This window comes from Flavobacterium flavipallidum (genome assembly GCF_038289905.1).
In the GTDB taxonomy this organism is placed as follows: Bacteria; Bacteroidota; Bacteroidia; order Flavobacteriales; family Flavobacteriaceae; genus Flavobacterium; species Flavobacterium flavipallidum.
In genome coordinates, this window is record NZ_JBBYHU010000029.1 from 1 (window position 1) to 55,192 (window position 55,192).

Below are 55,192 nucleotides of genomic sequence, written 5' to 3' on the forward strand. Positions count from 1 at the left end.
GATATAAAGGTTTATATCTTAGAATAGTTTAAAGGTTTCAGAAGAGAAGCTAATTCTTAAGTATAAAGTTAGGTGATTTGAATAAAAAATCCCATTTTGAAATATTTTCAAAATGGGATTTTTTGGTTTTAAGGTTTTATACTCAATGATGATAATTTATTTAGTTAGTTTTTCTTGTAAATAATTCAACATTTCGTTTGAAATTGGTTTAGATAGAAAATCTATAACCATTGGGTAGCTTTTTGATTTTTGATGGTCTGCGGGATCTATGGTTGACGATAATACAACTACTTTTGTTGTAACTTGGGAATATTCAGGGGTGTTAAATGTGTCTAAGAAGTCCCATCCATCCATGACAGGCATATTTAAATCTAAGAAAACCAATTGGGGAATTTTGTTGTTTTCACTGTTCAGAAGTGAGTCAAAATATTGTATTGCTTCTTCACCATTTTTTGCTGTAATTATTGCATTTGAAAATGAAGCCTTAGTAATTACTTTTTTACATAACATAAGGGTGATGGGGTCGTCATCGACACATAGAATTAAATCTAACATTGTTAATTGTTTTTAAATGTTAATGTAATTATAGTTCCTTTGTTTACTTGGCTTTCTATTTCAATGTTTCCTTGCATTGCTTCAACTTGCGATTTTACAAGGTATAAACCAAGTCCTTTACTATCAGGGTAGTCATGGAATCTTTGATATAATCCAAAAACTTTGTCTTTGTTCTTATTAAGGTCAATTCCTATACCGTTATCTTTAAAAATAAGTTTAATTGAATTGCCATTTTGTTGTCCGAGTATTGAGATTCTTAATTGGCGTTCTTTTGAACTGTATTTTAAAGAATTTGTCAAAAGGTTCAATAATATGCTTTCTAAGTATGCTTTGTTAGTGTTTAATAGCGTTATATTGTCAATATCTAACTTTAATATGGGTTTGTGAAATTCTATTTGATTTGTTAATTGACTAAAGACGTTTTCAAAAATTTCTTTGAGTGAAATGTTTTCTTTTTGAATAGATGTGTTGTCTTTAATTATCATGACTTTGGTTAAGTCCTCAATAGTCTCATTTAATAAATGAGTTGATTTGTTGAAACCATCGACAATTTCTTTTAATTCAGGATCTTCTATTTCAATGTCTTCAATGAGATTTAGAAGGCCTGTTAAATTAGACATTGGAGCTCTCAGGTTGTGAGAAGTAATGTAGGAGAATTGTTTTAAATCTTTATTGTTTTGAGTAAGTTCTTTGATTAATTGTTCTTTCTCTTTTTCTTGGTTTTTTTCTTCTGTAACATCTCTTTGGATTGAAACCCAATGTGATAACTCGTTTTCGGCATTATAGATAGGGATCATTGTAAAACGAAGCCAAAAAACAGTTTTATCTTTTTTATAAGCTTTAATTTCAAGTTGTCCTTCTTGTTTTTGTTGAATGATTTCGAAAATTCTTTTTAGAACACCAATTTCAGTATTTGGACCTCTTAAGATACTTAGGGTGTTGTTTAAAATTTCTTCAGATTTGTATCCGGTCATAGTAGTGAAAGCCGGATTTACATAGATTACTTTTGGAAGGAGGTTTTTATTTAAATTAGCCTCAGTGATGACAATAGATTCTTTGGTTTGTAAAATTACAGTTTCGAGTAATTTTAATCGTAATTCCTCTTCTTTTTGTTTGGTGATATCCTGAAGCGCACCAATCATTCGAATAGCTTTTCCGTTTTCATCCTTAAGAAGAAATCCTCTATCTAGGACATATTTATAAGTATCGTCAGCACATTTGAAGCGATATTCATCTTGCCATTTTTCTGTTTTTTGTTCAATAAATGAATATAATTTAATTGACATTTTGATACTGTCCTCCGGATGGATATTTCCAAACCACCAGCTTGAACTGTCTCCAACCTGATCCTCTTCATAACCGAAAACGGCTTTTATTCCTTTGCTCCAATTAAGTTTGTCTTCCTGAATTTTCCAGTCCCAAATGGTGTCGCTTGTGGCTTTAGCAACGATGTCATATTTGTCGTTGGATTCTTTGATTTCGTGATTTGTGTTTTCTAGTCTTTCAAAGATAATTTTGTTTTTAGCCTCATTGTTGGTTAGGATAAATCTAATAGCAAATGCTGTAAGTAAAATTAATATAAAATCCTTGATTAAATTGAAAAGAAGATAGTTTTCAGGTTTAATATATAGTAAGGAGAAGTTATATAGAAAAGTTGCCAAAACAAAGGCAATAAGTAAGTATATTATTGTTATTTGGTTGTTTTTTCTTTTCATCAACCAAATATAATTATTAATTGTTAAAAGCAAAATTTCTGTGAAAATTTATTTGCGAAATCTTGTTTTCTATATAACTATGTATTATTCTTTGAGAGTAAAGGTAAAGTGTTTAAGAAATATTTTTTATATCAAAATAAAGTGTACCTTTGCAGCCATTAAAAATCACAGATGGAAGCTATTAGAAACATTGCAATTATTGCCCACGTCGATCACGGTAAAACCACTTTGGTTGATAAGATTATGTATCATTGTCAGTTATTTCGTGAAAACGAGAACACTGGAGATTTGATCCTAGACAACAACGACCTAGAGCGTGAAAGAGGTATCACAATTACTTCTAAAAACGTTTCGGTTTCATATAAAGGTACAAAAATCAATATTATTGATACTCCTGGACACGCCGATTTTGGTGGAGAGGTAGAACGTGTATTAAACATGGCAGATGGAGTATGTTTGCTAGTTGATGCTTTTGAGGGACCTATGCCTCAAACTCGTTTTGTATTGCAAAAAGCAATTGATTTAGGGTTAAAACCTTGTGTGGTTATCAATAAAGTAGATAAAGAAAACTGTACTCCTGAAGAAGTTCATGAGAAAGTTTTTGACTTAATGTTTGAATTAGGAGCTACTGAAGAACAACTAGATTTTCCTGCAGTTTATGGTTCTGCTAAGAACAACTGGATGTCTGAAGATTGGAAAGTGCAAACTGAAAACATAGAGCCTTTATTAGATATGGTTATTGCTAATGTGCCTGCTCCTAAAGTTTCTGAAGGAACTCCACAAATGCTAATTACCTCTTTAGATTTCTCTTCTTTTACAGGTCGTATTGCTATTGGTCGTTTAGAAAGAGGTGTTTTAAAAGAAGGAATGCCAATTTCATTAGTAAAAAGAGATGGTAAAGTTATTAAATCAAGAATAAAAGAATTACATACTTTTGAAGGTCTTGGACGTAAAAAAGTAGAGGAAGTTCATGCTGGAGATATTTGTGCTGTTGTAGGTATTGAAGGATTTGAAATTGGTGATACAATTGCCGATTATGAAAATCCAGAAGCTTTGCAAACAATTGCAATTGATGAGCCTACAATGAGTATGCTTTTCACTATTAATGATTCACCTTTCTTTGGTAAAGAAGGTAAATTTGTAACTTCTCGTCACATTCGTGAGCGTTTAACAAAAGAGTTAGAGAAAAACTTAGCTATGAGAGTTGCTGAAACTGATTCAGCTGATAAGTTCATGGTTTTTGGTCGTGGTGTATTACACTTGTCAGTTCTTATTGAAACAATGAGAAGAGAAGGTTATGAGTTACAAATTGGTCAACCACAAGTAATTATTAAAGAGGTTGATGGTGTGAAATGTGAACCAATTGAAGAATTAACTATTGATTTGCCTGAAAATCTTTCTGGAAGAGCTGTAGAATTTGTTTCTGTTAGAAAAGGAGAAATGCTTTCAATGGAAGGAAAAGGGGAGCGTATGATTGTTAAATTCAATATTCCTTCTCGTGGAATTATTGGTTTGAGAAATCAATTGCTTACAGCTACGGCTGGTGAAGCTATTATGTCTCACCGTTTCATTGGATATGAACCATACAAAGGAGAAATTCCTGGACGTAACAACGGTTCTTTAATTTCTATGGAAAATGGTAAAGCAATTCCTTATTCTATTGATAAATTACAAGATCGTGGTAAATTCTTTGTTGATCCTAACGAAGATATTTACGAAGGACAGGTAATTGGTGAAAACACTCGTAGTGATGATATGACTGTGAATGTGACTAAAACGAAAAAGTTATCTAACGTTCGTTCTTCAGGAGCTGATGATAAAGCAAGAATCATTCCTGCTATCAAATTCTCATTAGAAGAGGCTTTAGAGTATATCCAAAAAGATGAGTATGTAGAGGTTACTCCAAAATCACTTCGTTTAAGAAAAATTTACTTATCTGAAACTGATAGAAAAAGATATAAAATCTAAAAGATTAAATCTTCAATAAAAAAATCCCAAATTCCTCCCGAATACTTTCGGAATAGGAGTTTGGGATTCTTTTTTTAGGGTTATTTTTAAGTGGAATTTGGAATTTTTTAGAAAGATTATCTTTTCAAACTAAAATGTCCTTTGATTTCTTTGCCGTTTTCGAGTTTGGCAGTAAACCAGTAATCATCTGCCGGAAGTGGAATTCCGTTTAATGTTCCATCCCAGCCCTGGCTTTGTGGGTTGATATCTTTAATTAATTTTCCATAACGGTCAAAAACATGAATCACTGTTTTTGAATTAAAAGTCGCATTGATACCCTTAATTATCCAATAGTCATTATACCCATCATTGTTTGGCGTGAAAAATTTTGGAACTCCTAAAAGGGCAACTGATTTATTGATAATACCACAACCATTCTTGTCTCTAATATATACTTCGTGTATTCCGGAGGGAACGTTCTCCAAAAGGTTAGAATCTTGATAAAAGCTGTTTTCATCGTCTAAACTGTATTCATAATTTCCAATACCTTCGACAATAACTAAAATACTGTTATTTTCGCTTAATTCATTTACTTCTATATTGCTTAATCGGGCAATTTCTGAAGCAATTACTGAAATTGTTCTGGTGCGGCTGCAACCTTTTTGCGAACTAACTGTAACGGTATAAATTCCGGGTTTATTTACTGTAAGAGTAGCATTTGTTTTGTTGGTTAAAATTTGATTGTCTTTTGTCCAAATATAGTTGTAATCGGTTATTGGACTTCCATCAAGTAAGCCAGCATCTAAGGTTACGTAAAAATCAGGTAAATTATTACAAACGTAAACATCGGCTAAATGATTAGCATTAATATCTATATTTGGTTTTGGATTAGTAATTAGAGTTATGTGTGGTCCAATACCAAAGCAGCTGTTGTCTAAATTATTATCGACTCTTACCCAAATTTTTTGTTCTTTAGGTGAAAGATTGTTGCGATGATTTTTGGTGTTTGTTATTTCATTGATTTCAGATAAGGCATCAGCTTCGGTTTCGTAATATTTTATAACATAATTGTTTTTTGGAGAGGGAAGGATTGCTAAAATTGTATTGGTTGCACTGCTAAAATCGAAAGCTGTAATTCCATCATAATCGTTACTTGCTTCGTCAATATAATCATCACAGTTTTCAAAAGAGATGTTGAAGGTGGACGGAATTTGTGTGGTTGATACAATGAGGTCTATCTTTGCTACAGAGTAACAGTTATTCGAATTTTCAATTCTGGCCCAAACTATAGTTCCGTTATCAGCAAAATATGCGAATGGATTTGCAATTTTTTTAGAAGAATCGTTGGAGTTAGCAGCTACCGCAGTGGTAAAATAACTAAAAGTTTCATTCAGATAATTATTTGAAATTTCATTGTTTTTAACAGTGAGATTAAAAGTGCTTTTAGTGTCTAAATCGTCGTCACATTGTTTAATGGTTATATCGTTAACTACTGGTAAATCCAAGGTAGTTAGAATTGTTTCGTTTGAAATTAATCCACAGCTATTTCCTAATTTATTTATGATTACACGGTATTTGTAACCAATCATATTTTGAGTTACAGAATTAATATTCAATATTGAAGAAGTAACACCTGAATAGAAACTATTGTTGTTTACATTATTCCATGATGTTCCATCTGTAGAAATTTGCCATTGGTAACTGTCGCCATTTACATTTATAGATATTGAATTAGGTTGGTTTAAACAGTTTGGAATTGCGTTTGGTTGGTTTGTGATAAGTATTGGTGCAACAATAGAATAATTAGGATTTGGTAAGGTATAGCCATTTGTTCGGCTTGTAACCATTCCTTTTGTGTCAACCATTGGAGGGAATGTAGTGCCTAAAATATGATTTCCAGACGTATCAGTAAATCCAGCTTCAATAACATCGTCGCAGGAATCTCCATCACTATCAAGGTCTCTGAAGTTTTTTATTCCATCATTGTCGGTGTCTGTATTATTACTTCCGGTTTCAACAGAGTCAAGTATTCCATCATTATCGCTATCTAAATCTAAATAATCAGGGATAATATCGTTGTCGGTATCATTAGGGCTTAAATTTATTTCGAAAACATCATATAATCCATTTTTATTTGTATCTGTCGTGTTTAAGATAAAATTATTGCCCTGACTTTCAGTTATATCAGGGATGTTATCACCGTCACTATCTTTATCTAATTGATCTTCAATTCCATCTCCATTTGAGTCTTTTGGAACACAAACAGCGAAAAACTTCATAGTACTTTTGTTTGCTTGCGAATCTAAAAGGTTTTTATGGGTAAAACTTATTGAATTAACTAAATGGCTTAAGAATTTAAAACTAGTTGATCCTGCTACTAAAGGTGATATCCCGTTTATTTGGAATCGGATTTCAAAAGATGAGAATTCAGTCACACCACTTTCGTAAATTCCATCATAATTTGTATCTATTAATAAATTATTGTTTGGGTTAAGAACAGTAATGGTTTTGTCAACGTCTGTAGCAATAATATACTCAGCATTAGCATTTAAAAAGTTAGAACTATTAGCTGTTGATGTATATTCAATTCCGGCACTCATCGGTTTTGAAAAGCTGAGTGTATATTTTGTAAAATTACCTTTACCGGCAGGAATTTCAGAGACAATGCTTCCATCTGAATTTCCTATAAATGGTGTTGTGCTGGAAACGGCAGATGTGTTAATTGTTCCGGTAAATGAGTTCGAATAATTGCCTATGATGATATTTCCGGAATTTAAATTTGAAATATTAATGCCTTGGTCTCCATAGGATTCAGTACAGTTTGTTATTCCATCATTGTCATTGTCCAAATCGATATTGTCATTTATGTTGTCGTTGTCAATATCAGTTGGGCAATTGCTAACTGGTATTATGTCTGATAAAATGGTTGTACCACAACTACTAATACTCCCTCTTACTTTATAATATCCGGGTTGTAAGGGTGTGTATGAATTAGTATTTGCATTGCTAATAGGTACTTCATTAAAATACCATTGAAAAGTGTCGTAATTTAGGATTGAATTGACTTCTAAAACGAGATTAGGTATACAAGATGAGATTCCAAGGTTTAATTTGTCTAAGGCGATTTCAGGTTTAGAATCAAATCCTGAATAATATCCACCATAAGTTGCAGCACTATTAGTGCCCAAATAGGATACATATACCTGTCTGGTTGATTTGACACTAATGTTACCTGTTAAATTGTTTAAAGAATAACGGACATAATTAGTATTTCCTGTTATATCAAATGGTGTTGAATTGATAGGGGAATTGTTAATGGTTACAACAGCGTCTCTTTCGGTTATAATATTCATTCCTCCAGAGTAGGATATGTCTCCAATAGATTCTATATGCGGAATATTATCAACAGTATTTGGAGTAGAACAATTAAGAGGAGGAACAAAAAATAAGTTTTGATTTGCGGGTCTATTTGTCTCACCAATGCATTGATAAGCAAATACATTTTTGTTTGTTTTTACATAGAGATTGTTGTTTATAAAATTAGTTCCATCAATTGCTGCATATTCTCCGGGTTGTAGTATGTAACTTGGAGAAGCGTTTCCATTTAAATAAACCTCTGTTTGAGGATTATGGGCTACCAGAATAATTCTTTCAGTTTCGTTAGTTCCGTTTCCTTTAGTAAAAATATATTCTTTCCCAGTTTTCTCTAAAGGTACTATTTGGTCAAAACCTACATCTCTTCCTGTTGAGCCATTAGCGTTTGTTTCTGTACTGTTACTTCCTCCAAAAGAACCAGAATTGACCACAATTCCTTTGTCAGATTCTATTAAAGCGCCAACCATTTTTACACTATTAGAAGTGAGGGAATTTGGAATGTTTTCTAATGCAATTATGTAACACTGACTTTTGTTTAAATTAATTGTAATAGGTCCATTTACTACCGTTCCATCAGTTAATATAGTTCCTGTTGGAATGTTAGAAATAGTAATATTTGTATTGTTTTCGGTTGCCAAAATTGAGGCAAAATTAAGTAGGGCACTATCGTCCAAAGGATTGAGCATGGCACCTAATCTGAATGTAGTTCCAATGGCACTATTTCCCTTTGAAACTAAACCTCCCGCATGATTGTATTCGCCATTATTTGGATTAAAACCGGCATTAACTCTAACACTGCAATAAATTAAATCATCGGCTTCGATGATGAATCCTTTATTTATTAATTTTCCAATTACGGTTTTTGGAGTGAATAATTGGGTGTCGATTCCAATTCCTATTTTATAAATATAAGGACTATTGTTGCTTACCGCTGCATTAATGATTTGTCCTCCAATAGCTATGATTTTTAAAGCTACATCCTTAGTACTAGGAGTCGATATATATAGATATTGATCTCCTGCTTTTAAAGTTTGATTTTGGTTTGCAAGAGGAGGTATATAATGCGTTCTGCTAAATTGCGCAAAACAATTTAGAGCGATTAACATTAGACCAAACGAAAGATAACTTCTCATTTGATAAATGTATAAAATAATGCTTATTATTTATCGTTTTAGTGAAAAATTGCCTCTAATTATTTCTTTATTGTCAGAAATTATGTTAAACCAGTAATCATCTGATGGAAGGGTGACTCCGTTGAAAGTGCCTTCCCAATTTAAGTTTTGAGAATTGAATTGTTTTAACAGTTTTCCATAACGATCAAATATAGTTATAATAGCCGGTGGAAGCTGATTTAGGTTTTTAATTGTCCAGGTATCATTAAAACCATCTCCATTTGGAGTGAAAAAGCGGGGGTAGTCTAAAATAAAAAAAGGATAGGGGACAGCATTTTCACATGAATTTTTATCACGGGCATAGGCAATATAATTTCCTGCAGGAATATTTAAAAATACAGGACTGTTTTGATACAAATTTCCATCAATTGAAAATTCATAATTTCCGGTGCCGGAATATTTTATTGTTGCCGAATTTTTATTGCCTTCAAAATTTTTAGTTTCAACAGCTGTTATTATTGTAATTGGTGTTAGAGGTATTGTATTTGAAATATTTAAAGTTAATTCGGCATAATTAGCACAATTGAAAGAATTAGTAACTTTAGCAATAAGCGTTTGTGTTAAAGATTGGTTCGTATAATAAGTAGGATTTGGAATAGGATTGCTATTTGTTTTAGCATCGGTTAAATTCTCAAAATAAGTTACATCGCTCAAAGCAGAATTATTGTTTTTTATGATATCATCTGCTTCGGTTAAGTTGAAAACATCTTTGCCATCCCCATCAAAATTACAATGTGTTAGTGTACTATTGTTTAAAATAATTTCAGGGGTATATTCGATTTTTATTTGATTTGTGGCACTACAGCTTGATGGTGACAGTGTAACTTCAACTTTATAAGTTCCGGGAGCTGTAACAATATAAGAAGGATTATTTTCGGCTGATTGTAAAATGCCGTCTTTGTACCATTTATAGTTGTATGATGGAGATAATTTGGTGTCAATAATATAGTTTTCGCCAAAGCAAATAGCACTGTTAGTTGCTAATAATCGATCTGTACCCAAGTCGATTGCAGAATTAAAACTTGCTGCTTCTATGAAAATTGCGGAATCATAATAATAGCTTTTATCATCTGCAATGACTAATTTAATATGATAGGTTTTTCCGGGTGTAACATTAGTTTTAGCATTAAAAACTTTAGTTTGTCCGGCAAAATTTATCGGACTATTATTGTTGTTTGTGTTATTAAATTGACCAAAGTAAGATTCGTTTTTTGCTTGACAACCCGCTTTGAAATTGATTTTTGGATGAATATTAAAGGAAGAAACTGTTGTCGTTGTTTGAGGGATGACGGCCAAATTTTGATAGGGATTTGTGCTGGCTTTTTCTTTAATCAAAAAAGCAAATCCATCAGAATAAAAGCAGGGATAATCATCCTGATATTCATTGGAAGCAAAAAAATAGTTGAAACTAATGCCGTTTGTAGTTGGGATAAAATCAAATTCTAGTACGGTAGCATTTATGGAATTAATATTTAAAATTTGATTTAAATCGGTGTCACCAGGCCAGGCAGCGGTTTCTAATCCTTCATTTCTAATAAATGGACCAATGGCGTCACTACTGTTTCCGGTACTTAAAATGATTCCGGATTGAAAAGGAAAATTAGAAGAATTATTTGTGAAAGTTCCATAGCTGTTTTTTCCAGCTGTAAGCTTATTTCCTGATACCGATTGGTTAAGTATTTCTAAACAGGAACTATTATTAGTTAATATACTTACCAGTTCTGCTGCATTTTTTGTGTCGTCAATGGTGATGATTTGAGCACGTAAATGTGAGCAAAGAAAGTTGAGTATACAACAGAATAATATGGCTTTGTAGACTTTCATAGACTTACAAAGTTAGTATAAATATCTGTTTTTTTAATAGCAGGATATGAGCAGGCGAAGCTTAATTAGTAGCTTCATTTTCAATTAGTGTTGTAGCTTGTTTAAGCTTGTCAGAATTGAGAGGTTTTATGATATAATTTTTAACAGTGGAATAGTTTTTAGCCATTTCTAAATCAGTAGGATCGATAGATGAAGAAACGATAAAAATGATAATTTTTTTTGCAAATGAAATGTTTTTCAACTCATCCAGAAACTGCCAGCCGTCAAGAATAGGCATGTTTAAATCTAATAGAATTACATCTGGTAGATTTGATGGATTTTGGGCGTTTTCAATTAATTCATTTAATGCAGTTTGTGGGTTGTGAAAAGAAATGATTTTTTCGCAAAAATTGTTTTTCTCAATTAGCATACTCATTAGTCTAATTGATAATTTATCATCATCTATAATGTAGGTTAATTTATTTTTCATTAAAAAATAATTTAAAAGTGCTTCCTTGTCCTTCTTTACTCTCTACTTCAATTTTGCCTTTCATTGTTTCAATTTGATTTTTAACGATAAATAGACCAATTCCTTTTGCATCATCATTATTGTGAAAGGTTTTGTACATACCAAATAATTTATGTTTATTTTTTTTGATGTTAATTCCCAGTCCATTGTCTTTGAAAGAAATAATTTCAAATCCATCCATGTTTTTATGGCTTATTTCTAATTTTGGAAATCGATCAGGAGATTGGTATTTAACAGCATTATCTAATAGATTTTGAAGTATGTTTTCTAAATAAGTCGGAATCACATTTAACATCAAATCTTCAGGAATAGTATACGAAATACTAAGTTTATTTTGATAAGGAATTAAGCTTTTTTCTAATTCCGTTTTAAAATTTACACTTGTCTTTTGGGTGTTCGTATTTTTTTGAATGGTTATTACTTCATTTAAATTTTCAATTGTTTCCGATAATTTTTCAGCACCTTCTTTAAACATTTCAATGAAGCTTAGTTTCTCGGTAGTATCATCGGTGTTTTCAATTACATCTAATACCATTAGCAAGTTACTGGTGTGTGAACGAATATTGTGGGAGACAATATGGGTGAAGTTTAAAAGTTTGTTATTTTGTTGGTTAGTAACTTCTAAGATTTTCTTGAGTTCAATTTCTTTCTGTTTTGCAGCTGTTATATCTCTTCCAATTCCTATGAATTTAATACAAATACCATTAATGTCAACAATAGGAGTGATGTTTAATTCCAGCCAGCATTTTTCTTGTTTTTTGTTAAAATGGTATAAAACAACACTTGTGCCCTTTTTATTTTTGACAGCATGAGAAATCTTATTAATGCTTTCCAGATTGTTTTTAATGCCAAAATTAAGATAGTCAGGATGTTTGTCAATGATTTCATCCGCAGTCAAACCAATAAGTTCCATGTAAGCTTGATTAGTCCAAATGGCTTTTCCTTCTAAATTAAGTATGACAATGCTATCAGTAGTTTCAGAAGCGACCAGTGATAATAAATTTAGATTTTCTTCAGTTTGTTTTTTTTTGGTAATGTCTTTTATAGAACAAACTAAAAAGACATGGTCATCAATAGTAAAACTTTCTTGAGCAGTGATTTTGACAGGAATTAAATCGCCGTTTTTTGTTTTAAGAAGTGTTTCTTTTACAAATGGAGTATCGAGATCAACACATTTTTTGTCTTCAGCAGGGAATAAAATACTGCAAGGTGAGCCAATTAATTCAGTTCTTGTATAAGAACTTAGCTTGAGAATCGAATCGTTACAATTAGTGATAAGTTTCGAATTGATATCTACAATAATTAAAGCTTCCTGAATATTTGAGAATACAGAACTATATTTTTGAATTATTGATTCTAATTTATTGATTCGTTTTTCTTCGATACTAATATCTTTTACAAATCCATAGATTCTAATAATTGTATCTAAATCAAATTCAACCTGACAAAAACACTCCAATTGTTTGGTTTTATTTGTTGCCGAAAGAATTTCAAATTTTCCACATACAGCTGTTTTGTTCTCTATTGCTTTATTGATAATTGCTTTAAAGCTAATTAGGTTTTTACGGTTAAAAAAAGTTGTAGCATTTTTAAAACTAGGGACAAAATATTCGGGTACTTCAAAAATTTCTTTAGTTGTTTTGTCCCAAAAGAAGCTTTTTGTACTAAGATCTAAATCCCATTTTCCAATTGCTACCGTTTCTTTAATATAAAAATCTTGTTTAGTTTTCATAAATAGCTATTGTAATAGTCGTTTTAAAAATTTGATTTTTCAGAATGGTGTTATTATAAAAATAGGTTTAAATAAAAATATTGTACTTACGTATTTTGTTTAAAAAAAATAAAAATACTTAAGGAGAAATGTCCAAACAAATAAAATCGATGAACAGCATCTTTTTTTTGAGTGTTTGAAAGTGTAGAAAATATACTTAAATAGTAGTTGTTTGGCAGTCAGTGTTTAAGTAAAAAAGAATTGAAAAGCTAAAATTGGATTACAGAAACCTATTTACTTATAAGGCTTTCAAAGAAATAATGTATTTTTGTGTAAATACATTTACGCATGAGCGAAGTTTCTCCGTTGTTTAAAAAACCAACATATCCTATAAATCATGATCTGGTTGAATATTTAGAACGTTTTGATCGAATGTCAAAGGTGGCTATTTCCTATGATGATTTTTTGCGCTTTTCTGGTTCCATAAACGTTTATGATAAAAACGATAACGATACTTTGTGGGCTCGGGTTTATTACAATGAATTTGAGAGGAATGAGATTGATTTAAATTTAAAAAAAATCTATTCTTTGCTGCATTCTGATGGAAATCTTGACATTATTAAGTTCTTAAATGTGGATGCTATTGATTACTGTACTTTTGGAAATTCAAAACCGTTCCGAATTAAAGTTCGTAATGTTTTAAACGATAACTACGTTCATTTTTACATTAAAAAAGCCGATGCTTCCCGTATTTACGGATTAGAATTGGAACATATTTTATCGCCGGACAAAATTAACTTTCTAGTATATAATGATACTTTGATTGAGGAACATATAATAGGGATTCCAGGTGATGTTTTTATGGAAACGCTACTTGATTCTTGTACCGAAACCGAAAAATCTCAAATTGCTAAAGAATTTGTGAAATTCAACGAGCGATGTATGATCCGTCTTTTAGGTGATATGCGAGCTTATAATTACGTGATTGTACCTATTCATGATTTTGACCAAGTGGTTTATAAAATCAGAGCAATAGATTTTGATCAGCAATGTTATGAAGGTAATTTTAAGATTTATCGACCTCAGTTTTTCAAGGAAAATTATCCAATGATTCATTTAATCAAAGAGAAATTGCAAAAAAGCTCCATAGAGCAATATAAACATGAGGAACGAGCTGCTTTGGCCAAAAGAATTATTTCTGCCGAAACACGAATTCAAAAGATTCTTCGCATAATGTCTCATGATACCATTGCTCCTGAAGCCCATATCCAACAATTAAAATTAGAGTTATACCGTTATACTAATGATTTGAATTTTAAAAAAGCAACCTCAATGGGCTATGTTTTAAGTGCAGCTTTTAAATTTGTTACCCGAAACTTTAAACATCCAGATGTATTTAAACCTGGTTCATAAAGATTATTTCAAAATGAAAAAAACAATATCTATCCTTTTATTATCCTCTTTTTTGGCTTTTTGTCAAAGAGAATCTTCCCTTATAAATGAACTTTATTCTTTACCAAAACAGCTAAAAGAAGTTTCCGGAATCGTCTTTGATGAACGTTCCGGTTTGAATTGGATGCTGGAAGATAGTGGAAATGAAAATGCTATTTATGGTGTGGATGATAAAGGGCAGCAACAACGAAAAATCATTATTTCCCAAACGGAAAATATAGATTGGGAAGATATTACAAAAGATAAAGAAGACAATCTGTACATCGGTGATTTTGGTAATAATGCTAATGAAAGAAAAGATTTGGCAATTTATAAAATAGATAAAGATTCATTAGGAAAGAATGCTGTAGTGCCAAGCTATAAAATCAGTTTTGCCTATCCGGAGCAAACCGAATTTCCTCCTAAAAAGCGCGAACTTTTTTATGATGTCGAGGCTTTTGTGATGTATAAAAATAATTTTTACCTTTTTACTAAAAACAGAAGTAAAGGATTTGATGGAACTACTTTCTTATATAAAGTTCCTAACAAGCAAGGATTTCATCAGGCTCAGTTATTAGGGAAATTTAAAGTCGAAGGTGATTTTCAGCATGCAGCGATAACTAGTGCAACAATAAGTCCGGATGAAAAAAAAGTAGTCTTGTTATGCCACAGTCAAATATGGGTTTTTGAAAATTTTACTTCAGATAATTTTTTTAATGGAGCTATGAAAAATGTTCAGTTAGATCATTTTTCTCAAAAAGAAGCCATTTGTTTCAAAGACAATAAAACGCTTTTAATTGCCGATGAAAAAACAAAAAAGATAGGAGGAAAGGTATATCAGTTAACCTTAGATTAAAAACCAAATCCTATCCCAAAAGCTATACGGGCTTCATCATCTGCTGAGGCTTTAAAATAAGATAATCGGGCAGTTACCGTATTAAGTCCGTTTAGCCATAATCCACCACCTACAGCCTGATGCCATTTATTTGAATTTTCACCATTTAGCCAAACTCTTCCGTAGTCATATCCTCCAAAAAAGCCATAGGACATCGGGACAATACTTCTTTTAATTTTTCCAATGGAAAAACGCAAATCACTGCTTTGAAAGTAGGATTGATTCCCTAGAAAACGTTGATTTCTAAAACCTCTCAAATCATAATCTCCTCCCAATGCAGCACCTTGATAGAATTCAAAATTATTGTTCAAAATGGCTTTTGCTTTAAGCAAAGTTGCAAAAACGATACTTCCCTGACGATCTATTTTGTGGTTGAAATTAATTTTAGATTCTAATGTTGGGAAATTTTGTTTACTGTTAGTTAAATTCATTTTCCAATTTGCCGAAATTAAAAATCCCATTCCCATAGTAGGAAGCGACGGAATGTCATAATTTTCGTAGCTATATTGAGCTGTTAAACCACCAAATTGTTGGTTTTTAAAAATATTTGGATTCACAATATTGGTTATAGCAATGAAACGTCCCAGAGTTTTTTCGACATCAAAATTTTCATAAGCAAGTTGAAAACTGATGCTGCTTCCTAATCTACCTTTTCTTTCTAATTTTGGAGCAAATTTTAGCATACTTACATGAACTCTGTTGTAATTCATACCACTGATTTCATCTTCATTAACCGTATTATTACCGAAGCCAAAATAGTTAATGACAAAATTAGGACTGGTAAATTGTGAGTCAAAACCAAAATTCCATTTGCCTATTAACTTTGGAGCATCAAAATGATAATTGAATTCAAAACCCTCCGTAGCGAAATAGTAATTTGCTTTGAGACTATGTTTAAAAGTGTAAGGATTTTGTTTAAAATGATTGACCATATAATTAGCTACAAAACCAAGTTTTAAACCATCATCAGGGTTTGCTCCTACAGAAGGCAAACCTGAAAAAGCATTGTATTTAGGTTTTTGATAATTATAAAAATTAGTTTCATAATCATCCGTTAATAATTTTTTGGTGTTAGGTGTAATTGAAAAACTATTCTTTTTGGTTTTAAAATCGATAATGCTAATATTTTTTCCATTCGAAATGTTGTAATTATCGTTATCCTGACCTCCGATTAATTTAATTTTAATTGCTGATTTTTGATGGCTTTGTAAATTAAAAATATCATCATCATCTAAGCCGTACACCCAGATATTTAGAGTTTCATGCGAATAAAATGTTTTGGTGTAAACCAATTCCTCAGTTTCTTTTTTTATTCTAAAAACCGAAATCGCAACTTCATTTTTTGAAATCGGATTAATGTCAAAACGATCTTTTTTATTGGTACCAACGATGATTACCGTTTTATGCAACACCCGATTGTATTGGGTAGCATAGTTAACAAGTTGTGATTTTCTGTTTTTTAGTTTGTCAATAATTGCAATAATTGTCTTATCCTGAACTTCTTTTGGAAGATTGCTAAAAGCTGTTTCTATAGCTAAATCGGTTACGTTTTCCTGAATATATTTTGCCTGAGCAATCCAATCTTTTTCTTCGGCATTTTTTAGTAATGCTAAGTCTAAAGGGTAAGGTTCACGGTTGAACCATTTTACATTTTTAATATCATTTTTAAAACTTTGCATATGACGCAAAGCAGGAATATTCATTATTAAAGACAATAAAGTTCCATCGTATTTAGAAAAAGCTTGATCGCGATCACGTGGAATGGGTTTGTAAATTATTTTATCTGGGGTTTTGTATTCTGCCCAGCGCCATTGGTCAAAATGCCTGTCCCAATCACCAATAAGCATATCAAACAATCGGGCTTTGATGTATTCGCTTTCGTCAATGATGTACTTTTCGTCTTTTTGTAAATTTTCTAACAATTCGTCAGTACCTATAATAGCATCAGCTTTTCCAAAGCTGTTTAAATCCTTTTGACTATCATCAGCTCTTTCTTCAATATAATAAAGTTCATCACCAAAATTGTTGTTGAAATTCCCTAAAGTGTTTTGTTTTGGTATATAAAATAGTTTAGGGTTGTTGTGGAAAACACCAATTTTGTCAGCTAAATTTCCCACAGCCAAAGGTGTGTAAGGATGCGAGGTAGTATAAAAATCATATAAAAAATTTTCTGCATAAGTGTTTTCAAATTGATTTTCTACATATTGGTCTTTGAAAGCTACATTTTGTAAAAAACGATTAACACTCTTTTTTAAAGCACGCATCGCATACTCTTTACCATTTTTATCTACCAGACGTAGCGATTTTGACTGATGTCCTCCTCCGGCTCTTATTGGCGTAAGCCCACCATAAAGACTATCTAAAGTGGCGGTGTTGGCATCTATTAAAGTGCTGTAGTATTGACGATAATGTTTTCCAAAAAGAAAGTTGTGAACTATACTTTTTTGGGTCATTTTATCAGTATAAATAGATGATTTGATCGTTTTTTGGAATGTATTGGAATAGGTAACTTGAGGTGTTTTTGGGTTATCTAAAATTGTTTTTTGAAACAGTGTTGTTGTTTCATTATTTTCTATACCATAAAAAGAAACTACCGATTTTCCATTAGTATAAACAGTTAAGGTTGCAAAACCATTTTTGCCATAGGAAAAATCATTTGGATAAATAGCGCGTGCAGCTTCTGATTTTGACCCAGCCCCACTTATAATCTGTTTGATGTTTTCATTTTCGATGTATTGCAAATTGTGATCGTGACCCGATATTACAATTACATTGTCCTGATTCTGTAGAAGTGTTTTAATACGTTTTACTAAAATTTGGTATTGTTTGTTTTGAATATCCTGCGGACTAATGCCTGATGTCTTTCTTAAGAAATTAACAAAAGAACCTATTACAGGCAACGGAATTTTTTGTTCTAATGGGAAAAGCTGTTTTTCAAGAGAAAATTGTCCGCCATGAGTTCCGTTACTCATCAAGGGATGATGAATAGCTAATAAAACAGTTTTATCTTCGTTTTTATTGAGGATACTTTCTAGTTCTTCAAAAAAAGCTTCACGGGTTTTAATGTTGCAATCGTTGTTGATATTTGGGATTTTGTCCCAATCTTCCAGGAACCATTGGCTGTCAATGGTAATCAGGCAAACTTGGTCATTTATTTTTTTAGTATCAATAGGGCAACCATCAGCAGGAAGAAAGGCTTTTTTATCAGCAAGATATTGGTTTACTATCTTTTCCTGACGTTTAAGTCCGCTAATTCCTGAATACCAATCATGATTCCCTGGGATGAATATCGTTTTTCCTTTGAAACCTTTAGAAATAGCCAACTGTTTTGTTAGTTTTTCTAAAGCAATGTTGTATTCTTTTTGTTTTTTTTCACTAGGCATACCTTTTGGGTAAATATTGTCGCCCAGAAATAACAACGTAGTATTTTTATCAGCTTGTTGAAGTTGTTCTTGTAGCGCCTTTAGGATTTTTTGAGCGTTTTCCTGATCGGCATTGCCGGCATCACCAATTAAAAAAAAGCGGTGGGCAATTTTAGCAGTCTCCTTGTCGTTTATAGTAAGGTTTTTTGCGGCATCTTTTCCTAATTGTGAATGATAGGTAGCACATGAAATAAGAAGAAAAAAGGAGGAGAAAAATATTTTGATTTTTAAGAATCGCATAACCGAAAACAATTTCATAATTTAGTAGTATAAAAAATCACTTATGAACTTTACAGAACAAGTACAGGATTTTGTTTATAATTTACTCAAAGATAAACTTTCCAGTTCATTTATTTATCATAATTTTAATCATACTTCTGATGTGGTTAATGCCGTTAAATTGCTTTCTGAAAAAGAAAATCTAAGTTCATCAGAAAAGGAGATTTTAGAAGTAGCAGCCTGGTTTCATGATACAGGATATGTGGAAGGTTTTGAAAATCATGAAGATAGTAGTGTTAAGATTGCTTCAGATTATTTAGAAAAAGTAGGTAAATCAGCGGAATATATTGCTGCGGTTAACGAAATAATTGTAGCTACAAAATATCAATTTGTTCCTAAGACTATAGGTCAAAAAATAATTAAAGATGCCGATTTTTATCATTTCTCCTTTGAGAACTATTGTGATAAATGTGAACTTTTAAGAGGCGAATGGGAAGAGCTTAAGCATAAAAAAGCAACCGATTTAGAATGGGCAAAGGAAAATTTAAATGTGCTTACCCAGTGTCATCATTATTATACAGATTATGCAATAAATAATTGGCAAGCTTTGAAAGAAAAAAATATTAGCTTAATAAAGGAAAAAATCACAAAAATGGAAGAAGATAAATCTGGGGGGAAAACAAAGAAGAATAAAGAAGAGAAGTTAAACAAAACCAAAAAGCCAGATAGAGGTATAGATACTTTATTTAGAGTTACCTTGAGTAATCATACCCGATTGAGTGGAATTGCTGATAGTAAGGCGAATATTTTGTTATCTGTTAATGCGATTATTATCTCTATAGCTTTGTCTTCGATTGTGCCTAAATTAGACAGTCCAAGTAATGCACATTTAGTTATCCCAACTTTTATTTTGTTGACATTTAGTGTTACTTGTATTGTTTTTGCCATTTTATCTACCAGACCTAAGGTGACCAGTGGTACATTTACCCGAAAAGATATAGAAGACAGAAAGGTTAACTTATTGTTTTTTGGTAATTTTTACAAAATGCCACTTGATGAATACGAATGGGCGGTTAACGAAATGATGAATGATAATACTTATTTGTACAATTCAATGATCAAAGATTTGTATTTCTTGGGTGTTGTTTTAGAGCGAAAATACAAATTGCTTCGCATTACCTATAATATTTTTATGTTTGGAATAATTGTTTCGTTTTTAGCTTTTTTTCTGGCGTTTCAAGGTACAAGAGTTTAATGCAATGAGCCTAATAGTTCCTTGTAAGTATAGTTAGTTTCTAAAGTTTCATCTGTATTTTTAACCTGAATACGGATGGCTTTTAGACCATAAACACCTTGTAATTCTTCCACTTCAAATTGTTCAATTTCTGGTTCAAGAATATTTTTGTACTGAAGAAATTTGATGTATTTAAGATATTCCGCCTCTTCATTTTGATGTGAATATACAATGGTGATTTTTTCTTTTTGAGTGATTCTTTCTTTAGTTCCTTTGATATTGGCTTTATCAATGCGTTTTTTAACCACTTCATAGCGGGCATTGTAAGTTCCGTCAACATCAAAACGTTTTTCGTCCATTCTAAATCGGATAGAAATAGGAGAACTGAAAACTAAAATTAAGGAGCTAACTTCTAAAGTATAAGGCAAAACTTTTTTTAAGCGATGGTGTTCTAATTCCATTTTGCATAAAGTTTGTAATTGCCATAATCTTAGATTGCTCAGGTAAATTAAATCAAAAGATTGATTAGGCGTGATTGAAGCTCCTATGTATAAATTATGTTCAACTCCATCGGTTTTAAAGCGTTCGTAATAATGCGGAAAAATGCTTTGCGCTTCGTATTGTTCCTGATCTAAAACAGCTGCCATTTTTTTGTTGATGATAGCCATAGCTTCATCAAATTGTTTTCGGGCAAAGTAGAAAAGATTGGTTTTTGGATCCAGATTTTCAAAGTAAGTTGCTATAAGAGATTGATCCTCTTTGTTGATAATAGCATTATTCAACAAAGGATGAATTTCTTTTTCGATATAATTTTGAATTTGTTGTTCAGTATCTGCTTTGAGTTCTTTATCGAGTTCAGAGTAGAAAGAGATTAATTCAAATTTTCGTTGCTCTAATAACGGAATTTTATGTATGGTTTTTGATTTTTCAAAAATGTCTAAAATACTCTGTAATTGAAGTTTCAAATCTTCTTTTACAGTATTGTTACGATGTTCAGACGAACCATTAATGTCAATTTGTCCATAGAGCGGAAAAACTTCTTTGAAAACAATTTCTTTAAAATTGTAGTCTTGATTGTTGTCTTTAGTTTGGAAATATTTTTGTGCTTCATCTTTAAATTTCCAATAAACGCTAGAATGGATAGCAGTGTATTCGCGTTGAATAATTGCTTCAATTTGGTTTTGGTAATCAGCTTCGTAACTCTCAAGAGTATTTACAATGTTAGGCAGTATTAAATTGAGGTTATTAGCATTGATACTGTTTAATTGTCTGGGAGTAGCTGAAACCAGTTCGATCACACCAAGTAATTTGTCTTCTTTTACGATAGGAGCAAAGATGCAGCTTTTGATATTTTGATTTAATAAAACGGCTGCAAATTTTTCATTACCGGGAATTTTGGCGTAATTTTCAACATTAGATATCGTAAAGATTTCTTTAGAATCTAATAAGCTGTTCAATGAACAACCCTGAAAAATATTGCAGCATTCCATTTCTTTTTCATTGTGCAGTATGAAACTGCCCATATTTGCTTTTTCAAAGGGCAATTTGGTAAACTTTTTATCGTTGTCATTGTATAGACTGATGCCAAATCTCAAATCAGGGATTTTAAAAAAAGATCTGAAAATATTTTCAACAGATTTGTCTTCATGATTTTTCTTTTTATCTCTTTTTAAAAGATTACTTTTTAAATTTGAGATAGCGGTTTCTTTTGTGGCATCAAATAGACTTATGATTCCAAAACCTTTTAAAACCCAACTTTCTAATGGAAATTTTTCTCTCCATAGAGCCACATTATCAAAGTTGTCCATTAATTCATCAATATCCTCCGGAGTAAGATTTGGAGCTTCTGTTAATGGATATATTTCAATAAAATCAGCATTATACAAAATACGGTAATGGTAGATTACACCATTAGCATCTGGAATATCATAAAATAAGGGTTTGTTGTAGTCAAAATTTTGATTATAATAGGCGTTTAAAATCAAAATACAACTTAAAACATAAAATTGGTCTTCATTAAAATCACGTATGTTTAAGTCAAAATCACCAGCGTTTTTAATGATTTTTTTAAATCTTTTAGTGTAATTAAAAGTGATATTTTGAAAAGGAATGGCAACAGCTTTAATCTCATTATTGCTAAGAGCAGTAGGGAATAAATCTGAAAGTAAGTATTTGATGAGTTTTTTATTCTCAGTAATAATAGAAAAGTCTTCAATCCCGCTTCTGAATTCCGGAATATGTTCAATTTCTTTTAATAATGATTTGGCATAATTAGAGCGATAATCAACATCTGATAGTGCAATTTCTTCCAGTGCCTCGATAAGTTTATGAAAAGAAATTAAGGTTTTAAAAGGGCTCTCTTTAAATAAACGTTCATTCATCTTACTTCTTGTTTAGTATACAAAAATAAGGAATTATCTTTTAAGTGGTCTTATTTAAAAGTGTCGCCAATTTGTTTTTTAATGTTGTTTCAGTTTAAGTTTCTTTTGGTAGAAATGAACTAGAGCTTCGTTGATTTCTTTTAATTCAGGTGTAAGAGAGGTTATAGCTCCTTCTTCATTATTAGTTAATTCCATTTGACATACTGAACATTTGTATTCTTTCAAATGATTGGTAATGTTTCTTGAGGTAATCATTTTATGGCCAAAAATGGAACATAAAATCCTTTTACTGGTGAATGGCACTTTCATTTGTAGCAATTGTAGGTGAGTTAATTGATTTTGAGCTGTATAAAATTATAAAAACATAGATTATACAACTTAAAAAGTCGACAAAAGGCATTTTTTTTAAGTTTTCATAAGTATAAACTTATTTTGTTTTAATGTAATCTAAAAAAAAAATCTCCAACTGCTAAGCAATTGGAGATCTGTTGTATAGATAACCTAAGTTAGTTTATTATGATTTTTGTTCTTTGTTGAAGTAAACTAAGTAATAATACATCTGTTTTTCTTCATCCCATCCTTTTTCTACAAATTTTTCAGCGCTTTCCGGATTGATGAAATCCATTTTTATCTGAATATTAGTGTCTAAGTTAATGACGTTTTTAATTGATTTTCTGGCGTCACTAACAGCAGCATTGGCAATTGGGAATGAAGTAACATCTTCAATACTGTATTTTTCTCCTTTGTCAACTTTGTAGTTTTTGAATTCAGGAATCAAATCCGGATTGTCTAAAACTTCATTTAAGAATTCAGTTTCTTCAAATTCATCATTTTTGGCAAAATAGTTTACCGAACGGTTCATGAACATCACTTCTTCTTTTTTGTCTTCGGCAGGAAAAACAACATCTTTAGCAAAGCCCTGACAAAATTTCAAATATTTTTTAGTAATGAAGTTTTCGTCTTCAAAAGCATCTACCGAAAGGAAATGCTCTAACCAGTAACGGGCATCGTAACGGTTGCTGTCAACAGTTAGGATTTTATAACCTTCCTCTTTTTTGTGATTGAAAATTAAACAGCCTTTGTCTAATTTATTTAAATTGATTCCTTGTTGCAAAATCATTTCCAAATTGGATGATTTTTCTTCAAATTGTAAAAAGTCGCTTTGTAATTCACTTTTAAAAATTCCTATAGCATCTACAGGAGTATTATCGATGTTTACATTAGTAATATGAGCTACATAAACTTCCCCGTTTTTAATATGCGGGTGATTAGATTGTTCAAATAAGTGTTTAGTGATTTTTTTTGAAACCTCGTGCATATTAGCCGGGTTGTCAAAAATTTCAGTTGTGTATTTGTACATGTCGTTGTAATCTAAATCTACTTCATGTGCATACTGATAATAGTTTTCTTCTTTTTCTCTGAAAGGTTTTAAGAAGAATTCTTTGATTAGCGGAACAATTTCATCTTGCAGGCTAAAAGGTTGCTCTGATAAAAAGATAGCCTCATTGCGGCTTTTATTTCCTACTCTGTGAATAGAAAGTGTCTCGATGTGTGCGTTGAATAAGTTGATCATCTTTGGTATATGTGTTTTAGATGCGAGAGCCAAGAAAAAAGACGGTTATTTGAGGTCTTTCATCTTGGCTCCTGAATAAGTTTTTTATCGGGTTATTCTAGTTCCAATTTTCTTCAAATCCGTAATCTTCGTAGCTGTCGTCTCCTTCAAACATGTCCATATCATCATCGTCTAGGCCATCTTCGAATTCATTATAGAAATCGTCATCATCTGCTTCAAAGTTTTTTTCTAAAGCTTCATCCGGCATTTCACCATGTGCAAACAAAGTTTCTGGATAAATAGCTCCGGCAGTTTGTTCTTCAATTGCAGCAAGCTCTACTAAGAAAGTCCACATGTTGATAAAATCATAAACATAGATGATTTTCGTGTTTTCTTCGTCAAGAATATCCGAAAGTTTATAATCACTCATGATGCGTTGCTCTCCAGGTACATCTCCTGTATCAAAAAGAGAAATTTCATCTTCCTGGTTCCAGGTGTCATCGCAAGTGTAAAAAGAAGCTACTTCCATACCATCAAAACCAAAGGAATTAAAGATAGCATTGTGTAAATCTTCTAATGTATCGTCTTCTAAGATAGCGATGTCTCTGAAAATATCTTCTTCCGCGTCTAAGATTACTCTAAATTTATAAACCATAATCGTTGTTTTTTATAAAAAGCCAAAGGTACATTTAATCCTTTTTAATCCCAATGTGATTTGTGAAATTTTATTAAAAAAACAATTAAGTGTTTGATGAGTAATTAGTTGCTACGTTTAATGCGTTTTGCTGTTTTGAAGTGGCGTTTGAGGGAAAGGCTCTGTGTAGGATACTTACGGCCGGAAGTCATGTTGTTAAATATTAAAGCAGTGAAAAATAAAATAAGCACTCCTGTTAATACAGGTGAAAGTACATACCAGTAACCTAAGTCTTTAATTTTTTGGGTCCCAATAATTGCAATCAAAGCCGTAGCTCCTCCGGGAGGATGGAGTGTTTTTGTTATTTGCATTAAAACTATCGATAAGGAAACAGCTAATGGAGCGGCTATATAAATAGTGTCAGGAAATAAATGATGCACAGTCACGCCGATGAAGGCCGAAATTAAATGTCCGCCAATTAGATTTCGAGGCTGTGAAAACGGACTTTCAATAATTCCGTAAACTAATACACTTGAAGCTCCAAATGACCCAATAAGGTAAACTACGTCCTGATGCGAAAATTGCTGACTTTGAAAATAAGCTATGAGTCCTATTCCAATAAAAGAACCTAAAAAAGACCAGAATTGTTCTTTGTAATCAATTAGCGTTTCTTTGTATAAGATATAACGTGTTTTGCGATAACCACGTCTAATTTTAGTTGTTGGCATGATTTTTAAATTTAAACAGTTGGTGCAAAAGTGTAAACTGTCTTAGGGTAAATCATTTTTGCGGTATATTTAGAAATTAAGCAAGCAGTTAAAATCGGAAAGAACAGCGTGTAGTTGTTGGTTAGGCCGCAAACAAGAAATATTGCTGTAAAGGGAGCGTGAATGCTGGCGCTTAAAACGGCAGCCATGCCAATTACTATAAAATTTACCGTGATGATATTGTTGTCAAAAAAGGTATTAAGTACAGAAGCAACTAATAAACCAAGAAAAGCTCCAATAAACAGGCTAGGGGCAAAAACACCACCATCGCCACCTGAAGCCAGGGTAATCGAAGTTACGATGGGTTTTAGGAGCAAAACACCTATAAAAGTAAAAACCAAACTTAGTGTTAAAGGAATTTCGTTATTGGTAGTAGTAATGGTTTTGATGGCATGATAACCTTCGCCATATAATTGAGGAAATATAAAAAGAGAAATGCTTAAAAATACTGAACCAATGATGATTTTATAATAATGCTTTTCAATTTTTGCAAAATGGGATTTGAAAAACAAAACACATTTGGTAAGGTAAACCGAATTGATTCCTGCTAAAATACCCAGTAAAATAAAGTAAGGGAAGGCGCTTAAGTGCCAAGTATTAATTGTGACCTCAAATAAGGGTTTCTCGTTTAAAATAATAAGTAACCCAAAAGCAATGCTTACTGCGATTAGATTTGAAATTACAAAAGCCCGTGTTACTTTTTTTGAAATTACTTCTAAAGCAAATAGAATTCCAGCAATTGGGCTGCTGAATAATGCAGTGATTCCGGCAGCGACTCCAGCGCAGATGAGTTCAGTTTTATATTGACGGAAAACATTTTCTTTTTGCTGTGCAACTGAACCAATTGTGGCTGTTGCAACAACTGTGGAAACTTCGATACCGGTAGATCCGCCAAATATAACCGTTAACAATCCGTTTATGGTATGCGAAGGAATTTTATAAGACGGTAAATTTTTGTTTTTATTCTGAGTGCTTTCAAAAACTTCCTTAATGCCTTTGTTTTCTTTTTTCTTGAACATATAAAGTCTCAGAAAATAAATTACAGAAAGTCCAAAAATAGGGAAGAATATCAGAAATAGTGGATTTGTATAGGATTGATGGAAGAAAATTTCTTCATAGTATTCGGTGATTTTTTTTAAGCTTATTCCTAAAAAAGCCGAAAGAAAACCAATTAAAAGAGAGATGATTACAAGTTTTTTGAGTTTGATAAGTTGATAGTTTTTTTTTATTTGTGCAGTAGTTTTCATTACTTGAAATCTTTAATGAACGGCAAAATTATGTAAAAAAACTAAAAACCTGCGTTTTCGCAACAAAAAACAAGTTTTTTTTAACTATAGAGAAATCTGTTTTTGATTTAGATTATTGATCGTGTTTTGTAATGAAACGTTCTTTTTGTAAGGTTTTTTTAGGTTTCGAAATAATTAAGATATTAGAGTTCGTAGAGTTCTATTGGTAATAAATCAGGGTCGCTAATGAAAGTAAAGCGTTTTTGAGTGAGTTCGTCAATTCGAATTGGCTCGGCAAAGATGTTTTTTGAATTTAAAAATGAAACATTTTTATCTAAATTTTCAACGGCAAAAGCCAGATGCCGTAATCCACAGGCTTCCGGTCTTGAGACTCTTTCAGGTGGATTGGGGAATGAAAATAATTCAATACAGTAATTGTTGTTTAGTGCCAAATCGAGTTTGTAGGATTGTCGTTCTTCACGAAATACTTCATTGATGATTTTTAATCCAAGTATCTCTGTGTAGAATTGTTTTGATTTTTCGTAATCAGAACAAATAATTGCGATATGGTGAATGTGACTGAGTTGAAGCATTTTTTTATTGATTGAGTTTTCGAATGACTTTTGCCGGATTGCCAACCGCAAGAGAATTGTCAGGAATGTCTTTTGTGACCACTGAACCAGCTCCAATAACACAACCATTTCCAATTTTTACTCCTGGGCAAATTATAGAATTGCCACCTATCCAACAATCGTCTCCGATGGTAATTGGTAAAGCGTTTTCAAGAGTTCTTCTGAGTTCGGCATCGAGCGGGTGATTGGCGGTGTAAAGTTGAACTCCCGGAGCGATAAATACATTGGATCCGATATTGACTTTTGCACAATCTAGAACCACGCAGTTGACATTGAAATAAACATTTTCTCCGCAAATAATATTGTAGCCATAATCACAATGGAAAGGTGGTTCGATGTATAAATTGGGACCCGAATTTGGGATTAGCTCTTTTAAAATTTCCTTCGCTTTTTTGGTCATTCGGTATTCGGTTATGTTGAGTCGGTGGAGTAAAATTTTAGCTCTTCTTCGGTCTTTAACAAGTGATGGATCTCCGGCTAAATAATAGTCTCCCTCAATCATTTTTTCGCGCTCTGTTTTCATGTTTTTCACAGGTTGTTTTTAGGTCTTTTTTTAATGTCTTTTGGAGCTGTTTTTTTGGGGTTAAAAAAGCTTTTTTTTAAACTTCAAAAGTCATTTAGAAAAAGATGTTTTAATGCCCTTTTTTTTGCTTCACGTAAAGATAAATTAAAAAACGAAATTCGGATTTTTTAAATGAAATAATTGCTAAAAAAATGGAGTGGAAGTTTGTCGCTATATCAACTCTTGAGTTTGGTTTTATAGGTTTGAAAGAAGGGGGAGCTTTTTCTTTTTTGAAGGAATTGGTTTTTTTGTTGGATTGCTTTTTTGGGTTATAAAACTTAAAGTAATTGTTTAGGTTATGATACTTTTTGATAATGTTGTTTTTTGTTTTTTTTAAACTGTTAGTTTCTTTTGAGTTTTTTTGATGCTTTTTCGTTAAAATCAATTAGTTAAACTTATTATTTAAATTAATATTTTTAAATTACTGGTATGCAATTTTGTAAACATGTGTTATAGATTATTTCTATGGTTGTTTTTTTGAAGTTTTGAAGGCTTTTTAGTAGTTTTTTCATGGAATTAGCTTGTTGTTTTCTTTCATGTTTTCTTTCAAAACATTTGCATATTTTTTAAGTTACAGTTTTTTAAAAGTAATTTTATTTTTTTGAAAAACAATAAGGTTTTGTTGGTTTTAGTTCGTGGTTTTGAAAAAATGAATGTTAGAATTGTACTTGTTTTTTTTTGATGTTTTATTATCTAAATAAATGGTAGATGTAAATGATTTAGAGATGTTCTTTTTTTTAGAAGTATTTTTTTAGAAGTATTTTTTTAGATATGTTTTAGAGGTGAATTTTTGATTCAATTTTCAGTTGTGTTTTATATTTTTAAAAGTTGATTTTTTGAGGTTTTTTTATGTCTTTTTTATGTCTTTTTTTAGATTTTTTTTGTGCTGCTTTTTTGAGGAGAAATTGACCTGAAAACTCTTCAAAATTTGAGTCGGAAAACAGTACTTTTTTAGAGGTAAAAAAGGCTGGTTTGAACGAAGTTTTTAAGCTTTTAAAATGCGTTGTTTTGATGGTTTTGGTTTGTTTTTTTATGGTGGTTTTTGGTGTTGTTTTTGTTGTTGATCAGTAATAATTTTTTGTTAATGAAGTAAGGAAAACGATTTAAAGATTGTAAATTCGTTTGTGTCTAAAAACAAATTTTTAGTTATGAAGTACACTTTTTTGTTGGTGTTTTTATTCGTTTTTTCAATTCAAATTCAAGCTCAAAAAGTAGCTATTTTTGATTCCTATTCTGATTTAGAAAAGACAGTTTTGAGTGATGAGAAAACAACTTATGTAGTCAATTTTTGGGCGACTTGGTGCCCGCCTTGTGTAGAAGAATTGCCCCTTTTTGAGAAGCTCAATTCAGAGAATAAAAATCTAAAAGTAGTATTAGTTAGTCTGGATTTTAAGAATCAATATGAGTCTAAATTACTCCCTTTTTTAGAAAAAAATAAGATAGCTTCAGAAGTAGTTTTGCTTACTGATAAGGATTATAATAGCTGGCTTTCGATGGTTGATAAAGATTGGTCAGGATCAATTCCGGCTACTTTAGTCATAACTAAGAACAAGAGGAAATTTGTTGAAAAGATGTTTTCAAATTATGAAGAATTAAATCAATATATCAATTCAATTATTAATTAACATATTTAAATTATGAAAAAAATAGCAGCTTTATTATTGTTTACAGTTGTTGTCGCAGTATCAGCTTTTACAATTGTTCCTACTTTGGGCTATAAAATAGGTGATACGGCAACTGATTTTAAATTAAAATCAGTTGATGGGAAAATGTATAGTATGTCTGATTATAAGAAAGCAAAAGGCTTTATAGTGGTTTTTACCTGTAACCATTGTCCGTTTGCAAAAAAATACGAAGATCGAATTAATGATTTAGCTAAAAAATACAAATCCAAAGGATATGTTCTACTAGCTATTAATCCGAATGATCCAGCTCTTGAGCCTACGGATAGTTTTGAAATGATGCAGCAACGCGCCAAAGAAAAAGGATTTGTATTTCCTTATTTGTTTGATGACGGACAAAAGATTTATCCGCAATATGGTGCAACTAAAACGCCTCATGTATTCCTATTAGATAAAAATAGAGTAGTACGTTATATTGGAGCTATTGATGATAATGTGGATAGCGCAGCTGATGTAAAAGAAAAATATCTTGAGAATGCTATTGCTGCCTTAGAAAGTGGAAAAACTCCCTCTCCGGAACTTACTAAAGCTATTGGATGCGGGATTAAAGCAAAGAAATAATCCTTTAGTTTTGAATAAATAAAAAACCGAAAAAATAGTTTATATTATTTTTTCGGTTTTTTATTTTTTACCTATTTTGACAATCGGTGCAAGCTATAAGTCATTGCAGATAGAAGGAAAAATGCATTTACCTGATGGATTAATCCTAACCATAGCGGAACTCCGTAAAGTAAGGTGAAAACTCCTAGTGCAAATTGAACAAACACTAGAAAAACTAATGATTGAATTCCTTTTTTCTGATTGAAGTCTAAATTGTATTTTTTGCTTGTAAAATACAAAAATAGGATGAAGCCTGTTACTACATAAGCTAAGGTTCTGTGAACGAATTGTACACCACTTTTTCCTTCGGTAAAACTTAATAAAAGGCTGTCTTTTTCAAGAAAAACACTGTCGTGAATAAATTGTCCGTCACTCATTAAAGGCCAATGATTGTGGATTAAACCGGCATTTAAACCCGCGACAAAACCACCGTAGATAATTTGAACTAACAAGAAAAATAAAGCCCATCTGGCGATATTGCGAAGTGTTTTTTCAACATTTCGTTTTACCGGATAAATTAAATCTAAAGCTACCCAAAGAGTGTAGGCAAAGGTTACAAAGGCAAAAGTCAGGTGAAGTGCCAATCTGAAATGGCTCACATCAGGATCATTAATTAATCCGCTTTTCACCATGAACCAGCCAAAGAAGCCTTGTAAAGCTCCCATCCCTAGAAGGATAATCGATTTTTTGATAGTTGGTTTATCCAGTTTCTTTTTAATTAAAAACCATACAAAAGGGATCATGAAAACAATCCCAAGAATTCGGGCGATAAATCGGTGAAACCATTCCCAAAAATAGATTTGTTTGTAATCAGAAAGTGAGAAACCACCGTCTTTGAACTGATTGATTTTTTGGTATTCCGGAAATTGCTTGTAGTGTTCAAAAGCTTCCTGCCATTTCGCTTCAGTAAGAGGAGGGAAAGTATCTTTACCTAAATGCCAGTCGGTCATCGATAATCCAGAATTAGTTAATCTGGTGATTCCACCCACAACAACCATTAAAAATATTAATAAACAACCTGAAAATAACCAGATAATTACTGCTTTGTTTTCTTTTTTCATTTTCTTTTATTAGGGTTTCAAAGTTTCAAAGTCTCAGAGTTACAAAGTCTCTTTTATTTTTCGAATAAAAGAACTTAACATTCTTTCAACTTCTCTACTGTCATTATATATTAAATTGAAATTATCTTCATCAATGTATTTTAAATTGTAAGCTATTTCAATTTGTGTTTGAAATTCAAATAAGAATCCGAGTGATATAGTTAAGAATCGAATATAATCTTTGTTTGTATCTCTGCCAAATCCTTCTGCAATATTACTTGGAATTGAAATAGAACTTCTTCTAATCTGTGAAGTTAAGCTGAAAAGTTCTTCTTTAGGAAAGTTTGAAGTAATCGAATAGCATTTGGTAACTAATACCTTTGCTTTTTGCCAAACTTGTAAATCTCTAAATGTTTTCATTTTCAATAAAAATTTAATATCCAATCTTGTATGCAACTTTAGGGATAAACATTGAAACTTTGTCCCTTAGCGACTTTGTTACTTATTAACTTTTTGCAAACCCATTTTTTTAGCTCGTTTTAGTACAAACTCATATGCTGCTTCATATTCATTTGGGATTTCACCCTCCAAGATGGCTTCTTTTACGGCTTCTTTTAAAACTCCAATTTCACGTGAAGGTTTTAAATCAAAAATTTCCATGATTTCTTCTCCGGAAATTGGAGGTTGGAAATTACGGATGGAGTCTTTTTCTTCAACTTCGACTATTTTTTTACGAACAATTTCGAAGTTTTTATGGTATTTCTTGAACTTTGCGGGGTTTTTAGTAGTAATATCTGCTTCGCAAAGGGTCATTAAACTCTCTACATCTTCCCCGGCATCAAAAACCAATCGTCGCACAGCCGAATCGGTAACAATATCTTGAGCAAGTACAATTGGTCGCGAACTCATTACAACCATTTTTTGAACAAATTTCATTTTTTGGTTCAGTGGCATATGCAGGCGTTCGAACAGTTTTTTGACCATTTTACCGCCTAAGAATTCGTGCCCGTGAAAAGTCCAACCTTGTTTTTTGTTGAATTTTTTAGTGGGTGCTTTTCCAATGTCGTGTAATAATGCTGCCCAGCGTAACCAAACGTCATCAGTATTTGGACAAATATTGTCAACTACTTCCAGTGTATGATAGAAATTGTTTTTGTGGGTTTGGCCTTCAATTTCTTCAACCTGATTCAAAGCAGTTAATTCCGGAATTAAAATATCTAAAAGTCCAGTTTTATACAAATGTAAAAAACCGATAGAAGGTTTGTTGGTAGCCAGAATTTTGTTTAACTCATCAACGATTCTTTCTCCAGAAATGATTTTGATGCGCTCTGCGTTTTTTGAAATTGATAGAAGTGAATTTTCTTCAATATCAAAATTTAATTGAGTCGCAAAACGGATGGCCCGCATCATTCGTAACGGATCGTCAGAATAGGTGATGTCCGGGTCCAATGGTGTTTTTAAGATTTTATTTTGCATATCGGTCAGACCGTCAAAAGGATCTAACAAATCACCATAATTAGATTCATTCAAAGATAAAGCCAAAGCATTGATTGTGAAATCTCTTCTGTTTTGGTCGTCTTCTAATGTTCCGTTTTCCACAATTGGATTGCGGCTGTCACGGGTGTAAGATTCTTTTCGGGCGCCTACAAATTCGATTTCGGTGTCTTCAAAACGTAACATGGCAGTACCGTAATTTTTGAAAACCTGTACTTTTGGTTTTTTTGGAAGTAAATCAGAAACTTTTAGAGCTAATTCAATTCCGCTTCCTACCGCAACAATGTCAATGTCTTTTTTGAAATCACGTCCTAAGATTAAATCTCTTACAAAACCGCCAATAACGTAGCTGTCAACCTGAAGGTCTTGTGAAGCTTGAGAAATAATTTTAAAAATCGGGTGATGTAAGGATTCTTTGTAGTTCATGTAAATTACCGCAGATTCGCAGATTGTTTTATTTTTTTGTTTTAACTATTCGTTTGTATTCTAAAGAAATAGAATTGAAATTTACTAACAAAGCCAATTCATTACCAGATACTTTTAAATAATTCAGGCATTGATTATAATGACTGTTGTTAAAGCAGTCGACAGTTTTAATTTCTAAAATGATAGAGTTGTAAAGTACAAAATCAGCATAAAATTTATGCTTTAATAATGTGTTTTTGTATTTAACTGAATATTCTTTTTCTCTTTCGTATGGGATGTTGTTTTCATTGAATTCAAATTCTAAGGCGTCTTTGTATACGATTTCTGAGAATCCTTTTCCTAGATTTTTATGTACTTCAAATAAAATTCCGATAATTTTATAAGTTTCATCTGTGGATAAATATTCTTCCATTTTATTTAAATTAAATCTGCAAATCTGCGGTGAAAAAAACTATTTTCTTATAATTTTCACTTGCGAATCATTTGTCAGCTTAATAATTGTTGACGGATTCTGGCATACTTTTTCGCGCTGCAAATTTACAACATAGTCCACGCCTTTTATAATTTCAGGGCTAATTTCTTTAAAACTTTTAGGAGTGGGTTGCCCGGAAATATTAGCCGAAGTAGAAACCAAAGGTTTTTTCATTCGTTCCAATAATTTATAACAAAAAGGCTCTTTTACAATTCGAACGCCTAGTGTTTTATCTTCAGCAATAATATTTGGAGCTACATTTCTTGGGTTATCTAAAATTAAGGTTGTTGGTTTTTCAGATAAATCGATAATTTGCCAGGCAACTTCTGGAATGTCTTTAAAAACGTTGTACATCATTCGTTCACCGTTCATTAAAACAATCATACTTTTTGTCTCTTCGCGTTGCTTTAAAGCGTAGATTTTCTTTATAGCTTCAGGATTAGTTGCGTCACAGCCTATTCCCCAAACGGTGTCGGTAGGATAAAGGATGATGCCTCCCTCTTTGATAATCTCAAAGGCTTTGTGTACTTCTTCGTTTAGATTTTCCATTTTTAAGTATTAGAATTGGATATCAAAAAATGTATGCAAAGAAACGAATAAAAATTTTGAAAAGTATAGTTGTTCTGTATTTGAATCGCTATATGATTTTTTACTTTGATTAGAATTTTACTAATTGGTAGTGGAAGGTTTTGAAAATTTCAAACGGTGTTTGACATGAATTTTAAAATATCCTCTAAGTCTGTTGAAGAAAGGGATTCTAAAACCCATACCTTTTTTGATAACATTTATACAAGGTACACATCTTCCACAAGGTTTTTTATTTTTGGGTTTGTGACAAAACCACGTCAGATTCATAATAGCATCCCATTTGTTATCCCTCGTGATATGGAGCATCTCTCTTTTTGATATTTTAGCAACTGGAAACGAAAAATATTGAAACACCGTGTGAGTGTGGTTATATTTTTCTTTATTAGTAGTACTTTCGTAATTCGTTTCTATATAGTTATTCATTAAAAAATAAGTAAGAGAGTTTTTGTTTAAGTTCTTATCGTTACTTATTTCTATGTTGTTTAATTTATGATTCTTGCAAAATTGAGCTAACCAACTGTATTGTTTCCCTAATCTAATAAATGAATTGATATATTTAGAACTTTCAGCTATTTCATTATTGATAGTGATTTCTTCATCTACATACCAAACAGGAAGAATATATTGGTAGGATTCAGGATACAGCTGTTTTATTTTTCCTTTGATTAGTTCAATTCTTTCAAGTTCTACTTTTAGAGATTTTCTGGTTTTATCTATGATGTATATTGGTTGAACCGTTTTTTTTTCGATAAGGATAATTTGTAAAAGTCTAAAGGTCGAATCCCAACCGCTTGTCCAAAGTAAATTGATACTATTCATTTGATTAAGTAAAGCGTTGTTAAAAAAAACAAAAATAATAATTTATGTTATCTCGATTATATGATTTTTTTTGTTGTTTTTAATAAAGCCTGCTTATTCGTAGATGAAAAAAAACTTTTATACAGTTAGGCTAAGTAATTCTATCGTTGAGTTTTATAGGCTATTTAATAGATTTATTGAATTGTTAATTGTATAAAAGACAGTGAATATTGATTTTGAACTGTTGTACTTATTATGAATTGGAAAATATTTTTTGAATAGTTTTTGCTTGATTGACAAATGATTGTGTAAAATATTACAAAAAAAGAATTGTGTTTAAATATGGTTTTGATAAAAGTGGTATATTTGTTAAAAAAATCTTAAGAATAGTTTATGAGATTACTTCAGATAACTGCATCAAGAGGATGGAGGGGACATGAACAAAAAATTATCTATTTGTATGAGGCCTTTAAGGATTTTGGATATGTAGAAGATCAGTGGATTATTTGCCCTAAGGATTCAGAAGTATTTAAAGTTGCTACAGAAAAAAAGATGCAGGTTTTTGGTTATGATATTAAATCAGAATATGATTTAAAATTTGCTAAAGATCTTAAAAAATTTGCTGAAACTAATAAAGCGGATGTGATTTTTATACATAACAGCGAGTCTCATACGCAGGCTGTTTTATCTTCATTGGTTTATGGTTTGAAAGTACCTTTGGTTTTGTGTAGAACACTAATAAAAAGAGTTGATACCAATTTTTTTAGAAAATGGAAATACAATTATAAAGGCATTAAAAAAATTATTTGTGTATCATATCCTGTAGTTGATATTCTTAAATATGCCGTTAAAGACCACAAACGTTTATGTGTAGTTGGGAGTGTGACAGACATAAATAAATTTCCAAAGCAGCATCAAACGGGTTTACTTCATAAAGAATTCAATATTCCTGAAGATTATAAAATAATAGGTAATATTGCTGCTTTTACAGGTTTTAAAGATCATAAAACTTGGGTTAATTCGGTTGCTGAGTTGCATAAAAGAAATGTAAAAGCCAAATATATCCTCGTGGGTGACGGACCTTTGGAGGCAGAAATCAAGAAACAGGTCTCTGATTTAGGTCTTGAGAATGAAATTTATTTTTCAGGATTTAGAAAGGATATTCCTGAAATTTTACCTGAGTTTGATTTGTTTTTGTTTACTTCTAACAATGAACCAACCGGAGGTGTACTTTTAGAGTCATATGCTTGTGGAGTGCCAATTGTAGCTGCAAATGCAGGAGGTATTCCTGAGGTTGTAGTTGATGAAGTTACAGGTTTGCTGGCTGAGGTAGGTAATCCAATCTCATTTGCTGATAAGGTAGAGCAGATGTTGAATGATGCAGATTTACAGAAAAATTGTAAAAAGAATGGTAGAAATTATTTGATTGATAATTTCACCAAAGAAGTGATTGCTAAAAAAATGATTACAGAATTAAAAGAGGTAATACAATAAAATTAATAAATTGAAACTAAAGCAGTTTTTGTCAAGGAAATACAATCAATTTAAGGTTATTTTATTGAGTAAGTATTCTAAGGATGATATTCCGGTAATTAGAGCTAAGTATTTTTATAAAAATCAAACAGCTTTGAACTTAGATAATCCAAAAGAATTCATGGAGAAAATCCAATGGTTGAAACTGTTCCATTATAAAGAAGAGTATTCCAAGTTTGTAGATAAGATTGATGTTCGTTCTTATGTTGAAAGAAAAATAGGGAAGCAGTATTTAAATGAAATTATAGGAATATATGATTCAGTTGATGAAATTGATTTTCAAAATTTACCTAATCAATATGTAGCAAAAGGAACACATGGGTCGGGTTACAATATTATAGTTAAAGATAATTCTGTTGTTGAAATAGACAATATAAAGAGAAAATTAAAGTCTTATCTTAAAGGGAATTATTATTATAGAAACCGAGAGTTGGTTTATAAAAATATCAACCCCAGAATATTAATTGAAAAGTATATTTCAGATACTGAAGATTCTGGGATAATTGATTATAAGTTTTATTGTTTTCATGGTCAGCCCAAATATATTCTAGTAAAAAGGAATGAAAACGGAATTGAAAAAAAAGCATTTTATGATTTGCAATGGAACAGAGTTTTTTGCAATAAAAATCCAAGTAATTTTATTGATTTTCAAATTCAAAAACCTGTAAATTTCGATAAAATGTTAGAATTAGCTGCAGTTTTATCAAAAGAGTTTATTTTTATTCGTGTCGATTTATATTCGGTGGTAAATAGTATTATTTTTGGGGAACTAACTTTTTTTCCAGGTGGAGGTAATAGAAGATTACCAATTGATTATTTAAATCAGGAAATGGGAGATTTAATCAATTTACCCATTTTGGAATAAATTTTCATATATCCTTTAATTCTGTTTAAAGTTGGTATTCTGTAACCAAGCCCTTTTTTTATAACTGCAATGCAAGGGACACATTTTCCACAAGGTGTATTGTTTTTTGGTTTATGACAAAACCAAGTCATTTGCATTATGGCTTCCCAGTTATATTTCTTAGCTAGGATATGCATTTCTGATTTAGATAAGGAATAGATAGGAAAAGAAAAATACTTAAATAGAGTGTCTAATTTAGTATACAATTCTTTGTTGTTTGAATCCTTATAATTTGTCAGGATGTAATTTACAGTTAAAAAATGTGTGAATGACAAGGAGTCAGTGTTTTTATCGATGCCAATTTCTACATTTTCAAGATTGCTATTGTTGCAAAATTGTGCCAACCAGCTGTATTGACTACCCATTCTTACATTAGCATTGATGTAGTCTGTACTAGTTGTTATTTCTTTACTAATATTGATTTCTTCTTTTTCGATTAACCAAATTGGTTGTATTAGTTGGTAAGCTGTGGGGAATTCAGTCTTTATTTTATTCTTTATATTTTCAATTGCATTCAGTTCATTACTTAAAGATTTTCTGTTTTTGTCAATAATATATATAGGTTGTACGGTCTTTTTTTCAATAAAAATTATTTGTAAGAGCCTAAACGTCGAATCCCAACCGCTGGTCCAAAGTAATAAAATGGGTTTTTGCATATTAAATAGATATTTTTAGCAAAGTAAAATGATTGTTATTTGTTCAAGAGTATTTTAAATCGACCTTTTATTCGGTTGATTTTTGGTATTCTAAAACCTAATCCCTTTTTGATAACGGTAATACAAGGAACACATTGTCCGCAAGCTTTGTTTTTTTTAGGTTTATGACAAAACCAGGTTAGATTCATTATTTCTTCCCAATGAACATTTTTTTTGATTACCATAATCATTTCTTTTTTAGAAATGTCGATAAGAGGAAATGAGTAATATTTGAAAACTGTATTAAGGTTGTTGTAAAGTTCTTTGTTAGTGGGGTTTACAGGATTTATATTTATATAATTTTTTACGAGGAATTGCGTGAATGATTGAGGGTTTTCATTTTTCTCAATACTCATTTCAATGTTTTTTAGATTATGAGTGTGACAATATTGAGAAATCCATTCATGTTGACTTCCCATTTTTGTTAATGCTTTTATAATCAGAGAGCTGTTTTTGATTTCTTCACAAATATTAGAATCTTTATTTATATATCTAACAGGGAGGATTCTAGAATAAGCTTCCTGGTCTAATGATTGAATTTTGTTGGATATATTTTCAATGGTTTCCAATTCTTTATTCAGAGATTTTCTGTTTTTATCTAAAATGTATATTGGCTGTACTGTTTTTTTTTCGATAAAAATGATTTGCAATAGCCTAAATGTAGAGTCCCAGCCTCCGGTCCAAAGTAAATTAGATGCAGCCATTTGTTAGTATTAGATATTGTTATAGAAAAAAGTATGAATTCTATTTGATTTTATAAATTCCTAATTTACGTTTAATGACTTTGCTGAATAAAACCATTTTAACATACAGAAAGTTTTTTAAACTTAAAAACCACCATTCTCTAAAAGGAGTAAGTTTGTTAGTTAGTTGCTGGTTAATTTGGTTTGATAAAATAAATTCGTTGTTGAGTTCCTCCCATTTTATATTACCGTAGCCATCAAATTCATTTACTTTATTTTTTTCATGGATGATTGATAGCCAAAGTCTTTTGTTTGTAATTTGCGTAATGCGGGTTTCTTTTTTCCACATATTATGATCGCTAAACCAAACCGTTTTCGGGTTTGTGTTTTTTTCAATCAAACTTATGAAAGGATTAAAGATATGCTCTTTTTTGCCTAATATAAAGTTAGGTTTAACCTGTAAAGTATATCCATTAATGATGTCGATAGCCTGATATTCCTGAGAAGAAAATTGTTTTTGAACTTCGTCAATGAAATATTTACTAATACTGTCATCATTGTCGATTCGGGAAGTGATTAAGTGTGTTTTTTCTTTACTATTTGTTCCTATATACTTTTGAATTTCATCATAAAACACGGGCATTCCATCAATGAAGAAAGTCTTAATGTTTGGGTAATTATTAGTTAGTGTAGTTATGCGTTCCTTAAATTTTTGATTTGTAGTGATGTCAAAAAACAATAGCCATTCAAAGTTTTGGTTTTCTTGAGCTGTTACTGATGGAAAGCAAAAATTTTCAAATAACCACATTCTGTCTTCCATCCAGTCATCTGTTAGTAAGGATTCGTTGTTTTTAGTAACATCCCATTTTGGGTTTCTAAGATTGAAGCGGGTTATAAGATAGTGGTCAAACATTGGGTATCGTATTATTTGGCGTAAAAATAAAGTAAATATATTAAAAAGGTTAATTTTGCAGGACTAATTAAACAGTACATGAAAATCGAATTCAGTTCACATTTCTTAGATAAGAAAGAAGAAATTCTTAAATATATTAATGATTTTAATAAACAGGGTACTGTTTTATATGGCGGAACAAGGAATTTGATTAAAACCTTTGATGTTTCTGATGGCTTGGTTATTAATGTAAAAGCATTTAAAATTCCGAAATTTTTTAATCAGTTTGTATATGCTTATATCCGGAAGTCAAAGGCAAGAAGATCTTTTGAAAATGCAAATTATTTAATAAACCATGGTTTTTGTACCCCTAAACCAATAGCTTTTATTGAAGAGAAAAATTGGTTTGGTTTACAAAAAAGTTACTATATCAGTGAACAATTGGAGATGGATTTGATGTTTAGAGGTCTTACCACAAATACAGATTATCCTGGGTTTGATAAAATTCTAAAAGCATTTGCCCAATTTTCTTATCGATTGCACGAAAAAGGAATTGAATTTATTGATAATACTTCCGGAAATACATTAATTAAAAAAGGAGAAGATGGGCGATATGAATTTTATTTAGTCGATTTGAACCGAATGAATTTTCATCAAAACATGTCTTTTGAACTTCGAATGACGAATATGGCAAAATTAACGTCTAATGAAAAAGTTCTTAAAATTATTTGTGCTGAATATGCAAAACTAATTCATAAAGAGGAACATTTAGTCTATGAAACTCTTAAACAAAAAGCAGATAACTTTCAGTATAGTTTTCATAAAAGAAGGGAGCTAAAGAATAAAATTCTTTTTTGGAGAAAGAAGAAAAAACTGTAGTATTTATTAAATAGGTATAAAGTTTAAAAACTATTACCTTTGTTTCTAAAAATGATCCTAAAATAATATGAAAATATCAGTTGTAGTCAGTACTTATAATGCTGAAGAATGGTTAGAAAAAGTCCTAATAGGATATAGTGTTCAAACATATAAGGATTTTGAAGTAATCATTGCTGATGACGGATCCCGTCAATCTACAAAAGAATTAATTGATAAATATGCCGCAAAATATCCGGTTCCTTTACGTCATTTATGGCATGAAGATAAAGGCTATCGTCGTCAGGAAATATTAAATGTAGCTATTGTTGAAGCTTCATATGAGTATATAATCATGACCGATGGTGATTGTATTCCACGTAAAGATTTTGTTGAAATTCATGCTAAGGAGGCGCAAAAAGGGAAATTTTTATCAGGAGGTTATTGTAAATTACCAATGTCAACCAGTAAGCATATTACCGAGGATGATATTCTGTCAGGGAAATGTTTTAATATAAAATGGCTTAAAAGCATTGATAAATTAGGGTTTTCTAATGTTTTGAAGTTGGGTTCAGGTACAATTTCAGCTAAAGCATTAGATTTTTTCTCGCCTACCACGCCTTCTTTTAATAACTGTAATTCTTCAGCTTTTAAAGAAGATATGATTGCTGTTAATGGTTATGATGAGCGAATGAAGTATGGTGGTCCAGATCGTGAATTTGGGGAACGACTTGAAAATGCAGGTATCAAAGGAAAACAAATCCGTCATAAAGCTATAGTTTTACATCTTGATCATGCCAGAGGATATAAAACCCCAGAGTCGCTAGCGGCAAACTTAGCTATTAGAAAAGAAGTTAGAGATAAAAAAATCAAATGGACTCCATTTGGAATTAAAAAATAAGAAGTATTAACATAATGAGAATATTAGTAACCGGAGCTGCAGGATTTATAGCATCACATTTGTGTGAAAAACTACATTCTTTAGGCCATGAAGTAGTAGGGATTGATAATATTAATGATTACTATGATATTAATTTAAAGGAGTTGAATGCGACTGATTTGGCAAATAAAGGGATTCATATCTTTAGGTTAGATTTAAATGATAACCTAAAAGAAGTTTTTGAAAAACCTTATGATTATGTATATCATTTAGCAGCTCAACCAGGAATCTCAGCGACGACATCTTTAGAAGAATATGTAAATAATAATATTTATGCTACCCAAAATCTGTTGGATGCAGTATTAGAATATAATTCTCAATTAAAATCATTCATTAATATCGCAACTTCATCGGTTTATGGTATTGAAGCGACAGTAAATGAAGAGGTTCCTGCAAAGCCAGTTTCTTTTTACGGATCTACTAAATTAGCCGCTGAACAATTGGCACTTGGACTTCAGCGTACAGGGAAACTTAAAGTTTGTTCGATTCGTTTGTATTCAGTTTATGGACCAAGAGAACGTCCGGAGAAATTATATACAAAGTTAATTGATAACCTTTATTATGATAAGCCTTTTCCTTTATTTGAAGGAAGTATTAAGCATGAGAGAAGTTTTACTTATGTAGGAGATATCGTAGATGGGCTTGCGGCCATTATAGGTAAGGAAGATAAAATCAATGGCGAAATTATCAATTTGGGTACTGATGAAGTTAATACTACTGCTGAAGGTATTAAGGCTGTGGAGGAAATTATGAACAAACAATTAATTATAGATCATCAGCCACCACGAAAAGGAGACCAACAGCGCACAGCTGCTGTTATCGATAAAGCACGTCAATTGTTAGGATACGAACCTAAAGTAAGCTTGAAGCAAGGCTTGCAAGAACAGGTAAACTGGTACTTGGAGAAGTTTACGAAGTAATTAATTTTATAAAATCTAATAATGACGCCTGGTATAAATCAGGCGTTATTTTTTTATACAATTCTAAGGCTTGTTTTTTAAAATGCTTTGCATGTTTACCGTTATAGATTTCGGGATGATAATCGTTTAAGTGTATAGCTATATGTTTTTTATCATCAGTAAGCATATTCCAGGAGGATTTGTTTATCCAAGGTGAAAAAATGGTAAATGTAGGTATGTTGAGTGCCTTAGCCATATTTACAGCTCCGCCTTCGTTTCCTATCATGGCATCACATTGGGATAGTACAGCGAGAAATCCGCGTAATCCTTTGGTATAAAAATCCATGACAATTTGTTTTTGAGTTTCAGGTTGACAGCTATTATAAATAGCCTTAGCTTCTTTTTCCTGATGAGGCATGAAATTAAATAAAAGTTGTATCTGATTGTTGGCTGAAGCAATGTTGTCCAGTGTTTGCGCCATTTGATTTTCGGGAAGACTTTTGTTGTTTCCGCTGCCAAGAACACTAATCATAAAGATAGGTTTTGTAACATCCAGTTTGGCTTCTATACTTTGTTTTGCTAATGTGATTTCGGTATTAGTTAGATATATTTTAGGGAATATTACGGCAACAGGAGATTTTATCAAACTTTCAGCTAATTGTAAACGATGAAAGATAGCAGAACCTTCAATGTTTTTTTTAGGTATGATTGTATTGGAAAACAGAAGTTTTGTATACCATTTCTTAAATCCAATTCTATGTTTTGCACCACTGAAATATGCAGGTAAAACACTTTCCCATTTTCCATAAGCGTCAATTGCAGCATCGTAATTTTCTTTGGATAATGATTTTCCGAAAGCAATCAACTTCAGGAAACCTTTGTGTTTTTTAGGTTCAAAAAGAATTACTTTATCTATACAAGGATTGTTTTCAACTACGGCCAATGTATTGGGGTGAATCATATAATGAACTTCCCAGTCAGGATGTTTTAGTTTTATGGCTTCGCAAATTACGGTGCTAGCCAATACATCTCCGATCATTTTTTGTTGAATTACAAGAATCTTCATATAGAAAATAGTATTGTTTTGAGTATTGCAAATTGAAATAAAAAATTCCAAATTCCAATAGATGAAATTGGAACTTGGAATTTATAAATATTTGATATTTAAAATTATACTGCTACGTCATACTCTCTTAACGCATTGTTTAGAGAAGTTTTTAAATCTGTAGATGGTTTACGAGTACCAATGATTAAAGCACAAGGAACCTGATATTCACCAGCAGCGAATTTTTTAGTATAACTTCCAGGAATAACTACTGAACGAGCAGGAACAAAACCTTTCATTTCAACTGGTTCTTCACCTGTGATATCAATAATTTTTGTAGAAGCAGTCAAACATACGTTAGCTCCAAGAACAGCTTCTTTACCCACGTGTACTCCTTCAACTACAATACAACGAGAACCGATAAATGCGCCGTCTTCAATGATTACAGGAGCGGCTTGTAACGGCTCTAATACACCACCAATTCCAACACCACCACTCAAGTGAACGTCTTTACCAATTTGAGCACAACTACCTACAGTTGCCCAAGTATCCACCATTGTTCCGGCATCAACATAAGCACCAATGTTTACATAACTAGGCATCATGATTACTCCACTTGAAATGAATGAACCGTAACGAGCAGAAGCTCCAGGAACTACACGTACTCCTTTTTCAGCATAGTCTTTTTTCAATTCCATTTTGTCATGGTATTCAAAAATTCCAGCTTCCCAAGTTTCCATTTTTTGAATAGGGAAGTACATTACTACAGCTTTCTTAACCCATTCGTTTACTTGCCAAGAGCCTGTGCTGAGCGAAGTCGAAGTATCACCTTTTGGTTCAGCAACACGTAATTTTCCTGAATCTAATAATTCGATTACTTCTCTAATAGCATTAGTTGTAGTTTCTTCCTGCAACAAAGCTCTGTTTTCCCAAGCTTGCTCTATAATTGTTTGTAAATTGCTCATGTTTATTAAATTTTTGGCAAATATAGGCTTTTTAACTAAAAGCTAAAAGTGAAAATTTTCCGAATACTACGTTTTTTAGGAGTATCACTTTTGGAAACTTTATTCTTTATCTTTGCAAAAAAAAAGATAATAATGGCTAGAATACTTTGTATTGATTATGGGCAAAAACGTACCGGAATAGCTGTTACAGACGAAATGCAAATCATTGCATCGGGACTAACTACGATTCCTAGTGCTACAGCTATTGATTTTTTGAAAGATTATTTTTCAAAAGAAAAAGTAGAGCTGGTACTTATAGGTGAGCCTAAACAAATGAATGGAGAACCTTCTCAAAGTGCTTCTATTATTAAGGGGTTTGTTACGCATTTTACTAATCACTTTCCGGATATGAAAGTGCTTCGTGTAGATGAACGATTTACTTCAAAAATGGCATTCCAAACCATGATTGATAGTGGACTGAAAAAAAAACAGCGTCAAAACAAAGCGCTTATAGATGAAATTTCAGCAACCATTATGTTACAAGATTATTTATCAAGTAAAATGTTTTAATAATTCTTTGTTAAAACAGTAAATCTTAGTGATAAATGTAACTTTTTAAGTCCAAATCACTCTTTTAATTACAAGAATATTAAAGTATCTTTGCGCTTTAATAAAAATATAATTATGTCTGATACAACCATACGTTCAAATAGTGATGTAGTTCTTATTGGAGCTGGGATTATGAGTGCCACTATAGGTTTAATTTTAAAGGAATTACAGCCTGATATTACCATTGATATTTACGAAAGATTAGATAGTGCAGCTGCTGAAAGTTCTGATGCATGGAATAATGCAGGGACGGGGCATTCTGCTTTTTGCGAGTTGAATTATACGCCGGAAGGTAAAGACGGAAGTATCGATCCTAAAAAAGCAATTAGTATTGCTGAATCGTTTGAGGTTTCGCGTCAGTTTTGGGCTTATTTGGTAGAAGAGGGAAAAGTATCTTCGCCAGAAAATTTTATTAAAAGAATTCCGCATATCAGTTTTGTATGGGGAGATAAAAATGTAAAATACCTTAAAAAACGTTTTGAAGCTTTACAGGCTAATCCTCTTTTTAAAGAAATGGAATTCAGTACCGATTTTACAGAATTAAATTCTTGGATGCCTTTAGTGATGGAAGGAAGAAAGCCGTCAGAAAAAGTTGCAGGAACAAATATGGCAATTGGTACAGATGTTAACTTTGGTGAATTGACCAGAAACATGTTTCAATATTTGGCCAAAATGGACGGAGTTAATATGCATTTTGGTTATGAGGTTAAGAAATTAAGACAACGTGAAGATAAATCTTGGAGAATTAAAATCGAAAATTTAGCTGACGGGCATATCAGAAAAGCTTATACTAAATTTGTTTTCATTGGCGCTGGAGGTGGTTCTTTGCCTTTGTTAAAGAAAGCTGGTATTCCTGAAGGAAAAGGATTTGGTGGTTTTCCAGTGAGTGGTCAATGGTTAAAATGTACTAATCCTGAGGTTATTGCTCAACACGAGTCAAAAGTTTATGGTAAGGCAAGTGTAGGTGCACCACCAATGTCTGTTCCACATATTGATTCGCGTATGATAAATGGCGAAAAACAATTGTTGTTTGGACCATTTGCAGGATTCTCAACTCGTTTCTTAAAAAATGGAAAGTATTCTGATTTACCAAAATCAATTAAATTAGATAATATTGTGCCAATGGTTATGGCAGGTTATAAAAATATTCCATTGACAAAATATCTTATTGAACAAGTGCGTCAATCACCAGCTGACAGAATTAAAGCTTTGAGAGAATATGTTCCTGGAGCTAAATCTAAAGACTGGGTTTTAGAGCGTGCTGGACAACGTGTTCAAGTAATTAAGAAAGATGAGAAAGAAGGAGGGAAGTTAGAGTTTGGTACAGAAGTGATTACTTCAGAAGATGGAACTTTATCTGCCTTACTAGGGGCGTCACCTGGAGCTTCTACAGCGGTTTCTGTTATGATTGATGTAATAAGCAGATGCTATAAAGAAGAGATGAAAACTCCTGAATGGCAGTCAAAATTCAAAAAAATGATACCTTCTTACGGACAAAAATTAAATGAAAACCCTGAGTTGTTGAATGAAGTTAGAGAGCATACAGCTACTGTGTTGAAGTTGAATTAATATTTATTAATTGATGAAATATATAAGAAATCCCAACATTATTGTTGGGATTCTTTTTTTACAGCCGTTAACAACTGTGTGGTTTTGAGAATGTTCTCGGATAAGTTGGTCATCCATATTAATTGTTCAATCACTAATTGGGCTTCCTGCATTTTGATTTGATAAGCCTCTTGATCAATAAATTGTATTTGTTGTAATTCTTTAGCTCTAATGTTTTTTAATTCTGTCAAACGTTGGTCTAAATCTTCATTCGATGTTATAGCCTCAGAATCTGGGTTAGGATTTTTTAATAAATTCATCGCTAATTCCAAATTAGCAATCACTTTGTTAACGACTACATTGAAAGCTTTTGAAGCCTCGGTTGTTTTATGAGACTGAATGTAAGTGCCTAATGATGCAAGTGATGATAATAAAGAATGATTGAGTACTGTTAATTTATAGGTCTGAGGGAGTTTGTTTTGTTTTGATTTAGGTTCTTGAAGCATTCTCTGAAATGAAGCCATTAAATTTCCTATTTCGATAAAAGCCTGTTTTCGGGCAAGTCGGTATTCGGTTGAAACATCTATTTTTTCTTTATACATAATCGAAATTTCATTCAAGTAATTACGATTAGCCTCTATTGCTTTTTCGATATAGCTAGGAAGGCTTAAGAATTCCCATGAAGGCCATAGGAAATAATTGGCTAATAAACATAAACAAGCTCCCACGATCGTGTCTAGAATTCGGTATTCGATAACATTTCCATTATCAGGAGAGAGAATTCCGTAAATTAAAACTACATAAATGGTTATAAACGTAGAACCAATTTTATAATTGGTTGGGTTGAATGAAAAACCTAGGAGCATCGCAATAATTGCCATGGTACTAATAAGATAAGAATCATGTATCACAAAGAGAATCCCAAAAGCAATAACACCACCAACTAAAGTTCCTATAATACGGTGATAAGTACGTTCGTTAGTGATTCCAAATCCTTGTTTCATTATAACCACAATGGTTAGTATTATCCAGTATACATTTTCTAAAGGAAGTACTTTACCTATCATATAACCTAATAATATAGTTATGGTAATTCTTAGAGAATGTCTAAAAACACTTGAATTGAAACTGAGGTTTTCTACAAAAGTACTTAAGGGATAATATTGAGGTTGGATAAACTTTTCGATGTCTTTGTCTCGTCCTTTTATTAAATCTTTTGTATTAATGTTGTCTGAATAGGCACGTTCTAGGGTGATGATTTTTTCAACCTGCTTTTCGGCATAATGCAACATAGTGATGAGCATTAAAACTTCTTCTGAAGAGGACTCGTTTTGAATGTCTTTTTTGTAATTGGTTATTGCTAATTCAAATTGATGTAAGTCTTCAATTAAATTGCGTTTGGATTCATAAGGTTTGTGTTCTTCGATGCTTTTGGACAAGGCTTTCATAACTTTGGCTAAATTGTAAGCCAAATTTTGATAGGTCTCCAATGCTTTTGGATAGCCATCAAACTTTTGATGAAATTTATTGTGATCAAAAGAGGTGGCAATTGCTAATTCCATAATTTCCACCAAAGAAATAAAACTCAGTAACATTTTTCGATTTTGTCCTGAAGAACCTGATTTTGTTCGGTTTGTGATAAGGACTTCTCTAATGTTTTCGTGTAAAACGTTTAGTTGAACCTGAAGGTGTAATTGTTTTTTGGTAATCGATTTTCTGTTCGAATTCAATTCCCATAAATCACCACGTAATTTTAAATATTTAGCCGTAAGTCGTATACATTCGGCTAATTGTAATTCGATGTAACGATTGGGTTTGATATGAAAAAAAATGATGGATATAACAGTATAAAATAAACCTCCTGCTAACAAAAGACCTGAGTAACGTAACATTTCCCAGCCTGTGTTTAAATGTGCAAAAGCAAGGGAAAGTGATAATAAAGCCGAGAAAGAAACCATTGTAGCCCGTTGACCATAGATCAAAATCATGGAAACACAAAAGATAAGCGTAACTAAAACAGGATAAAATAGCCAAGGAATTGGATGGCAAAGATTAATGATTAAGTTGACACCAGCAATAATAAATGAAGTGGTTATTAATCCTTTGATTTTATGTTTAAGATTACTGGGAATATCACTGGGAAAGGTGAAGAATGCTCCTAAAGCAATGGTAAAACCAATAGCGAAATTATCCAAATAAGAAAAAAATAATACGGGAGAAACAGCGGCAATTGTTACTTTTAAAGCATTAGCGAATTCAGTACTCGAAATAAATTTCTGAATTTTAGGAATCATAAATTTCTAGGATTATGCACAAAGGTATGAATTGTGAGATTTATCAATGGGATAAATTAAGATTGTTTTAGGATTTAATTTTTAAATACTATTTAACTTTATTCCTTTTAAGCATTGTCAAAATTTACTATTTTTGGCAATCCTAAATTTAGGGTACATACCTTGATAAAGGTTGATAATATTTAATACAACAACAATGATTTTACCAATTGTAGGATATGGTGATCCGGTTTTAAGAAAAGTAGGGACAGATATCACTCCTGAATATCCTAATTTGAAAGAAACGATCGCTAATATGTACGAGACTATGTATAATGCTTCGGGTGTAGGACTTGCAGCACCACAAGTAGGTCTTGCGATACGTTTATTTGTTATAGATGCTACACCTTTTAGTGACGATGAAGATTTAAAAGCAGATGAACAAAATCAATTAAAAGGATTCAAACGTACTTTTATTAATGCTAAAATCATTAAAGAAGATGGTGAAGAATGGGCTTTTAATGAAGGTTGTTTGAGTATTCCTGATGTTCGCGAGGATGTTTACCGTAAAGAAAGAGTTACTATCGAATATTGTGAAGAAGATTTTGTAATGAAAACCGAAGTTTTTGATGGACTAATTGCGCGTGTCATTCAGCATGAATACGATCATATTGAAGGGATTTTATTCACAGATAAAATTTCATCTCTTAAAAAAAGATTGATTAAAGGGAAGCTAAAAAACATCATGGAAGGAAAGACTTTCCAAGAGTACAGAATGCGTTTCTTTGGAAAAAAAGGTAGATAAAACTTTTAAAAAAGGCTGTTTTTGGTATTGTTTTTGACCAATAAGAGCAGTGAAAAATAAAATTGAATTCTTAATAATAATTTAAAAAGCATGAATTTAGAAAAAATATTAGCGATCTCTGGAAAACCAGGTTTATATGTTTTAAAAGTACAAACACGTACAGGTTTTGTAGCAGAATCATTGGTAGATGGAAAAAAAATCACAGTAAATTTAAAAAGCAATGTGAGTTTATTATCTGAGATTTCAGTTTACACTTACGAAGGTGAAAAACCATTGAAAGAAGTAATGAGCGCTATTGCTGCTAAAGAAAATAACGGAGCAGCTATTTCACATAAAGAAGACAATGCAACTCTGGCTGCTTATTTCAAAGAAATTTTGCCAAACTATGATGAAGAGAGAGTTTATGCTTCAGATATTAAGAAAATTTTAAACTGGTACAACACTTTGCAGGCTAAAGGTTTAGTTGTTGAAGAAGTTCCGGTAGAAGAAGTAGAAGAAGTAGTGGAAGCTGCTGCTGCTGAAGAAGCCGCAGTTGAAAAACCAAAAAAAACTAAAAAAGTAACAGAATAATTGATTCTGTATTTTTTATAATAATCCTGTGTTCCAATTCTTTTAGGACACAGGATTTCTTATTTTTACATCAAAACAAAGTGCAATGACCGCTAGACAAACACAATTACAGGCTTTTGAAAGATTATTAGATATCATGGACGATTTGCGTGAAAAATGTCCTTGGGATAAAAAGCAAACATTACAAACGCTGAGACATCTCACTATTGAAGAAACCTACGAATTAGGAGATGCTATTTTAGATAATGATTTGAATGAAGTCAAAAAAGAATTGGGAGATTTGTTATTGCATATTGTTTTCTATGCTAAAATAGGAAGTGAAACAAAGGATTTTGATATCGCTGATGTGTGTAACGAAATTTGTGAAAAACTGATTCACCGTCATCCGCATATTTATGGTGATGTTGAGGTAAAAGACGAAGAAGAGGTCAAACAAAACTGGGAGAAATTAAAACTCAAAGAAGGTAAAAAATCAGTATTGGAAGGTGTTCCAAGAAGTTTGCCGGCATTGGTCAAAGCGAGCCGCATTCAGGATAAGGTAAAAGGAGTTGGTTTTGACTGGGAAGAACCGTATCAGGTTTGGGATAAGGTGCAGGAAGAATTACAGGAACTACAAGTTGAGGTCGCTTCAGCTAATCAAGATAAAATAGAAGCCGAATTTGGAGATGTATTGTTCTCGATGATTAATTATGCCCGTTTCTTAAAAGTGAACCCGGAAGATGCTTTAGAACGAACTAATAAAAAATTCATCAAACGCTTTCAATATTTGGAGAGTAAGGCTGAAGCTTTGGGGAAATCCCTAAAAGATATGACTTTAGCAGAGATGGATGTTTTTTGGGAAGAGGCTAAAAAAATGTAATGATTTATAGTAAGCCAATTGCCTTTGTAAAAGGTCAATTGGCTTATCTCTTTAGTTTAATAATCTATCTATTCTAAAAGTAATCTATTGCACTTTAGTGATTGCATAAACTTCTTTTAGAGCTTGTGAATCGGCAACCTTTTGTAATGCAATGATATAAGAAGCAATACGTGGAGTTACTTTGTGTATTTCAGCGGTTTTAAAAACTAACTGGAAACTTTTCTTTAAAATGTTTTCTAGCTGCTTGTTGACTAAATCGTAGCTCCAACTTTCTACCAGTGAATTTTGAAGCCATTCAAAATAGGAAACAGTAACTCCACCTGCATTAGCTAATATATCAGGAACAACTAAGACATTGTTCTTTTGTAAAATAGCATCTGCATCCGATGAGACAGGGCCGTTTGCTCCCTCAACTATTATTTTAGCACGAACAGAACTAGCGTTTGTTCTCGTTATTACATCTTCAGTTGCTGCAGGAATCAAAACATCAACATCTAGAAATAGTAATTCTTCATGTGTTATGTTTGATGCCTTTTGATATCCTTTGATACTTTTATTATTTAGATTGTAATATAATATCAATTCGGGAATATTAATCCCTTCAGGATTATATAACGCTACTGAAATATCACTTACTGCGATTATTTTTAATCCTTTTTCGTGTAGAAATAAAGCAGAATGTAGCCCTACATTTCCAAATCCCTGTACAGCAACTGATGTGTTTTCTGGAATTAATTTTAATTTTTTTAAAGCTAATAAAGTAATAATACTCACTCCTTTTCCTGTAGCTTCAACCCGTCCTAAAGATCCTCCGGCATTTAAATGTTTTCCTGTTACTACTCCCGGAACGGTTTTACCATGAAGAAGCGAAAATTCATCCATTAACCATCCCATTTCATCCGGACCGGTTCCTAAATCTGGTGCAGGAACATCTTTGGAAGGACCAAAAATATCAGATAAGCTTTTAGTATATGCCCTTGTTATTTTTTCAAGTTCTACTTTAGAATATTGTTTTGGATCACAAATAATTCCTCCTTTGGCACCACCAAAAGGAATTCCGGTTACAGCTGATTTCCATGTCATCCAAGCTGCCAGAGCTTTTACTTCTTCCAAATTTACGCCATTATCATAGCGGATTCCACCCTTAGAAGGTCCTAAAGCTGTGTTGTGTATAATTCGATAACCTTCAAAATTTTCGGATTTACCATTGTCTAAAACTATTGAAAAATTAACAACTATTTGTTTTTCTGGTCGTTGTAATTTTTGTCTGATGGTTTCATCTAATTTTAAAATATCTGCAGCGATATTAAATCTATCAATCATTGATTCAAAAGGGTTTTGTTTTATAATTTCTGTGCTCATTTTTTTCTGTAATTAATTTTTATCGGATTGTTTGTAAAATTTTTGCATAAAAAAAGCTCGATTGAATAGTTACAACTGAGCTTCATTTTTTTATAATAAATCTAGGTAACTCACTTAGGAATTTTCATTTTGCAGTTTTGCATCATCATTTTGTTATTATTTGTTTTCATTCGTTTGGGTTTAAAAGTTTAAAAACGGCCTTTCATGATTAAATGAAAGGCCTAAAAAAAAATTAACTTAATCTCATTGTTAAGACACATTTTTATCGAAAAACAAGTATACTTTTCCTTCGTAAAAATCGACTCTTAGTTAGATGACCTTTATTGTTGATGCAAACCTACAAAAAATAATTTTATAAATCCTATAGGATTAGTCGAATTTATCAAAAAAATATTTTAATGTGCTTGTTTTCAGTTGATTGTATTGTGTTTTTTTTTGTACAATGTTGTGTGAACCCCAAAAGAATGTGTTTTTATGATTTAGCCGGAGTATTTCTATTTAATTTAGACCGTTGTTTTACTTTCACAATTCAATTTTTAAAGACAATGAGGGGTGTTTTATTACGAACTCATTGTTTATGGGTAAAAGAATATTTTGTTGGTTCATTGTAATACTCAGGGCCATTTTTTTGTTTTTTGCTGCACTTATAAAGCAGGGAATACTAGCAAGAGCAACGACACCTCCGCCAATTGCAATATAAACTCCTGTAAAATCAAAATCAAATCCGGAGCCATAAGAGGTAGTGTTGGAGTTTCTCAATTGAACTAAACCTCCTACAGCTCCCAATCCTAATCCCGTACCTAGAATAATCCAACCCGTTCTTTTTTGTTTTTTACTTTTTTCTAAATAATTTTCTTTAGTGAATGAAGGGTTTTGGGTTTGGCTAAAAATGTTGGTAACAAATAAAAGTGTTAGCATGTAAAGTAATACTGTTTTCATGACCTTAAGTGTAAGTGCCTACTCTTTCAATATGCAGTTTTTGGCTACTCTGGTATTTTTAAGTTAAATACATACTTAAATTAATAAAAATAATTGATAAGTGTTTGTTATTGTGTTGTTTGAGTTGTTTTTTATTCGTTTTTTATCGATTATGTACGAATAGTTTAGTGTAAATTCACATACTTTTTTTGTCTTTGAAAGTGTTCCATTTTAGGAAGAAAACCAACATTCATTACAGATTCTTAACTTAAGACAAAGTTTTTTCTGATGAAGTTCTTGTTAAATTTTTGGTTATGCTCCAAATTAGTTTTAGTACCGCTAATCATTGAGAAACAAATTCGTTTTATGAATAATGCAGTAAACATAACTGCTTTTTTTATTTAAAAAATAATAATTGTTCCTATTTGTTGATTCTATAAGGAGAGGCAGAATGTTGTTTTTAATACTTTGCAGCAGATAGACTTTTTTAATTGTTAAAAATTAGTTTCGTCTTGCAGACCTTGCAGAATAAGGTATTATTTTAGTTTTTGAAATCGGTTCAAGTGAGCTGGATCGCCTTAAATCACTATCGTCGGATAAGGAGATTTTCTGTTAAGTTTTTTTATCTAATAATTCCAATACAGCATAATGAAAAAAATTAGTGTTCTTATATTCGTTTTTACAATTTTTCCTTTTTTGGCATTTAGCCAAATCAAAAACAGAACTTTTTTACCCCAATATCATCGCTTATTGAAAGAAGCTTTAGAGAAATCTGGAGAACGCAAAGATTCTTTACGCTATTTTTTAAATACAGTTCCCAAACAGCAATATGAAGCAGCTTCTTTTCTAATTGCTTTTATGCCTGAAAGAGATTTAAAAACATTAACAATACCTTATATCAAAGATCAACTGGAAGGTGCTTTCAAGGCAAGGAGGGATTTTTCGTGGTGTGCACAATTACCTGATTCCATTTTTTACAATGAAGTTTTACCGTATTATTGTTTTGATGAAAAAAGGGATAACTGGAGAAATGATTTTTATTTGAAATTTGCACCTCTTGTTAAAGATTGTAAAGACATTCGTCAGGCAATAAAGGCCGTAAACAGTAATGCGAGGAAAATTTTGGCTGTTGATTACAATGTCAATCGCAGTATTGTAAATATAAGTCCTTTTCAATCTATAGAAGAAAAAATGGCAACTTGTACCGGACTTTCTTTTCTTTTAGTTGATGCCTTTAGATCCGTAGGAATTCCTGCCCGAATGGCCGGTACTCCCATGTGGACGAATATGAAAGGAAATCACAGTTGGGTAGAAGTATGGGTTGATGGTCAATGGTATTTTACAGAATATTATTTTGAAGATTTAAACAAAGCTTGGTTTGTAGCTGATGCCGGCCGTGCCGATATATCGAATCCAAGACATTGGATTTATGCGTCTTCTTATAAACCTAAAGAAACTTATTTCAGACTTGAATGGGATACACTTTCAAGAGCTATTCATGCCGAAAATGTAACGCAACGTTATATCGATATTTATGAAAAACAAAAACAGCTGGAGAATTTAAAACCCGATGAAATTTGGATTAGTTTGCAGCTTTATAAGTCTAAATTAGATAAAAAAGAACAACGCATATCTGAGAAAATTACGATTGTTAAAGAAGGAAAAGATCTGGATTTTGGGTATTCGCCTTCGCCAATTGATGATTTAAATAAATTTTTAAAGTTTAAAGTAACTAAAAATACTACTTATCAAATCGTTTATACCGATGACAAAGGAAAAGAAAAACGTACTGAAATAGCAGTAAAAAATAATGAAGAATTATTTAATTTATATCAGGAATAACCACTGATTGATAAAGAAAAAGGCTGTCCGAAATTAGACTGCACCCAAAAGTTTAGACGAATTTATAATTAAATTTGATAATAATGAGCTCGATATTGTATCGGGCTCATTCCTTTTAGATTAAGTTTTATTCTCTCATTATTATAGTAATCTA

47 protein-coding genes are annotated in these 55,192 nt (G+C 31.8%); 17 read left to right on the forward strand and 30 right to left on the reverse strand.

The window, feature by feature from the left end:
* Window positions 1-156 precede the first annotated feature (156 nt).
* Entirely contained in the window at window positions 157-555 is a 399-nt protein-coding gene (locus tag AAEO59_RS12760; RefSeq protein WP_341701134.1) for a response regulator, read from the reverse strand.
* A 2-nt stretch (window positions 556-557) separates the two neighbouring features.
* Window positions 558-2,270 (reverse strand): PAS domain-containing sensor histidine kinase, encoded by a 1,713-nt coding sequence (locus AAEO59_RS12765; protein ID WP_341701135.1) that lies wholly within the window; start codon window positions 2,268-2,270, stop codon window positions 558-560.
* Window positions 2,271-2,441: 171 nt separating this feature from the next.
* Here AAEO59_RS12765 and typA point away from each other — a divergent pair, with 171 nt between their 5' ends.
* A complete protein-coding gene (gene typA, locus AAEO59_RS12770) occupies window positions 2,442-4,238 on the forward strand; it encodes a translational GTPase TypA (protein ID WP_341701136.1) in 1,797 nt (598 codons plus the stop codon).
* A 116-nt stretch (window positions 4,239-4,354) separates the two neighbouring features.
* Here the strand turns inward: typA and AAEO59_RS12775 are convergent, their stop codons facing one another.
* The 4 genes from AAEO59_RS12775 to AAEO59_RS12790 form a co-directional block, all read right to left on the reverse strand.
* Window positions 4,355-8,725: a T9SS type B sorting domain-containing protein gene (locus AAEO59_RS12775; protein WP_341701137.1), complete on the reverse strand. Its 4,371-nt coding sequence runs from the start codon at window positions 8,723-8,725 to the stop codon at window positions 4,355-4,357.
* A gap of 30 nt (window positions 8,726-8,755) precedes the next feature.
* Window positions 8,756-10,588 (reverse strand): choice-of-anchor L domain-containing protein, encoded by a 1,833-nt coding sequence (locus tag AAEO59_RS12780; protein WP_341701138.1) that lies wholly within the window; start codon window positions 10,586-10,588, stop codon window positions 8,756-8,758.
* A 61-nt stretch (window positions 10,589-10,649) separates the two neighbouring features.
* Window positions 10,650-11,057 carry a response regulator gene (locus tag AAEO59_RS12785; protein ID WP_341701139.1) on the reverse strand — a complete coding sequence of 136 codons (408 nt, stop codon included), beginning with the start codon at window positions 11,055-11,057 and terminating at the stop codon, window positions 10,650-10,652.
* Window positions 11,047-12,828 (reverse strand): PAS domain-containing sensor histidine kinase, encoded by a 1,782-nt coding sequence (locus AAEO59_RS12790; protein WP_341701140.1) that lies wholly within the window; start codon window positions 12,826-12,828, stop codon window positions 11,047-11,049. Before AAEO59_RS12790 ends, AAEO59_RS12785 begins: the two co-directional genes overlap by 11 nt.
* A gap of 327 nt (window positions 12,829-13,155) precedes the next feature.
* On the opposite strand from AAEO59_RS12790, the gene AAEO59_RS12795 reads away from it, so the two are divergent.
* Window positions 13,156-14,220, forward strand: a complete 1,065-nt coding sequence (locus tag AAEO59_RS12795) for a hypothetical protein (protein WP_341701141.1) — start codon at window positions 13,156-13,158, stop codon at window positions 14,218-14,220.
* A gap of 13 nt (window positions 14,221-14,233) precedes the next feature.
* The gene (locus tag AAEO59_RS12800) at window positions 14,234-15,094 is read left to right on the forward strand and encodes a hypothetical protein (protein ID WP_341701142.1); all 861 of its coding nucleotides are present in this window, start codon (window positions 14,234-14,236) and stop codon (window positions 15,092-15,094) included.
* Here the strand turns inward: AAEO59_RS12800 and AAEO59_RS12805 are convergent.
* Complete coding sequence (locus AAEO59_RS12805; protein WP_341701143.1) at window positions 15,091-18,813, reverse strand: metallophosphoesterase; 3,723 nt, start codon at window positions 18,811-18,813, stop codon at window positions 15,091-15,093. The two genes, AAEO59_RS12800 and AAEO59_RS12805, sit on opposite strands and share 4 nt — an antisense overlap.
* Window positions 18,814-18,838: 25 nt before the next feature.
* Here AAEO59_RS12805 and AAEO59_RS12810 point away from each other — a divergent pair, with 25 nt between their 5' ends.
* Complete coding sequence (locus AAEO59_RS12810) at window positions 18,839-20,029, forward strand: Pycsar system effector family protein (protein ID WP_341701144.1); 1,191 nt, start codon at window positions 18,839-18,841, stop codon at window positions 20,027-20,029.
* Here the strand turns inward: AAEO59_RS12810 and AAEO59_RS12815 are convergent.
* The 8 genes from AAEO59_RS12815 to AAEO59_RS12850 all read right to left on the reverse strand — a co-directional run bounded on the left by AAEO59_RS12815 (window position 20,026) and on the right by AAEO59_RS12850 (window position 27,723).
* Window positions 20,026-22,389: a GAF domain-containing protein gene (locus AAEO59_RS12815; RefSeq protein ID WP_341701145.1), complete on the reverse strand. Its 2,364-nt coding sequence runs from the start codon at window positions 22,387-22,389 to the stop codon at window positions 20,026-20,028. The two genes, AAEO59_RS12810 and AAEO59_RS12815, sit on opposite strands and share 4 nt — an antisense overlap.
* A 78-nt stretch (window positions 22,390-22,467) precedes the next feature.
* Complete coding sequence (locus tag AAEO59_RS12820; RefSeq protein WP_341701146.1) at window positions 22,468-22,644, reverse strand: hypothetical protein; 177 nt, start codon at window positions 22,642-22,644, stop codon at window positions 22,468-22,470.
* 259 nt (window positions 22,645-22,903) lie between these two features.
* Window positions 22,904-23,962, reverse strand: a complete 1,059-nt coding sequence (locus tag AAEO59_RS12825; protein WP_341701147.1) for a nucleoid-associated protein — start codon at window positions 23,960-23,962, stop codon at window positions 22,904-22,906.
* A 97-nt stretch (window positions 23,963-24,059) separates the two neighbouring features.
* Complete coding sequence (locus AAEO59_RS12830; protein ID WP_341701148.1) at window positions 24,060-24,596, reverse strand: IS1096 element passenger TnpR family protein; 537 nt, start codon at window positions 24,594-24,596, stop codon at window positions 24,060-24,062.
* A 104-nt stretch (window positions 24,597-24,700) separates the two neighbouring features.
* The gene (locus AAEO59_RS12835; protein WP_341701149.1) at window positions 24,701-25,303 is read right to left on the reverse strand and encodes an HPP family protein; all 603 of its coding nucleotides are present in this window, start codon (window positions 25,301-25,303) and stop codon (window positions 24,701-24,703) included.
* Between the two features lie 11 nt (window positions 25,304-25,314).
* A complete protein-coding gene (locus AAEO59_RS12840) occupies window positions 25,315-26,589 on the reverse strand; it encodes a chloride channel protein (protein WP_341701150.1) in 1,275 nt (424 codons plus the stop codon).
* A 182-nt stretch (window positions 26,590-26,771) separates the two neighbouring features.
* The gene (gene gloA2, locus AAEO59_RS12845) at window positions 26,772-27,161 is read right to left on the reverse strand and encodes an SMU1112c/YaeR family gloxylase I-like metalloprotein (protein ID WP_341701151.1); all 390 of its coding nucleotides are present in this window, start codon (window positions 27,159-27,161) and stop codon (window positions 26,772-26,774) included.
* A gap of 4 nt (window positions 27,162-27,165) precedes the next feature.
* Window positions 27,166-27,723, reverse strand: a complete 558-nt coding sequence (locus AAEO59_RS12850; protein ID WP_341701152.1) for a sugar O-acetyltransferase — start codon at window positions 27,721-27,723, stop codon at window positions 27,166-27,168.
* A 1,187-nt stretch (window positions 27,724-28,910) separates the two neighbouring features.
* Here AAEO59_RS12850 and AAEO59_RS12855 point away from each other — a divergent pair.
* Entirely contained in the window at window positions 28,911-29,387 is a 477-nt protein-coding gene (locus AAEO59_RS12855; protein WP_341701153.1) for a TlpA family protein disulfide reductase, read from the forward strand.
* Between the two features lie 12 nt (window positions 29,388-29,399).
* Window positions 29,400-30,005, forward strand: coding sequence for a thioredoxin family protein (locus AAEO59_RS12860; protein ID WP_341701154.1), 606 nt, complete (start codon window positions 29,400-29,402; stop codon window positions 30,003-30,005).
* Window positions 30,006-30,076: 71 nt separating this feature from the next.
* Here the strand turns inward: AAEO59_RS12860 and AAEO59_RS12865 are convergent, their stop codons facing one another.
* The 6 genes from AAEO59_RS12865 to AAEO59_RS12890 form a co-directional block, all read right to left on the reverse strand.
* Window positions 30,077-31,105, reverse strand: coding sequence for a COX15/CtaA family protein (locus AAEO59_RS12865; RefSeq protein WP_341701155.1), 1,029 nt, complete (start codon window positions 31,103-31,105; stop codon window positions 30,077-30,079).
* A gap of 39 nt (window positions 31,106-31,144) precedes the next feature.
* Window positions 31,145-31,504, reverse strand: a complete 360-nt coding sequence (locus AAEO59_RS12870) for a four helix bundle protein (RefSeq protein ID WP_341701156.1) — start codon at window positions 31,502-31,504, stop codon at window positions 31,145-31,147.
* 78 nt (window positions 31,505-31,582) lie between these two features.
* The gene (locus AAEO59_RS12875) at window positions 31,583-33,004 is read right to left on the reverse strand and encodes a CCA tRNA nucleotidyltransferase (RefSeq protein ID WP_341701157.1); all 1,422 of its coding nucleotides are present in this window, start codon (window positions 33,002-33,004) and stop codon (window positions 31,583-31,585) included.
* Between the two features lie 28 nt (window positions 33,005-33,032).
* Window positions 33,033-33,416, reverse strand: coding sequence for a GxxExxY protein (locus AAEO59_RS12880; protein ID WP_341701158.1), 384 nt, complete (start codon window positions 33,414-33,416; stop codon window positions 33,033-33,035).
* Window positions 33,417-33,455: 39 nt separating this feature from the next.
* Window positions 33,456-34,025 carry an L-threonylcarbamoyladenylate synthase gene (locus tag AAEO59_RS12885; protein WP_341701159.1) on the reverse strand — a complete coding sequence of 190 codons (570 nt, stop codon included), beginning with the start codon at window positions 34,023-34,025 and terminating at the stop codon, window positions 33,456-33,458.
* A 120-nt stretch (window positions 34,026-34,145) separates the two neighbouring features.
* Entirely contained in the window at window positions 34,146-34,883 is a 738-nt protein-coding gene (locus AAEO59_RS12890) for an adenine nucleotide alpha hydrolase family protein (RefSeq protein ID WP_341701160.1), read from the reverse strand.
* A 372-nt stretch (window positions 34,884-35,255) separates the two neighbouring features.
* Here AAEO59_RS12890 and AAEO59_RS12895 point away from each other — a divergent pair, with 372 nt between their 5' ends.
* Both AAEO59_RS12895 and AAEO59_RS12900 read left to right on the forward strand, forming a co-directional pair.
* Window positions 35,256-36,356 carry a glycosyltransferase family 4 protein gene (locus tag AAEO59_RS12895; protein ID WP_341701161.1) on the forward strand — a complete coding sequence of 367 codons (1,101 nt, stop codon included), beginning with the start codon at window positions 35,256-35,258 and terminating at the stop codon, window positions 36,354-36,356.
* Window positions 36,357-36,420: 64 nt separating this feature from the next.
* A complete protein-coding gene (locus AAEO59_RS12900) occupies window positions 36,421-37,260 on the forward strand; it encodes an ATP-grasp fold amidoligase family protein (protein WP_341701162.1) in 840 nt (279 codons plus the stop codon).
* Here the strand turns inward: AAEO59_RS12900 and AAEO59_RS12905 are convergent.
* From AAEO59_RS12905 to AAEO59_RS12915, 3 genes are read right to left on the reverse strand one after another with little or no spacing between them, the layout of a single operon-like run.
* Entirely contained in the window at window positions 37,218-37,955 is a 738-nt protein-coding gene (locus AAEO59_RS12905; protein ID WP_341701163.1) for a 7-cyano-7-deazaguanine synthase, read from the reverse strand. The genes AAEO59_RS12900 and AAEO59_RS12905 overlap by 43 nt on opposite strands.
* 35 nt (window positions 37,956-37,990) lie before the next feature.
* A complete protein-coding gene (locus AAEO59_RS12910) occupies window positions 37,991-38,698 on the reverse strand; it encodes an adenine nucleotide alpha hydrolase family protein (RefSeq protein ID WP_341701164.1) in 708 nt (235 codons plus the stop codon).
* A gap of 40 nt (window positions 38,699-38,738) precedes the next feature.
* Window positions 38,739-39,590, reverse strand: coding sequence for a glycosyltransferase (locus AAEO59_RS12915; protein ID WP_341701165.1), 852 nt, complete (start codon window positions 39,588-39,590; stop codon window positions 38,739-38,741).
* 78 nt (window positions 39,591-39,668) lie between these two features.
* Here AAEO59_RS12915 and AAEO59_RS12920 point away from each other — a divergent pair, with 78 nt between their 5' ends.
* The 3 genes from AAEO59_RS12920 (at window position 39,669) to AAEO59_RS12930 (ending at window position 42,284) form a co-directional block, all read left to right on the forward strand.
* On the forward strand, window positions 39,669-40,448 hold the full coding sequence (locus AAEO59_RS12920; protein ID WP_341701166.1) for a lipopolysaccharide kinase InaA family protein: 780 nt from the start codon (window positions 39,669-39,671) through the stop codon (window positions 40,446-40,448).
* 67 nt (window positions 40,449-40,515) lie between these two features.
* Window positions 40,516-41,325, forward strand: coding sequence for a glycosyltransferase family 2 protein (locus AAEO59_RS12925; protein WP_341701167.1), 810 nt, complete (start codon window positions 40,516-40,518; stop codon window positions 41,323-41,325).
* Window positions 41,326-41,339: 14 nt separating this feature from the next.
* Window positions 41,340-42,284, forward strand: coding sequence for an NAD-dependent epimerase/dehydratase family protein (locus AAEO59_RS12930; protein ID WP_341701168.1), 945 nt, complete (start codon window positions 41,340-41,342; stop codon window positions 42,282-42,284).
* On the opposite strand, the gene AAEO59_RS12935 is transcribed toward AAEO59_RS12930, so the two are convergent.
* Complete coding sequence (locus tag AAEO59_RS12935; RefSeq protein WP_341701169.1) at window positions 42,274-43,302, reverse strand: glycosyltransferase family 9 protein; 1,029 nt, start codon at window positions 43,300-43,302, stop codon at window positions 42,274-42,276. The two genes, AAEO59_RS12930 and AAEO59_RS12935, sit on opposite strands and share 11 nt — an antisense overlap.
* Before the next feature lie 131 nt (window positions 43,303-43,433).
* A complete protein-coding gene (locus AAEO59_RS12940; RefSeq protein WP_341701170.1) occupies window positions 43,434-44,273 on the reverse strand; it encodes a 2,3,4,5-tetrahydropyridine-2,6-dicarboxylate N-succinyltransferase in 840 nt (279 codons plus the stop codon).
* 132 nt (window positions 44,274-44,405) lie between these two features.
* On the opposite strand from AAEO59_RS12940, the gene ruvX reads away from it, so the two are divergent.
* A complete protein-coding gene (gene ruvX, locus AAEO59_RS12945; RefSeq protein WP_341701171.1) occupies window positions 44,406-44,822 on the forward strand; it encodes a Holliday junction resolvase RuvX in 417 nt (138 codons plus the stop codon).
* Window positions 44,823-44,936: 114 nt separating this feature from the next.
* Window positions 44,937-46,430 carry a malate:quinone oxidoreductase gene (locus AAEO59_RS12950; protein WP_341701172.1) on the forward strand — a complete coding sequence of 498 codons (1,494 nt, stop codon included), beginning with the start codon at window positions 44,937-44,939 and terminating at the stop codon, window positions 46,428-46,430.
* Between the two features lie 38 nt (window positions 46,431-46,468).
* Here the strand turns inward: AAEO59_RS12950 and AAEO59_RS12955 are convergent, their stop codons facing one another.
* Window positions 46,469-48,703, reverse strand: a complete 2,235-nt coding sequence (locus AAEO59_RS12955) for an FUSC family protein (RefSeq protein ID WP_341701173.1) — start codon at window positions 48,701-48,703, stop codon at window positions 46,469-46,471.
* A gap of 196 nt (window positions 48,704-48,899) precedes the next feature.
* Between AAEO59_RS12955 and def the strand changes: the two genes are divergently transcribed.
* The 3 genes from def (at window position 48,900) to mazG (ending at window position 50,916) form a co-directional block, all read left to right on the forward strand.
* Window positions 48,900-49,487, forward strand: a complete 588-nt coding sequence (gene def, locus AAEO59_RS12960) for a peptide deformylase (RefSeq protein ID WP_341701174.1) — start codon at window positions 48,900-48,902, stop codon at window positions 49,485-49,487.
* Between the two features lie 90 nt (window positions 49,488-49,577).
* Window positions 49,578-50,057: a DUF5606 family protein gene (locus tag AAEO59_RS12965; RefSeq protein ID WP_341701175.1), complete on the forward strand. Its 480-nt coding sequence runs from the start codon at window positions 49,578-49,580 to the stop codon at window positions 50,055-50,057.
* A gap of 85 nt (window positions 50,058-50,142) precedes the next feature.
* A complete protein-coding gene (gene mazG, locus AAEO59_RS12970) occupies window positions 50,143-50,916 on the forward strand; it encodes a nucleoside triphosphate pyrophosphohydrolase (RefSeq protein ID WP_341701176.1) in 774 nt (257 codons plus the stop codon).
* 84 nt (window positions 50,917-51,000) lie between these two features.
* Here the strand turns inward: mazG and AAEO59_RS12975 are convergent, their stop codons facing one another.
* Window positions 51,001-52,278, reverse strand: coding sequence for a Glu/Leu/Phe/Val family dehydrogenase (locus tag AAEO59_RS12975; protein ID WP_341701177.1), 1,278 nt, complete (start codon window positions 52,276-52,278; stop codon window positions 51,001-51,003).
* A gap of 522 nt (window positions 52,279-52,800) precedes the next feature.
* Window positions 52,801-53,217, reverse strand: a complete 417-nt coding sequence (locus AAEO59_RS12980) for a hypothetical protein (RefSeq protein ID WP_341701178.1) — start codon at window positions 53,215-53,217, stop codon at window positions 52,801-52,803.
* 627 nt (window positions 53,218-53,844) lie between these two features.
* On the opposite strand from AAEO59_RS12980, the gene AAEO59_RS12985 reads away from it, so the two are divergent.
* Window positions 53,845-55,038, forward strand: coding sequence for a transglutaminase-like domain-containing protein (locus AAEO59_RS12985; protein ID WP_341701179.1), 1,194 nt, complete (start codon window positions 53,845-53,847; stop codon window positions 55,036-55,038).
* Between the two features lie 68 nt (window positions 55,039-55,106).
* Here the strand turns inward: AAEO59_RS12985 and AAEO59_RS16375 are convergent.
* Window positions 55,107-55,192, reverse strand: an 86-nt coding sequence (locus tag AAEO59_RS16375; protein ID WP_407934932.1) for an IS3 family transposase, incomplete at its 5' end; no start/stop codon positions are given.

Excerpts from the sequence above, each read along its gene's own strand:
- AAEO59_RS12760 (WP_341701134.1), bottom strand. The coding sequence starts at position 555 with ATGTTAGATTTAATTCTATGTGTCGATGACGACCCCATCACCCTTATG.
- AAEO59_RS12765 (WP_341701135.1), bottom strand. The coding sequence starts at position 2,270 with ATGAAAAGAAAAAACAACCAAATAACAATAATATACTTACTTATTGCC.
- typA (WP_341701136.1), top strand. The coding sequence starts at position 2,442 with ATGGAAGCTATTAGAAACATTGCAATTATTGCCCACGTCGATCACGGT.
- AAEO59_RS12775 (WP_341701137.1), bottom strand. The coding sequence starts at position 8,725 with ATGAGAAGTTATCTTTCGTTTGGTCTAATGTTAATCGCTCTAAATTGT.
- AAEO59_RS12780 (WP_341701138.1), bottom strand. The coding sequence starts at position 10,588 with ATGAAAGTCTACAAAGCCATATTATTCTGTTGTATACTCAACTTTCTT.
- AAEO59_RS12785 (WP_341701139.1), bottom strand. The coding sequence starts at position 11,057 with ATGAAAAATAAATTAACCTACATTATAGATGATGATAAATTATCAATT.
- AAEO59_RS12790 (WP_341701140.1), bottom strand. The coding sequence starts at position 12,828 with ATGAAAACTAAACAAGATTTTTATATTAAAGAAACGGTAGCAATTGGA.
- AAEO59_RS12795 (WP_341701141.1), top strand. The coding sequence starts at position 13,156 with ATGAGCGAAGTTTCTCCGTTGTTTAAAAAACCAACATATCCTATAAAT.
- AAEO59_RS12800 (WP_341701142.1), top strand. The coding sequence starts at position 14,234 with ATGAAAAAAACAATATCTATCCTTTTATTATCCTCTTTTTTGGCTTTT.
- AAEO59_RS12805 (WP_341701143.1), bottom strand. The coding sequence starts at position 18,813 with ATGAAATTGTTTTCGGTTATGCGATTCTTAAAAATCAAAATATTTTTC.
- AAEO59_RS12810 (WP_341701144.1), top strand. The coding sequence starts at position 18,839 with ATGAACTTTACAGAACAAGTACAGGATTTTGTTTATAATTTACTCAAA.
- AAEO59_RS12815 (WP_341701145.1), bottom strand. The coding sequence starts at position 22,389 with ATGAATGAACGTTTATTTAAAGAGAGCCCTTTTAAAACCTTAATTTCT.
- AAEO59_RS12820 (WP_341701146.1), bottom strand. The coding sequence starts at position 22,644 with ATGATTACCTCAAGAAACATTACCAATCATTTGAAAGAATACAAATGT.
- AAEO59_RS12825 (WP_341701147.1), bottom strand. The coding sequence starts at position 23,962 with ATGATCAACTTATTCAACGCACACATCGAGACACTTTCTATTCACAGA.
- AAEO59_RS12830 (WP_341701148.1), bottom strand. The coding sequence starts at position 24,596 with ATGGTTTATAAATTTAGAGTAATCTTAGACGCGGAAGAAGATATTTTC.
- AAEO59_RS12835 (WP_341701149.1), bottom strand. The coding sequence starts at position 25,303 with ATGCCAACAACTAAAATTAGACGTGGTTATCGCAAAACACGTTATATC.
- AAEO59_RS12840 (WP_341701150.1), bottom strand. The coding sequence starts at position 26,589 with ATGAAAACTACTGCACAAATAAAAAAAAACTATCAACTTATCAAACTC.
- gloA2 (WP_341701151.1), bottom strand. The coding sequence starts at position 27,161 with ATGCTTCAACTCAGTCACATTCACCATATCGCAATTATTTGTTCTGAT.
- AAEO59_RS12850 (WP_341701152.1), bottom strand. The coding sequence starts at position 27,723 with ATGAAAACAGAGCGCGAAAAAATGATTGAGGGAGACTATTATTTAGCC.
- AAEO59_RS12855 (WP_341701153.1), top strand. The coding sequence starts at position 28,911 with ATGAAGTACACTTTTTTGTTGGTGTTTTTATTCGTTTTTTCAATTCAA.
- AAEO59_RS12860 (WP_341701154.1), top strand. The coding sequence starts at position 29,400 with ATGAAAAAAATAGCAGCTTTATTATTGTTTACAGTTGTTGTCGCAGTA.
- AAEO59_RS12865 (WP_341701155.1), bottom strand. The coding sequence starts at position 31,105 with ATGAAAAAAGAAAACAAAGCAGTAATTATCTGGTTATTTTCAGGTTGT.
- AAEO59_RS12870 (WP_341701156.1), bottom strand. The coding sequence starts at position 31,504 with ATGAAAACATTTAGAGATTTACAAGTTTGGCAAAAAGCAAAGGTATTA.
- AAEO59_RS12875 (WP_341701157.1), bottom strand. The coding sequence starts at position 33,004 with ATGAACTACAAAGAATCCTTACATCACCCGATTTTTAAAATTATTTCT.
- AAEO59_RS12880 (WP_341701158.1), bottom strand. The coding sequence starts at position 33,416 with ATGGAAGAATATTTATCCACAGATGAAACTTATAAAATTATCGGAATT.
- AAEO59_RS12885 (WP_341701159.1), bottom strand. The coding sequence starts at position 34,025 with ATGGAAAATCTAAACGAAGAAGTACACAAAGCCTTTGAGATTATCAAA.
- AAEO59_RS12890 (WP_341701160.1), bottom strand. The coding sequence starts at position 34,883 with ATGAATAGTATCAATTTACTTTGGACAAGCGGTTGGGATTCGACCTTT.
- AAEO59_RS12895 (WP_341701161.1), top strand. The coding sequence starts at position 35,256 with ATGAGATTACTTCAGATAACTGCATCAAGAGGATGGAGGGGACATGAA.
- AAEO59_RS12905 (WP_341701163.1), bottom strand. The coding sequence starts at position 37,955 with ATGCAAAAACCCATTTTATTACTTTGGACCAGCGGTTGGGATTCGACG.
- AAEO59_RS12910 (WP_341701164.1), bottom strand. The coding sequence starts at position 38,698 with ATGGCTGCATCTAATTTACTTTGGACCGGAGGCTGGGACTCTACATTT.
- AAEO59_RS12915 (WP_341701165.1), bottom strand. The coding sequence starts at position 39,590 with ATGTTTGACCACTATCTTATAACCCGCTTCAATCTTAGAAACCCAAAA.
- AAEO59_RS12920 (WP_341701166.1), top strand. The coding sequence starts at position 39,669 with ATGAAAATCGAATTCAGTTCACATTTCTTAGATAAGAAAGAAGAAATT.
- AAEO59_RS12925 (WP_341701167.1), top strand. The coding sequence starts at position 40,516 with ATGAAAATATCAGTTGTAGTCAGTACTTATAATGCTGAAGAATGGTTA.
- AAEO59_RS12930 (WP_341701168.1), top strand. The coding sequence starts at position 41,340 with ATGAGAATATTAGTAACCGGAGCTGCAGGATTTATAGCATCACATTTG.
- AAEO59_RS12935 (WP_341701169.1), bottom strand. The coding sequence starts at position 43,302 with ATGATCGGAGATGTATTGGCTAGCACCGTAATTTGCGAAGCCATAAAA.
- AAEO59_RS12940 (WP_341701170.1), bottom strand. The coding sequence starts at position 44,273 with ATGAGCAATTTACAAACAATTATAGAGCAAGCTTGGGAAAACAGAGCT.
- ruvX (WP_341701171.1), top strand. The coding sequence starts at position 44,406 with ATGGCTAGAATACTTTGTATTGATTATGGGCAAAAACGTACCGGAATA.
- AAEO59_RS12950 (WP_341701172.1), top strand. The coding sequence starts at position 44,937 with ATGTCTGATACAACCATACGTTCAAATAGTGATGTAGTTCTTATTGGA.
- AAEO59_RS12955 (WP_341701173.1), bottom strand. The coding sequence starts at position 48,703 with ATGATTCCTAAAATTCAGAAATTTATTTCGAGTACTGAATTCGCTAAT.
- def (WP_341701174.1), top strand. The coding sequence starts at position 48,900 with ATGATTTTACCAATTGTAGGATATGGTGATCCGGTTTTAAGAAAAGTA.
- AAEO59_RS12965 (WP_341701175.1), top strand. The coding sequence starts at position 49,578 with ATGAATTTAGAAAAAATATTAGCGATCTCTGGAAAACCAGGTTTATAT.
- mazG (WP_341701176.1), top strand. The coding sequence starts at position 50,143 with ATGACCGCTAGACAAACACAATTACAGGCTTTTGAAAGATTATTAGAT.
- AAEO59_RS12975 (WP_341701177.1), bottom strand. The coding sequence starts at position 52,278 with ATGAGCACAGAAATTATAAAACAAAACCCTTTTGAATCAATGATTGAT.
- AAEO59_RS12980 (WP_341701178.1), bottom strand. The coding sequence starts at position 53,217 with ATGAAAACAGTATTACTTTACATGCTAACACTTTTATTTGTTACCAAC.
- AAEO59_RS12985 (WP_341701179.1), top strand. The coding sequence starts at position 53,845 with ATGAAAAAAATTAGTGTTCTTATATTCGTTTTTACAATTTTTCCTTTT.